Here is a 57,671-nt window from a genome sequence, read left to right as displayed (position 1 = left end):
TTGGAAATGAGGTAGTTTTTGTAGTATAGGAAAATCTAAAGCTGATAAACAGTCGAATGATAAAATAATGACGTGGTTTGTTAATGCTTTATCCATAAAGTTCCCTCCTGATTATATAAAACTTATTATTATATATTACTATTAATACATAGTAATAAATATATATTTTTAGGTGAAAATTTATTATTTATTTTCAGAAAAATTAAACATATAATTAAGTATAAGGGAATCTATGGAAGGAGGAAACACTATGGATTGGTTAGATGGATTTGGTATTTTTTACATCATTGGCGGAATCACGATTATCCTTGTATTTGCTATTTCATATTTACTAAAGAAACGGTTTCCAGACAAACAGTTTCCAGACAAACAGTTTGATATTATATTTGCACTTAGTTTAATACTTCTTTGCTTAGCGTCCTTTCCCGTTACAATGATGGTTATTGGTGGGTGGGAAGGAATGGGATATGGATTTATTGGTTTCTTCGTTCTACTTGGTACACTTATCGGTATGATTGCACATCAACTGGTGAAAATTACGCGGAAAAGCTACGTATAAAACTGCAAAAAATGAAAAGGATATATAAAAATAAGAAAATTAGCTATTGTTTTAAAAAAGAATTTGTATTATGATAATCAACAAATTTATTTCGTTATAACGATGAAAAAGGACTAGTACATGTTCAACCTTTTTAGCAGAGAGAGAATCCGTTAGGCTGAAAGATTCTTAAAAAGGCAATATGGAACCTGCCTTTGAGTTCTGCATATGCAGCGGGAATTTCCCGTTATCAAAAAGAGAGCATGCGCAATTTTTGTGCATGAATCAGGGTGGTAACGCCGGCAAAGCTCGGTCCCTATTTAGGGACGCGGGCTTTTTTGTATTTTCTAGAAGGAGGAAGACTGACTATGGCAAAAGAACAAGTGCAAGCCATTACGAAGATGGAAGAGGACTTTGCGCAGTGGTATACCGATATTGTAAAAAAAGCCGAACTTGTTGATTATTCAAGTGTAAAAGGGTGCATGATTTTACGTCCGTATGGTTATGCCTTATGGGAGAATATGCAGAAGGTGATGGATGAGAAGTTAAAAGGAACTGGCCATGAAAATGTATATATGCCAATGTTTATCCCAGAGAGTTTATTGCAAAAAGAGAAGGATCATGTTGAAGGGTTTGCTCCTGAAGTAGCATGGGTTACGCATGGTGGAGATGAAAAGTTAGCGGAAAGACTTTGTGTACGTCCTACATCTGAAACTTTATTCTGTGAGCACTTTTCAAAAATTGTGCAATCCTATAATGATTTGCCAAAGTTATATAATCAGTGGTGCTCAGTAGTTCGTTGGGAGAAGACAACTAGGCCGTTCCTTCGTACGACTGAATTTTTATGGCAAGAGGGTCATACAATCCATGAAACGGCAGAAGAATCGCAGGCTGAAACATTAAATATTTTAAACTTATATGCTTCTTTCTGTGAGGATTATTTAGCAATACCAGTTATTAAAGGACAAAAAACAGAAAAAGAGAAGTTTGCTGGAGCAAAGGCAACTTATACAATTGAAAGTTTAATGCATGATGGAAAAGCACTTCAAACAGGAACCTCTCATAACTTTGGGACGAATTTCTCAGAAGCATTTGATATTAAGTTTTTAGATCGTAACGGTAAGTGGCAATATGTGCACCAAACATCTTGGGGTGTATCAACAAGAATGATAGGCGGGCTAATAATGGTTCATAGTGATAATAATGGACTTGTAATGCCACCAAAAGTCGCTCCAGTGCAAGTTGTTATTGTACCAATTGCTCAGCATAAAGAAGGAGTTTTAGCAAAAGCAACAGAGTTACAAGGACATATTCAAAAGGTTGCACGAGTAAAAATAGATGCTAGTAATAAAACACCAGGCTGGAAATTTAATGAGTATGAAATGAAGGGGATTCCAATTCGATTAGAAGTTGGCCCTAAAGATATTGAAAAGAATCAAGTTGTACTTGTAAGAAGAGACACGAAGGAAAAAGAGTTTGTATCAATGGATCAATTAGAAGAACGTATTCCAGCATTACTTGAAGAAATTCATATTGCTTTATTTGATAAAGCAAAAGCATTTCGCGATGAGAATACGTATGTTGCGACAAATTTCGAAGAGATGAAAAAAATAGCTGACGAAAAGCAAGGCTTTATTAAGGCAATGTGGTGCGGGGAATTAGCTTGTGAAGAAAAACTAAAAGAAGAAGTTGGAGTATCTTCACGTTGTATGCCTTTTGAGCAAGAGCATTTAGCTGATGAATGTATTTGTTGTGGTAAAGAAGCTAAACAAATGGTGTATTGGGGAAAAGCGTATTAATACTTTTTCTGATAGGTGATAAAAAGGACTTTGGGCTGCATAATAAAATGCAATCCAAAGTCCTTTTTAGTTTTATAAAGTATTTCATGTATTCTTTAGATGGAAGTATGTTGCTCTTATTTTACGTTTTTACGACGAATAAACAGTAACATACCAATTAGGAATATTGAAAGACCCATTAAAATAGATATAGGGTAATGCGTTGCGGTATTCGGTAATTTATCACCTTGTTTTTTCGTATTATCTTTTACACTACCCCCTTGAGAACCGTTGCCCTCCTGAGAATTGCTATCGCCTTTAACACGATTGCCACCTTGAGAGCCATTACCGCCGTGTGAACCACTGCCACCAGAGTCATTGCCACCAGAACCACTGCCACCGGAACCGTTGCCGCCATCGCCACCAGAACCATTGCCGCCAGAGCCACTGCCACCGGAACCGTTACCGCCAGAACCACTGCCACCGGAACCATTACCACCGGAACCATTACCGCCGGAACCACTGCCGCTAGAACCGTTGCCACCAGAACCGTTATCGCCGGAACCATTGCCGCCAGAGCCACTGCCATCAGAACCGTTACCGCCGGAACCGTTGCCGCCATCGCCACCAGAACCGTTTTCACCAGAACCGTTTTCACCAGAGCCGCTGCCACCGGAACCACTATCGTCCTGAGAACCGTTATTTCCTGGAGGTTTATTATTATCCTTTGAGTTTCCTTCTGCAAAATGATCGCTATTTTGTACAATAGCGTTTGTTAATGGTTGGAAGTTTTCGGTTGCAGCATTACCGATATTTAAACCGCTAAAAAAAGATAGAGAGAGTGTTGATGCTAAAATGAAGATTTTCGTCATGGTTTTCCTCCTAAGAAATGAATGTTCCATCTAAAATACATCCCTTTGTAATATTTCTTAGGAAAAAGAGTTTTATGCAAAAAAAACTATATATAGAAAAAGGTGGTATATTTGTCAAAGCAGAAAAGAGTTAATGTAGATTTCCTACAAATAATAGAGGTGGAGAATTTACATTCATAACGGTAGAGGAAGTGGCAGTAGATGAAAGAGTATATAGCGTTTGATATTGGCGGTACGCAAATTAAGTATGGCATTATTTCAGAAGCAGGGAGAGTATTAAAGCGTAAAACAGTTGCAACAGAAATTCACTTAGGCGGAGAACAAATTATTCAAAAACTCATTCTTTTATCAAAAAAATTAATGAATGAACATACTATTGCCGGAATTGGTATTAGCACTGCGGGAATTGTTGATATTAATAAGGGAATTGTGACGGGAGGCGCGGATCATATTCCGGGATATAGTACTATTCCTATTATTGATAGATTGCAAGAGATATTAAAAGTTCCAGTATCGATTGACAATGATGTGAATTGTGCAGCGTTTGGAGAAAAGTGGAATGGTAGTGTAAGAGAGAAAGAGAACTTTATTATGCTCACCATTGGAACAGGAGTTGGGGGAGCAATTTTTATAGATGGAGAATTGTACCGAGGACATTCATTTAGTGCTGGTGAATGGGGGAATATGCTAATAGAAGGAAAAACGTTTGAAGAGGTTGCTTCGATTTCAGGATTAATTCGGCTTGTAAGAAAATATAAAGGCAAAGGCGAGTGGAATGGGAGAACAATTTTTGAGTTGTATGATAAAGGAGATAGAGAAGTTGCTCAAGCAGTTGGGATTTTCTTTAAACATTTGGCAATCGGAATTAGTAATCTTGCTTATATTTTTAATCCAGAAACAATTATTATTGGGGGAGGAATTACCGATAGAGGAAATGAGTTTTTAAAAGAAGTAAAAGAAGAGGTCAGTAAATACTTAAATCAAGAGATTTATAATAATTGTGAGATTGAACTTGCACAAAACGGTAATTGTGCAGGAATGATTGGTGCTATTTACCACTTATTACATCATCATAAGTAAATTATATGAATGTTTTCATATAACTGAGAATTTATCCTTTTTATCAATAGGTAAATAATGCTACAATATAAGAGAAGAATACAATATTTTCCGATATGGAAAATGCTTTGTAGAAAGGGAGAAACTTCATGCCTATTATTTTAGAAAAAGGTCAAAAGATCGATTTAACGAAAGGACAACCAAAAGTAGCAAAACTACAGGTTGGCTTAGGCTGGGATCCAATTGGGCAATCAGGTGGATTTCTGTCTTCATTATTTGGAAGTAAACCAAATATAGATTGTGATGCATCTGTTGTTATGTTAGAAGGAGATCGTTTTTTAAACAAAAATGATTTAGTTTACTTCGGAAACAAACTTTCTACTTGTGGTAGTATTATTCATTCAGGAGATAATTTAACAGGTGAAGGCGAAGGTGACGATGAAACAATCTTTGTAGAATTACATAAAGTCCCAAGTCGTATTAACCGTTTAGTATTCGTTGTAAATATTTATGACTGTGTAAACAGACGTCAAGACTTTGGTATGATTCGTAACGCTTATATTCGTATTCAAAATCCTCATACAGGTGAGGAATTAGCACGTTATAATTTATCAGAAAACTATGCTAGTAAAACAACTTTAATTGCAGGAGAAATGTATCGCTACGAAAATGAGTGGAAGTTTTCAGCAGTTGGAGAAGGCACGCAAGATAAAAACTTAAGTGAGATTGTATCACGTTATCAATAGGATAAACTAAGGAGGAATTTTTAAATGGCATCTATTTCTTTAAAAAAGGGGCAAAAGGTAGATTTAACAAAAACAAATCCAGGTTTATCAAAGGTACTTGTAGGGCTTGGCTGGGATACAAATCGTTATGATGGACAAGCTGATTTCGATTTAGATGTTAGTATCTTTTTAGTAGGTGCGAACGGTAAAGTTTCAGGAGCAGAAGATTTCGTTTTCTATAATAATCCCAAAGGTGCGAATGGTGCTGTAGAGCATTTAGGAGATAACCGAACTGGTGAAGGCGAAGGCGATGATGAAGCGATTAAAATCGATTTAAAAAATGTTCCTGCTCACATCGAACGTATTTGTTTCACAATTACAATTTATGATGGAGAAGGCCGCAGCCAAAACTTTGGTCAAGTTTCTAACTCATTCGTACGTATTCTCGATGAAGAAAAGAATGCAGAGTTAATTCGTTACGATTTAGGAGAAGATTTCTCTATTGAAACAGCGGTAGTAGTAGGTGAATTATACCGCCATGCAGGTGATTGGAAGTTCAATGCAATCGGAAGTGGATTCCAAGGTGGGTTAGCGTCTCTATGTAATAACTTTGGTTTAGATGTAGAGTAATAGATTCAATTTATATATCCATTGGTGAAATGCATGTTTACTGATGGGTATATTTTTAAAGATAAAAATATAGAGGTGAATATAAATGGCTATTCAGTTACAAAAAGGACAGAAGATTGATTTAGGTAAGACGAGTCCTGGTTTAACAAAAGCAGTAATTGGTCTTGGATGGGATATTAAATCTTATGATGGCGGAGACGATTTCGATTTAGATGCATCTGCTTTTTTATTAGATGCGAACGGGAAATGTACGAAGGAAACTGATTTTATCTTCTATAATAATTTAAAGTCTCCTTGTGGATCAGTTTTACATACTGGCGATAACAGAACAGGTGAAGGCGAAGGCGACGATGAGCAACTTGTTGTAGATTTGAAAAAGGTTCCAGCAGACGTTCATAAAATTGCTATTACAGTTACAATTTATGATGCGGAAGGCCGTAATCAAAACTTTGGACAAGTAGGAAACGCATTCGTTCGTTTAGCGAATGAAGAGACGAACGAAGAAGTTCTTCGTTTTGATTTAGGGGAAGACTTCTCTATCGAAACAGCAGTTGTCTTTTGTGAATTATACCGTCATAATGGACAGTGGAAGTTTAATGCAGTAGGAAGTGGATTCCAAGGTGGTTTAGGTGCGCTTGTAAGAGCGTATGGCTTGGATGCATAGAAAGGAAACGATATTCGTTTCCTTTTTTTGACCTTTCTATAAATCTAGCAAAGAATAGGGGATAAAGGTAAGATGAGTATTTTGCAAGGAATCCTTGATACGTATGCTCAGTTTTTCGACTTGGACATGTGGATTAAAGTGTTGCAAGATCCAGTATCTTGGGGATTAATTGGTACACTTGTTGTACTTGAAGGGTTGTTATCTGCTGATAACGCACTTGTGTTAGCGGTAATGGTAAAACACCTTCCTGAAGAGAAACGTAAAAAAGCATTATTCTATGGACTTATTGGAGCTTATATATTCCGCTTTATTGCAATTGGAATCGGAATGTTCTTAATTAAATTATGGTGGGTAAAACTTCTTGGTGCACTTTACCTTGCTTGGTTATCAGTAAAATACTTTATTGATAAGCGTAAAGGTGCAGGTGAAGAAGAGGAAGCTCATGGTATGAACCAAAACAGTATTTTCTTCAGAATGTTCGGTGTCTTCTGGGGAACAGTTGCAATGGTCGAATTAATGGATATCGCATTCTCTGTAGATAGTGTACTTGCTGCATTTGGTGTATCTAATGAAGTTTGGATTTTATTATTAGGCGGAATGCTAGGTATTTTAATGATGCGTGGTATTGCCGGTGTATTCTTGAAATTATTAGAGCGTATTCCAGAGCTTGAAACGACAGCATACATTTTAATCTTAATTATTGCATCGAAAATGTTACTGTCTTTAATCGAGATTGAGATTAGTCATACACTATTCTTTATTATTTTAGTTGTAGCATTTGGAGCAACATTTATAATTCACTACATGAAGAATTCTGGACAAGCTAAAGAAGAAGTTGCAGCTACTAAAGAAGATAATAAATAATTGAAATGGGTTTGCTCGTTTTGCGAGCGCCCATTTTTTATAACAAAAAATAGTTTATAATAGAAGAAGGACTTAGAAAAAACGTAACTGTTTTTGGAGGTGAACTGTTGTGTTTTCACGTTTTACACTTCAACCATATGCATTAAAAGATGAATCAGATTTAAAGCAATTTGAAACGCTTTTAGAAAAACGTCCACAATATGAACTGACAGAGAATGAGATGAAATTTAGTTATATAGCATGTCGAATCCTTGGCGTTCCTAATGATGTAGATGAATATTTTAATGAACTGTTTGATTATAGTGAAGCGAAAGGAATCGAAGTTTTACACGAACAAAATTTAAACAAAGTGATTGATTCGGAAAAGCTTCGTCATATTCAAGAAGTGTTCGGATTACATCAAGAAGCACCAAATGGTCTGACAGTAAATAGGTTAGTTGCACACTTATCTGGGAAACAACTTTTACCGAAAGTAGACAATCCTGATTTACAGCATTACATACATACGACGTTTATTTCACTATTGAAATTATATGAGAAACAACATAATCAGTCGTTAAAGACAGAAGGCTTCCGTCGTTTCTTAATCGACATAATTAAACTAAGCGAAAATTATGTAGCGAAGTGGTTTTCTACGATTAATTATAAGAAACAGATGCCGCGTATCGTTTGGTATGGTGATGCACAGGAAAGCCGTATATATTTCTTATACTTTCTTATTATGCTCGGTTGTGATGTGCTTTATTATCACCCAGAAGGAAAAGATGGATTTGAGAATGTTGATGAAGAGGGAAGGACCTTTATTGTGTCTCATCCAGGCCGTATTTCTCTTGAACCATTTCCAGATCGCCGCCGCGAGCGTGTGGCAACAGTAGCGTATCAAGCTTCAAAAGAAATTGAGCAAGTACTTCACCACGATAATTCACTGCTGTACAAGCCGTGGCAATTCCGTTCCTATACGCCTGTAGCTCGTACACTAAAAACAACATATGATGAGCTCTTTTTAATTACGAAAGAAAAGGCGTTTGTACGCCCGACATTCTTTGTTGAAAATAAACATATTTATATCCCTTCTTTATTTGCGAAAATATCAGGCGTTTCAAAGAATGATAAAGAGTATTTTCAACGATTAAAGGCTGTTACATCATTTGATAACAGTATACTAGTTAATACATTCCCATTTACGAAAGAGCAAAAAGCAAACTTCCAATATCATTATCGAGATGCATTAGACCGTGGGGGGAAATTACATCCTGATCTAATTATGAATAGCCATTGGTGGCCGCATAAGCGTTTACCGGAAGGTTTACAACATGGGATTGCAGAAGCGATTATCCATACGTGTGAAAGTGAAATGTGCAAACCAATTGCGAAAGAGACAAAACAAGATGTAGCGCTATATGTTTTCGCGCAACTTTCTCAAATACCACCGAATATTTTAGAACAGCTTGAGAAATTTGATTATTCACAAGATGTGCCGAAAATTGTTATATTTAATAATGAGAAGAGTGGAGAGTTAACTCGTTCTGATGCTGTTTTATTACTATTTTTAAATCAAATTGGAGTAGATGTATTCCATTTCAATCCAACGGGAAGAAACGATATTGAACCGTATATTGAAGCGGGGGCATTTGATTCCCATTGGCTTGAAGAGGTTAATTTCGATCTTGAGTTTCATGGTTCATCAGCCTATAAAAATTTATCACAAACAATAAAAGGACTATTTCGTCCATTTTTATAAGGAAAGGGAGAATACCATATGAATAACCCAGTCGTACTAGATCCGAAAACAGAATTAAATGAGCAAACAGCACAAGATGTTCGCTTGCAACTTAGACAAGATGCGGATGTACAACGTATTTATAATGCGGTAGATATTAAAGATCAATTAGAATTAATTGAACTTGGAAAAGAACCTTCTATGGAAATTTCACGTTTTGCTGATCAAATTTTACATACAATGTCATTATCAAAGATAGAAGATTCTGGTGAATTATTAAAACAGCTTGGTAAAATTATGGACAGATTTGATAGCAAAGACTTTGCGGAAGAGAAAAGTGGTTTCTTCTCACGTATGTTCAAAAAAGCGGATAAAATGATTGAACAAATCTTTAGCAAGTATCAAACGATGGGCCGTGAAATTGATAAAGTGTATGTGGAAATTACGAAGTACCAAGATGAGATGAAAAAATCAATTGGTACGTTAGATGGCTTGTATGAGCAAAACTTAAAATATTATTTAGACTTAGAGAAGTACGTAGTAGCAGGAGAAATGTTATTAGAGCGTTTAAATACAGAGTTAGTTCCGATGTATGAAGAGCGTGTGCGTAATAATGATCAATTAGCAGGTATTGAATTAGAGTCGCTTAAAAACTCGGTTGAAATTTTAGAGCAACGTATTGATGATTTAGAAAAAGCGCGTATGGTTGCGCTACTTACAGCACCACAAATTCGTATGATTCAACGTGGTAATAATAAATTAATTGGTAAAATTAATACAGCATTTATTACAACGATTCCTATCTTTAAAAATGGTATCATTCAAGCGGTAAATGCGAAGCGTCAAAAGCTTGTTGCAGATTCTATGGCTGAACTGGATCGCCGTACAAATGAATTACTTAAGAAAAATGCACAAAATATCGCAACGCAAAGTGTAGAAGTAGCGAGATTATCAGGTTCTTCTAGTATTAAGATGGAAACACTTGAGGAAACTTGGAACATTATTTCAAGAGGTATGCAAGAAACACAACAAATTGAAGAACAAAACAAACGTGAGCGTGAAGAAAGCCGCAAACGTATGGCTACATTAACAGAGAATATCAAAAAAGAATTACAAGGATAAAGTGAAACTTTAATCAGTGGGGTTTTGTTCATCCCCACCGATTATTAGCCTTCACAATTGGACATTTATGGGCAGTTAATCTACCACCTAACTTCTTTGCTCAAACTGAATTTTGAGGTGGGAGTTTTACTGCACGGAAAATAGTAGGGTAAATGAAAAGGCAATGAGGACTATTCCTCATTGCCTTTTAGTTTCTCTTCACTAATTTAATAATCTCATTCACAATAAGTGGAATGATACTTAATAAGAGAACAAATCCCCAATCTCGCATCGTTAATGCATGTACACCGAATATATTTGCAAGGGGCGGGATGGAGATGATACAAACTTGCATAAGAACACCGATAAGAAGGGAGAAGACTAAATATTTATTTGTAAAGATCCCAATGGAAAAAATTGATTTCGTTCTTGAACGCAAGTTAAATGAATGAACGAGCTGAGAAAAACTAAGAACGACAAATGCCATCGTTTGAGCGTGTAATAGAGCATCCTCATCAATTTGCTCTGGGAAAAGAGGGAATAAATGTGTATCTCCAGTATAGAACTTTGCTCCGGCGATAAAGGCTATTAGCGTCAAAAGCCCAATGACAATCCCATTGAAAATAAGGAAAGGAACGCTACCACTAAATAAGCTTTCTTTCGCATGTCGTGGTTTTTCCTTCATCACATCAGGATCTTCAGGATCAACCCCAAGTGATAATGCAGGCAGGGTATCTGTAATTAAATTTACCCACAAAATGTGAATAGGTCGTAGTGGTGTTGCCCAGCCGAGTAAAATGGCTAAAAATAAAGTGATAATTTCTCCGAAGTTACAAGAGAGTAGGAAGAGAATTGATTTTTTTATGTTACGATAAATATTTCTACCTTCTTCAACGGCTTTCACAATAGATGAGAAATTATCATCTGTTAACACGACATCTGCTGCCCCTTTTGCAACGTCTGTTCCTGTAATGCCCATCGCTACGCCAACATCAGCTTGCTTTAAAGATGGTGCATCATTGACACCATCACCAGTCATAGAAACGATATTTCCTTTCGCGCGTAATGCCTTTACAATTTTCACTTTATGCTCTGGAGAGACTCTAGCGAATACATTTAAATGATTAATTTTGCTAGCTAGTTCTGTATCAGAAATGTTATCTAATTCAGTTCCAATCATAATTTCCGATATTTCTTCAGCAATGCCAAGTTCTTTGGCAATTGCAAAGGCGGTATCTTTATGGTCACCGGTAATCATAACTGTGCGAATACCGGCTTTTTTACATTCTTTAATTGAATCTTTCACTTCAGTTCGTGGTGGATCAATCATACCGACAAGACCAATAAAGATAAGATTTTCTTCAAGATGATTTATATCCATATCGTTTGAATTGTATTGTTTAAATGCGAATGAAAGTACTCTTAAAGCTTCTTGAGACATTGCTCCGGCAGCTTCTAATATTTGATTTTTATCAGAATCAGTTAAAATCTCGATTTTGCCGTTTTTAAAAATATGGGTACATCGAGGTAAGAGCTTATCGATAGCGCCTTTCGTCATGCTATAGTAGCTTTCATCGTATGTATGCACGGTTGACATCATTTTACGATCTGAATCGAAAGGTACTTCGTTAACACGTTCATGTATTTTTTCTAAATAATCTTTTTGCATGTTAAAAGTGGTTCCAGCAACGAGAAGTGCAATTTCAGTCGGGTCTCCCGTTTGTGATTCTTTATTATAAGACGCATCATTACATAGCACCATATTTTCTAACAATAGACGTTGCACATCATTATTTACATTTAAACTTTCTAAGCGATCGTATGTGTTATCACTATAAAAGTGAGTAACGGTCATTTTATTTTGCGTTAACGTACCTGTTTTATCTGAACAAATAATTGTGACAGAACCGAGGGCTTCAACAGCTGGTAGTTTCCGAATGATAACGTTTTGTTTAATCATACGTTGCACACCAATTGCAAGAACGATGGAAACGATAGCTGGCAAGCCTTCTGGAATAGCTGCAACGGCTAAACTAATAGCAGTCATAAACATTTCTAACGTATCCCGACCTTGTAAAAAACCGATGAGGAACATAACGATACAAATCGCTACAGCGACAAAACCTAAATACTTTCCGACTTGTGCTAAGCTTTTTTGAAGTGGTGTCATATCATCGTCTGCTTCATGTAACAGGGTAGCAATCTTACCAATTTGTGAGTTCATTCCAGTTTCAACAGTAACACCGACGCCTCTTCCGTATGTTACAAGAGTAGACATAAAGGCCATGTTTTTTTGATCGCCGAGTGGTACTTGTTCATCACTTTGCATGGAAGGATGGTAGATTGCATCTTTATCAACAGGGACAGATTCCCCAGTTAGAGCAGATTCTTCAACTTTTAAATTTGCGGTTTCGATAAGGCGTAAATCGCATGGGATATATCGTCCGGCGTCGAGCATAACAATATCACCTGGAACGACGTGCTCAGATGGAATTTCTTTTAGTTCACCATGTCTCTTGACGATGGCTTTAGGTGTTGCCATCTTTTTTAGTGCATCTAAAGCTTGTTCTGCTTTAGATTCTTGGACAACACCGATAACAGCATTTAAAACTACAACAAGCGCGATAATACTGGCATCCGCCCATTCACCTACAAAGGCAGAAATAAGGGCAGCAATAATAAGGACATATACGAGGACGTCATTAATTTGGGCGAAAATACGCTGCCATAAAGTGCGTTTTTGTTTTGTAGCTAATTCATTAGAACCGTATTGCTTTAAACGTTCACTTACAATTTCATCTGTTAAACCGTGTTGTTCGTTTGTTTCTAGGTCAATTAATGTTTGATCTTTCGTCTTACTGTACCAATTGCTCATAAGTAAGCACCTCCAGTAAAAACAGTTAGCAATGGTAGTGTTGCTATTATTTGTGAGTAGTATGTATGGAGAAAAATCTAAGGTGAGGTTCTACTTCTATTGTACAATATTTTACAGTTGGTTGAGGGAAAGAGAAGAGTTGTCATGAATTTGTTGGAAATAAAAAAGAGCCTCATATAAGAGAGGCTTTTTTACTTTTTAATTAATGTACCTAATTCTTCTGTAATAGCTTGCATTTCACTAATGCTGAATGTTTCACGTTTCATAACATGATCATAAATGTCACGTAAATCTTCGTACATTTCTTCGTTAAAACTAGCAGCTCTCATCGCTCCAGCATTAACCATACGTAATTTTTCTTTAATAGCTTCGACCATATATTCAACGTTTTCTTCTGACTTTACGGATAAATCCACCGAAGTGTCCCCCTTTAAAATAACATAAGGCTATCTTAACATTTTTTATCATTTTCGTTAATGAATCTTTTCAATCCCATTAAATTAGTAGGGATTTCCTTTATATTTAATAATTGGTTGTTTATACTATAAGTATATATTAAGAAATGCACCAAGAAGGGAAGAAACAAAAGTATGGTTCAAGTATTGTTTGTTTGTCTTGGGAACATTTGCCGTTCTCCGATGGCAGAAGCGATTTTTCGAAATCTTGTCGTAAAAGAGGGACTTGAAGAGAAAATTGTCATTGATTCTGCAGGAACTGGAGATTGGCATGTTGGCCATCCGCCACATAAAGGAACACAAAAAATTTTAAAAGAAAATGCAGTCATTTTTGAAGGAATTAAAGCAAGGCAAGTAGAAAAAGAAGACTTAACAAAGTTTGATTATATTATTGCCATGGACAACAAGAATATAGCAGATTTAAAAAGTTTAGGTAAAACTGGAGGCTATATTGGTAGGCTGTCCGACTTTGTTCCAGACGGTGGCTGGACAGACGTTCCTGACCCTTACTATACAGGGAATTTCCAAGAAGTATATGACCTTGTAACAGAAGGGTGTGCAAAGCTATTAGCTTTCATTCGAAATGAACAAGGAATATGAGGAAGCTTAGAAAGAAATACTTTCTAACATAAGAAATGAAAGGGTGAAGGAATATGGCAAAGAAAAATAATATTGCTCGAAACATTGCGATTGGTGTAGCGGCAGGTGTAGCTGTATCCATGTTAAAGAAAGAAAACCGTGAAAAAGTAAAAAATACAGCAGAAAAAGCAAAAACAAAGATGATTGAAATTGGTGAAAATGCAAAGATCAAAGAAAAAGTGCAAACTGTTACAGATAAAGGACGCGAACTTGCTGATTTCAATGTGGTAAAAGCGAAAGTAGCAGAAATTAAAAAATTAACGCCATCTGTTGTAGAGACGTTAAAAGAAACGAAAGAAATTTTTAGTAAGAAAAAAGTTGAGCCAGAAGAAAAGCCAGAAACGATTGAAATTCAAGCTGTATCTCCAAAGGTAGATGAGCTGACAGCAGAAGAAGAGCCAGTAGTTGCTGAAGATGGTGGTATGAAAGAAGCGCGTGAATTATTTATGAAAGACTCAAATGCAGTGGAAAAAAAAACTGAAGCGTACATTGAGTTAAAGCAAGATAAAGAAGAGAAGAAAAGCGTTTAAACATATATGAGAAAAATTTTAGAAAAGGTGAGAAGAAATCGTACTTATTCGTTTGGTAAAGATTTATATGACCGGACGATGCGCGATGATGTAGCGGGCTTGGCAGCACAGCTCGCTTATTTCTTCTTGCTTGCAATTTTTCCTGGGCTCGTTTTCTTAATTACGCTTCTTGGATTTATTCCCATTCAAACAGAGGATGTGCTTAGTTTATTAGAGGTTTATGTACCAGATGATGCAATGAACTTAATTGAGGTAAATGTAGATAAAGTTGTAAACCAGCAAAATGGTGGTTTATTATCATTTGGTTTATTATCCATGTTATGGTTTGCCTCAAATGGTGTTAATGCGGTTATGAATGCTTTTAACCGCGCTTATGACGTGAAGGAAACACGTTCTTTTATTACAACAAGAGCGTTATCAATTGTGTTTACATTAGCTATTATTTTTATGATTGTCTTTGCGTTAATTGTTCCGGTATTCGGACAAGTTATTGGAGCAGCAGTGTTTAAAGCACTCGGTTTATCAGATAGTTTTTCTTTCGTGTGGAGCATTACACGATTAGTAGCGAGTTTCTTCGTGCTATTTGCTTTGTTTAGTTTCTTATATACATTTGCCCCAGATCGAAAGTTAAAAAGAAGAGAAGTTATTTCAGGGGCGTTATTTGCTACTGTAGGATGGATTGTGGTATCGTACTCATTTGCTTATTATGTAGATAAGTTTGCGAATTACGCCAATACATATGGTGGTCTCGGTGGTATCATTATTTTAATGTTATGGTTTTACTTAACTGGATGGGTAATTTTACTTGGCGGTGAAATTAATGGTTTACTCCACCATTATAGAACCGGTGACAATAATTCCCGTAATGAATAATGAGCTCTTGTTCCATAATAAAAAGGAACAGGGGGGATATTTCATGAGTAATAATAAAAAGAACCATAATAATAAAAGTAATAATAAACAAAAGAGCAGTTCGCATCCAAAGCATAAAACGAGTAGCAGTGCGAACGGTCATAATAGCTATCATTAAAAAAAACGGGTCCTCTATGAGGGACCCGTTTTATTTGCTGCCTTTTAATAATCGTAAGCCATTCAAAATGACAAGAATCGTACTTCCTTCATGGCCAATAACACCGAATGGAAGAGCTAAAAATTGCAAGAAGTTTGAACAAATTAGCATGGCAATAACGGCTAGCGAAAAGATTACGTTTTGCTTCACAATACGGTTCATTCGTTTTGATAAACGAATTGCTTGGGAAAGACGAGATAGTTCGTTCTTCATCAGTACAACATCCGCAGTTTCTAAAGCTACATCTGTTCCTTCTCCCATTGCGACACCAATGCTAGCAGTAGCTAGTGCAGGTGCATCATTTATACCGTCTCCGACCATTGCTACTGTACCGTATTTTTCTTTTAACTTTTTAATCGTTTCAACTTTTGTTTCTGGTAAACATGATGCGTAATATTCCTTTATATTACTTTCAGAGGCAATTGCTTTTGCCGTTTCTTCATTATCTCCAGTAATCATAATTGCTTCGACACCAATGCTTTGTAATTCACGAATAGCAGCTATTGTTTCTTGGCGAAGCGTATCTTTTAAAGCGATAAGTCCAAGAATGCCTCCCTCATCACTAATATAAACGACAGTTTTACCTTCCTTTTCAAGTGAGGCAGAAATACCATTATGAAATGTTTTTGTTTCTTCACCGATAAAATCAGCTTTACCTATTTTATAAGCGTTGTTTTCGAATATTCCTTTTAGCCCAAAACCAGTTACATCTTCAACCTTTTCAGGTTTTTTTAATGTAATGTCGTACGCATGTTGTGCATATTTAACAATAGATGCAGCCAAAGGATGTGTAGAGTGACTTTCAATGGATGCTGTAATAGAAAGTACTTCTTTTTCTGTCATATTTTCTCGAACATATACATCTGTTACGGTAGGTTTTCCTTCTGTTAATGTTCCTGTTTTATCAAAGGCGATTGCTTTTACTGAAGCGAGGCGTTCTAAATGTATGCCACCTTTAAAGAGAATTCCATTTCTTGCTCCGTTAGAAATTGCAGATAACGTTGCTGGTGTAATGGCAGCAACGAGTGCACAAGGAGATGCGACTACAAGTAAGATCATAGCGCGATAAAACGTTTCATTCCAGCTCCAGTCAAGTAAGAAATGAGGAACGAACATCATAAGCGCAACAACGAGTAGTACACCTTTTACGTATGTTCCTTCAAACTTTTCGATGAATAGTTGTGATGGTGATTTTTCACTTTGTGCACTTTGGACGAGACGGATAATTTTTTGGAATAATGTTTGATCGCTTGGCTTCGTAATTTTAACTTCGATAGCACCACGTAAATTTACAGTACCTGCAAATACTTCATCGCCATGTCTTTTCTCATTTGGAATAGGTTCTCCCGTGATTGCTGCTTCATCAATATTTGTTTCACCGTTATGAATCGTACCGTCAGCGGGAACACGTTCACCTGGTTTAATTAAAATAATGTCGTTAATTTGTAACTCTCCAACAGGAACACGTTCCTCCGTTCCGTTGGAAATGCGTAATGCTTCTTCGGGTTGTAAGTCAAGAAGAGCGGAAATTTCTTTTTGGCTCTTACTTAATGTATAAGATTCCATAGCACCGCTGAGCGCAAAGATAAAGATTAAGATAGCCCCTTCTGCCCAGTAGCCAATAATTGCAGCACCAATAGCTGCAAAGAGCATTAGCATTTCAACATTTAGCTCTTTTTCTTCAATCGTATCTTCAATGCCTTCTTTCGCTTTTGCATATCCACCAACTATATAAGCAAGGATATAGCAAGTAATACCTACATTCATTACATCGTTCTTTGTGAATAACCAGCCAACTAAAATAAAAATACCAGATGCTACTGCAAATACAAGTTCATAATGTTTTTTTAATGTGTCCCATAAAGAGGGATGAGAAATTGTTTCTTTTGACTGTAACGTTTTTACTTCTGAGTTCATTACTACCCGCTCCTTCCGCATTCTTATTGAGAAAAATAATCAAAATCGAAACCCCTATAAAACGACGAAAGCTGCCATCCATAATGGATAGCAGCATTTCTGTTGAATCTGTTTTTAATAGTTCTTATGTTGTAATTATTCTATAGTATATCATATGTTTTTATGAGATGGTACGGTTTTGTTTCAAGTATAAACGGAAAACTTGTGTTTTCGCAACTCCTCTGGTATATATGAATATTGTTCATAAAAAGATCGGAAAGGAAGACAACAAGTGAAGACAGAGAAAATTTTTACCCATCCGATTGGCGTATTTATTGCTGCAATAGTAGCAACTTTTTTATGGGGAAGCGCATTTCCTTTTATTAAATTAAGTTATGTTGAACTTGGAATTCAACCACAAGAAGTTGGAGAGCAAATATTATTTGCCGGTTATCGTTTCTTTTTATCTGGAGTCATGCTCTTATTATTCTTTAAAGTGTTAGGAAAAGATATGAGCTTCAAAAAAGGAACAGGGAAACAGTTAATACAAATTGGTTTATTCCAAACGTTTCTTCAATATATCTGTTTTTACATTGGAATGAGTTATAGTTCAGGAATTGAAGGAGCTATCATTTCAGGAACATCATCATTCTTTCAAATTTTACTCGCCCATTTTTTATATAAAGATGATGCTCTCAATATGCGAAAATTAATTGGGGTATCTATTGGTTTTTGTGGCGTCATTTTAGTAAATGTGCCGAGTGATGGTAGCTTATCATTTCATTTTGGGATCGGAAGCTTATTACTTCTTAGTGCAGCAATGCTGTATTCATATGGAAACATATTAGCAAAAGAAGGTAGTAAAACATTAGATATTGGTTATATGACAGCATACCAAATGATTTTTGGTTCTACAGGATTATTATGTATAGGGGCTTTACAAGTTGGAGTCATGCCATTTACATTTAGTCTACATGCACTACTTATGCTAATTTATTTATCTTTCTTATCTGCAGCTGGTTTTTGCATTTGGAATACAATTATGAAGTATAACAAGGTTGGAAAAGTATCTATGTATATGTTCTTTATACCCGTATTTGGTGTGTTATTATCGAGCATGATTTTAGGTGAAGCAATTCATTCATTTGTGCTACTCGGTTTAGCATGTGTAGCCGCGGGAATCATTGTGGTAAATAGGACACCAGCTAAGCAAAAAATGGAGCAAGAAAAACAAGTAGCATAGAGAGCAGAAAAGCGATTACAATGGAAGAACAGTACTGTTCTTCTTTTTTCATAGAAAAAGGATAATAGACTAAGTGTAACGAAAAAAGATACAAAAAGCATTTATTGAGGAGAAAATATTATGAATCTACTTTACGTGGTGTTAATTGGGCAAATATTTCTTTTTTTTATTGGTGCAATTTATGCAATGGGGCAGACAAAAAGAACGAAAGATAATATGCCGTTACCTTTAGCAATTCGTCTTATTCTTAGTTTTTCTTTAACAGGTAGTGCAATTTGCATATGGTTACAAGATCCATCTGTAGAGTATAGTACGTGGGTTGCACTTGGTATGACTTTATCGACTGTGGGAGATTTGTTTATGGCTGGGCTGATTCCAATTGGTCATCGATTAATTGGAGGGATGGTTACTTTCGCTCTTGCTCATTGTTTTTATGTAAAAGCATTTTTGCAAACAGGAATTTCATGGAATGGTTTTTGGATTGGCTTACTCGTATATGGGCTCTTTCTAATTGTAGGATGGTTCTTCTTTATCCGAAATGATAAACAGGATAAGTTGTTTACGATAGGAGCTCTAATTTACGGATTGTGGGTTGGAGGAATGGCTTGCTTTGCATTCGCCTTATATTATGAAAATACAGGGATATGGTGGATACCAGCGTTTGGTGGCTTACTGTTTGTAATTTCTGATTTCATTATTGGCGTGACAGATATCGGAGGGCGTAAATTGAAGTATGAGCCACTTTGGATTTGGCTTACATATGTAGCTGCTCAAATGTGTATTGTATATGTGGGATTATAAAAAGATACTCTCAAAAATAGTGGATAGACTATTTTGAGAGTATCTTTTTTGCTTGTTAATTTGATCAGTATTTTTATTGTAAAATTTCTAATATTATAATTTTACAATTCAGAATTTTGTAGAAAATCACCGGTCGTATTATTTATAATAAAAGTAAAAAGATGATGAGTTGGTGAAATGATGCAAAAGAAAAAACGTTGGCGTGAATTCTTTGGAACTATTGCAATTGCATGTTTATTGGTGTTTTTGGCGAAAATTTTTGTGTTTTTTCCGACGACTGTAAAAGGAGCATCTATGAGGCCAACGTTGCAAGATGGAGATAGGGTGATTGTTAATAAGTTAGCAAAACAATTTGAAAGCTATGGGAGAGAAGATATTATTGTTGTGAAAACAGATAATTTTTATGTCAAAAGAGTGATTGGATTGCCTGGAGATATAATTGAGATGAGAAATGATCAATTATATGTAAATTCTGAAGTGAAAGATGAAGAGTATTTGGATAGTAATAAAAAACAAGCAGAAAAAAAACTTATGAATTTAACAGAGGACTTTGGACCGATTACAGTTCCTAAAAATAAGATTTTTGTTATGGGAGATAATCGCTTAATAAGTAAAGATAGTAGAAATGGTTTAGGTTTTATTGATAGAGAAGATGTGTTAGGAAAGTTAGCAGGCATTTATTATCCGTTTGAACATATGAAAATAATAAAGTAAAAAACCAAGCAAATTTTAGTTTGCTTGGTTTTTTTGTTAAACAGTAGGAGATTCGTTTGATACAAAGATATCTTCATGTTTCTTTGTAGTACTTAAAACAAATTTATGTTGTAGTAATTGTAGTTTAAATAACGCCAAAGGATCATGATATGTTTCTGGATTGCTTCTTAGCGTCGCTAATGTTTGCTCGTCTTCCTGTATCTCAAGTTGAGCTGCATCTACATTTTGTTTCAATATATTAAGTGGATCTTTGAAGAACATCATGATATCACGTTCTAATGCACCTTCAAATACTTCAAATTGAAGGAAGAATTGTTTGGAAATTGTGTGAGCAATTTCTGTATAGTCTTCTGTTTCAATATATTGTTTATATTTGTTGGCGAGCATAGATTGGTTTTTTTGCATATTACCAAATAATTTTCCGGCACTTTTTAAGAAAAACTGTGTCGGTGTAAAGCGTAATAAAATATTGATGTTCGTTACTGTAATTCGATTTGTCATTCGTGCAACATCTCGATTCCAATCATCTAATAATTTAAAATCGCAAGGAAGTTTCATACGTTCTTCTTTATATAATTTATTAAACGTTTCACTCATTTCATCTAAATAAGCTTGAGCTTGAATAAATTCATTATGTGCTGTTTCAATCCATTCTTGAATAGACCCAGTAAATTTAGGAAGAAGTACCTGTTGTACATGCTTTTGAACACGTTCATTCATTGCAGCATTTAATTCTTCATGAACTAGTTTGAAATCACTATCTTCTTGAACAAGATCAGAGCAACTCTGTAATAATTCAGGAATTTGAGAATGTATATCTCGTGTAATTTCTTCTTTCGTTAAAAGATAGGATTCGGTAATAGAGCGAATTTTATCTTTTTCAAGAGCAGTAAGGTTATTAATAAATCCAGTAAGTTTCACTGAGATGTGTTTATTCCAGCGTACGGATTTTACTAATGTATTTTCTAATTCCACACGTTCATTTATGAGATAAGCAATTGTCTTTTGTGTAAACCATATTAGCTTTTCTATACGTTCTTTTTCTATATCGCGTTTTGCAAGATTAGAGAGAATAGATTCTGTTACATCTCCAAGTTGCTGGCTACTCTCTTGCGAAGGAGAGTATGGGAAGAATTGTGCATCTGGAAAATGTACTTTAAGTTTACTAATTAGTTTTTCATTAGTAGTCGTATTATTTGTGTGTAATACGAAGTGAATTTGTAAGTTTGGTACTTGTTCACGTAAATAAATTAATGTATCAATTTCTTTACTATGCAATGGTGAAGAAGAATTTAATACGTAAACAAGACTATCTGCTGCTTGTAAGTATTCAAAGTATGCATTGTTTTTATCCAATTGCTCTTGAATGGATGGTGTAAGAAGAAATGTAAACTTATTTTTTCTTAAAAACCTACTTGGTAGCTTAATTTCTATACATTTTTTCTCAAGTTCTGACTGAGCAGATGTAGCCGTTATTTGATGGAATTCATCAAGGTTAGGGATATTTCGTATATCTAACTCGGTAAATTCTGTTATTTCAGTTTGACTAGCGTCTTTAAATAGAATAGGAGTTGTTAAAGTTTCAGTTAAGATGTTCTCTCCCAATATTGAATTAACAAATGATGTTTTATCATGGTCACTAGTTCCAGCTATTAGTAGTGGTGTGACATTTAAATCACATAGTTCATGGACTAGTAGCGTAAATTGATGACTTAAATCTACATCATTTTTCTCAGCCCATACAGCGATTGTTTCGAATAAATGAGAAACTGTTTCCATATTTACATCTGCTTCAGCTGATGTATTAGAAAGTAAGGATCCAGCACTTTTTACGAGTAATGATTCTAAAGTTGTAGGTGAGACTTCATTCCATGCTAACACTGCTGCAGAGACAACTAGAGAATCTTTTGCTTTCGTTAAACTAAACCAATTTGTTAATAAATTTGGTACAAGTCCGTTTAATTCATGCATAAAATGATTTCCGGTAATTAATGCAAAGTATGTTTCTTGATAGCGAGTAGAAATTTCATTCCAATCGTCATTATTGTCTGTTTCAATATGCAAGAATAAATGATTAATACTTTGAATCCAAGGAAGGTATAAGGATTCATGTTGATAGCTATTCCAAAGAGCAATAACAAGCTCTTTAAATTGAGCTTGATCAACAGCATATAGAGCTTTTAAAGACTCATAGAAATATTCAGGCTTAATATTTTTTGTAAATCCTTTGTTTATGTAATTTATTAACGTATCAAACCAGTGTAAAGATTGTGTTCGAATACCTTCTTGAACAGCTAGTTCGATAGCGTTGTTCCAATCTTCTTGTTTTTCATAGAAAGAACGTGCAATTGCAGTAATATTTGGATAATCCGGTTGGAATGCAACAGCTTCACTAATCGTCTTAAAAGCGAGTCCTAAACGATCTTGTTCGATATAAAGAGAAAGAAGTTGTAAGGAAACCTCCATCGTAAGAGTTGTATCTTCCGTTTGAATAGATTGATAAATTTCTTCTGCCTTTGGTAAGAATCCTAGTTCAAAATAAGCATCTGCAATATTTTTTGTCGCCCAAAGTGCAAGAGCATTATTTACTTTTTCCCATTTAAATATAGCTGCTTCAAAATCTTTATTTTGATAATAAAATTCACCTTGAGCAAATCGAATATTAGAAATGTTGGAGAATTCATTTTTAGATTCATTTATATATGCTTCACCGAGTACTTCCGATGCAGGAGTAGAAGTTTCTTCTGTTAAAAATGTTTTATAGTAAACTTTTTGAATAAATTGATTTTCAATGGTCATGTTCGTTCCCCCCTGTATAATTTAGAAAAATGATGTCGTATGTAAAAGGGTGTATGTTCTTTTAATAGGTAGAAGTTGCATTATATAGACCAAACTATGTTTTTGCTAGATATATCATTTTTCTTGAGAGTTAAACCGTTGCGAAAAGTAACTTTCCTTTATTGTAACAAAAAAACACGCATATGAATTTTTATTTTTTATCGGGTTATTTGCGGGCAGTAAGAATCTAATCTCAAAATTGTTGAATGTAAGTAAGTTATGTGGGAGTCGGGATGTCTATAGAAGCAAGATTGGCATAGGTTAATAATTAGTAGAGGATAAACAAAACTCCCACTGATTAAAGTTTCACTTTATCTCTGTTAAAGGAAAGAATAGAAGTAGAGTTCATTATAAAAACAATGTATAGTGAATATGTATACCATGTTTGCCTTAAAGATAGAAAGGGTACAATGTGGAATAACGATCGTGCATAGGATGTGTCTTCCGAATGGAACAACATATTGGCGAGTTAATCGCGCATTATGGCTATTTTGGAATTGTTATAGCTTTGGCTGGTGGGATTGTCGGATTACCGATACCAGACGAGTTTTTATTGACCTTTGTTGGTTATAATGTTTCAAAAGGAGTTATGTCAGGAACTGCTGCTTTTTTAAGTGGGATGGCTGGTGCGATGTTAGGGATCACGTTAAGCTACATATTAGGTTTAAAACTTGGGCTCCCTGTTTTAAAGAAATATGGGCCGAAAATTAGAATTAAAGAACATCACATTGAAAAAACACATATTTTATTTGAAAAATATGGGCCATTTCTTTTAATGATTGGTTATTTTATACCAGGAGTACGTCATTTAACGGCATATTTTGCTGGAGTATCAAATTTGACATTTTGGCGTTTTTGTTTGTACGCTTATGGTGGTGCGCTTATTTGGATAAGTGTTTTTATTGGGCTTGGCTGGAAGTTAGGCGAGAAGTGGCGCTTCGTTGAGTATAGTTTACATCATTATGGAATATGGATTTTATTAATTTCAGCAGTTGTTACATGTGTTGTATGGTTGTACATAAAGAAAAAGAAAAACCGCTAATAGCGGTTTTTTTTAGCTGAAAGCAATAAATAATACACCAGCTGTAATAAAGACTACACCAACACCGGTCATAAAGTTTAACTTTTCACCGAGGATAATCATAGCGAGAATGATAGAAAATACGACGCTTAATTTATCGACAGGAGCTACTTGTGAAACCTTTCCTGTTTTGAGGGCAAGAAAATAAAATAGCCATGACGAAGCACCTGCAACCCCACTTAATGTGATAAATAGCAGTGCTTTTTTATTTAGCAGTACGTCGCCGATATTTTGAAATTTACCTTGTATGATAATAACGCCTATCATAAATAATGCCATAATAATAGATCGAATTGTTGTTGCAACGTTTGCATCGATTCCGTCTAAACCAAACTTTCCAAAAATAGATACAAGGGCAGCAGCAATTGCTGATAATAGTGCAAATAAGAGCCACGAACTCATAGTAAAATTCCTCCAATCTTACAGTATTATACATGAAAATGATTCTCATGTATAAAGTTGAAGCAATTGAGCTTTATAGGAAGTGCGACTTCAACTTAACTTCTTGCTCCACCTGAATTTTAAGGTGGGAGTTTTACTGCCTGCAAATAGTGGGCTGAATAACGAAATAATCCCCACCTTATATTTTTAATAAGGTGGGGATTATTATACTACTCTGCAATTTCCTCATATAAAAAGTACGTTACATTATAAATATGTTCTACCTCATCGTCTGTCATAAACAGTAATTCGTCACGCTCAATCCCTTTTTTCTTTTCAATAAACTCAATCATGTTTTTGCGTTCTTCTCTCTTCATCAATTTTATTTCTCCTCTCAATCTGTTTTAATACAGTTTATTTAAGTTAATGCTATTATATAACAGAATCTTTAGAAAGTTCCACCTATTTTATTGTTTTTTCAAAAAGAATTTTTCGACAAAACAAGCCCACCTAAGGGGGGGCTTGTTTTATTTTATAGTCGTAAAAACTCAGGCTCCGTCGTACCGGCACCATCAATGTAATAAATTGTGTCGGGATTGATTTTTATCAATACGTAATTAGGGTCTTCAGGACCGAGTAACCAACGTTTTAAGCTATTATTCCAAAACTTATTTTTTAATGTTGAGTCTTCCTCGATTGAAGCTAACCCTTCAACTTCAATATAATCTTCATCTAATTTTTTTCCTTCACGTCCAAGTAGTACATGGACATTAGGATTTTGTTCGATATCTGTTATCTTTTTTGATTTTCGATCTGTTGCAACATATAGTACAAAATCTTCATGGAAAAACATCATAAAGGCGCTATGAGGTTTCTCGTTACGTACTGTAGATAATACACCAGTACGTTGTCCTTGAATAATAGTTGCAATTTTCTCTTTTAAGTGCATATTCTTTACCTCTTTTCCTAATTTATATTTTCTCTGTTTAAACAAGATAATTTAAATATCTTTCATACTGTTTTCTTCAAGTCGATTTTTTAAACGTAATCGTGATGAAATCGGACAAGTTAGGAGAAGAATAATAATAATATTGAGGAGAAATACATACGATGGAAGGATGAAAAGCATGTTTAATAAAATATTTCTTATAGTAGCACTTATAGGTGTACCACTATCTGTACTTGGCAAAACACTTCATTGGCCAGAAACAATTATGTTCGCTGTGTATTGTATCACGATTATCGCATTAGCTGGTTTTATGGGGAGAGCAACAGAGAGTTTAGCAATTGTTTCTGGTCCTAGAATAGGCGGATTATTAAATGCTACTTTCGGTAATGCTGTTGAACTTATCATTTCAATTTTTGCACTTCAAGCAGGGTTAATTGAAGTGGTGTTAGCTTCTTTAACCGGTTCTGTACTTGGAAATTTATTATTGGTAGGAGGGTTATCTTTCTTTGTTGGAGGTCTTAAATACAAAAGACAAAGTTTTAATGTATATGATGCAAGGCATAATTCAGCTTTATTAATATTTGCTGTTGTTGTGGCCTTTGTTATTCCAGAGATTTTTTCAATGAAGATGGACGCTGGCAAGACGTATCAATTAAGTATAGGTGTTTCTATTATTATGATTATCATGTACCTTGCTGCATTACTATTTAAGTTAGTTACGCACCGTGGTGTATATCAACATAAAAGTGACGAAGTAGCGCATGAAGAAGAGCCAGAGTGGTCGAAAGGGAAGGCGCTCCTTATTTTAGCGATAGCAACACTGGCAGTAGCTTATGTGTCAGAGGCACTCGTACATACTTTTGAAACTGTTGCAAAGTCATTTGGCTGGTCAGAGTTATTTATAGGGGTTATTATCGTTGCAATTGTTGGGAATGCAGCGGAACATGCGTCTGCAATTATTATGGCTTATAAAAATAAAGTAAATATTGCAGTCGAAATTGCAATAGGCTCTACATTACAAATCGCCATGTTTGTTGCTCCTGTATTAGTATTGCTATCTATGTTTTTCGCGCAAAGGATGCCTTTAGTATTTACCATACCAGAACTTGTGTCTATGATTACAGCTGTTTTCTTAACGATTGCGATTTCAAATGATGGAGATACAAACTGGTTTGAAGGTGGCACTTTACTAGCGGCGTATGTCATTATGGGAATTGGTTTTTATTTATTATGAAAAATAGGCATAACAATTGCGCTCAGAGAAAACAATAAACGAAGTAGTATATATACCTACATAGGAAGGAGCCAGACAGGTGAAACGAGTATACAGCATATGTCTTTCAACTATGGTCTCGTTTATTTTATTATTTCCTAACATGAGTTTTGCAAAGACAACAGTAGGAACAAAAATGCCTTCATCTGTTTTAAATATTTCTAAAGACAATACATTTCCAAATGATGCGCAAGATTTACCGCGTTTACAGCCGAGTAAGTTTGCTCAAGAATTATTAAAAACAGCAAATATTAAAATTGAAAATCCGGACTTAATTCGAATGTTTAATGAAACGACAATTTCGAATGCGCCGCTTGCGGTAGGGTACCGAGCAAAGATTTATTTAGGGCAATGGGCTTTACATTATGAATCGATTGATACATCGGTTAATTGGGAATATAAACAAGTAAATCGCAATGTTTACGATAATCGTGGAGGAGATCGCCTATATCCACTACGCTATAAGCAAGAAACACAAAAGACGGTTGAAGGCGATTTAACAGCAGATATGAAAGATGCTGCAGATGTGAAGAAAATGATGCTTCTCAAAGCACTTGAAAAAGTACAATTACCCCTTTCGTTTAAAACGACCATTGGTTATGGTACAGGGCATGAGCGTGTGTATAATATTAGTCCGAGTCAACTTGGATATTTATATGCTTATACACCAGCAGTAAATGAAAAAGGAAAAGTAACATTTGGAGAAGTATACCTTGTATTAAAAGGAAATCAAAAAAGGCTTGTTGTAAAAAATATTACTTCTCAAGGAATCGGCGCTGCTATCCCAATTCATGATCATTTGTATTTTAAATTCATTTCTTCTTCTCATTCGCAATAATATAAAAAAACGTCAGCTTATAAGCTGACGTTTTTTTATAATGTAATATTTGCTGTTTTTGATAAGAAATCTTCGGTTGGATAGTAGCTGTTTTTTACAAGAACATTTGGTCCAAGACATTTTACTGCTGGACAGTGACAGCTTAATGATTTTGCTGTTTTTGAAGCGCTCCATTTTTCATACGCTTCTTGTAACGTATTTGTTTGAATGTTACCTAGAAGTGGAACATCACCAAAGTCCGTTACAATAATATTTCCATCAAAAATATTTACATTTAAGCGTGAACGGCCATCTGGATCGTTACGAACAGTTACATTTTTGCTCTCTTGTAATTTTTTAAATGTGGCAATGTCTCGCTCATCATCGCTACAAGCATAGAAAGGTAAAGTTCCAAATAACATCCATACATTTTCATCGCGAATTTCTAGTAAATGCTCAATTGCATCACGAATTTCAGCTTTTGTTAAAATCTCTAGATTACTCGCGAAGTCACTTGGATACATTGGGTGAACCTCATGACGTTTACATCCCATTTCATCAACGATTTGACGATGAATATGTTCAATATGTGGTAGAGTTCGTTTATTTAGCATCGTTTCGGCTGATACGAGTACACCTGCATCTGATAAAGCCTTACTATTTGTAATCATTCTTTCGAATAATTTTGCACGTTGTTCGTAAGTAGGCTTACGCTCCATCATTGCAAATCCGCCTTCAACGAAGTCATCAATTGTTCCCCAGTTATGAGAGATATGCAATACGTCTAAATAAGGAATAATCTGTTCGTAACGTGCTAAATCTATAGTTAAGTTAGAGTTGATTTGAGTGCGAACGCCTCGTTCATGGGCATATTTTAAGAGTGGTGTTACATAGTTGTCGACGGATTTTTTTGAAAGCATAGGTTCTCCGCCAGTAATACTTAAAGAACGTAAATGAGGAATCTCATCTAATCGTTTTAATAAAAGATCCATCGGAAGCGGATTTGGGTCTTTCGGCTGTAACGTGTAACCAACAGCGCAATGCTCACAGCGCATATTGCATAACGTCGTCGTTGTAAATTCAACATTTGTTAATAGTAGTTTGCCGTACTCTTCAAGGTCCATATACGCTTCCCATGGATCGTAAGAAGGAGTAATCGGCTTCATTTTTTGTGATATCGTCATATGAAATACTCCTTTGACTATTGAAATAACAATTTGTCCATTCTCTATAATAGAAGAATATGTGCATTTTATAAAGTGAAACTTTTTAGCATGAAAAGAGAGAGGGCTTACATTATAGTGGATGACTGTGACAAAATTGATGAAATTTCATGCCCATAGCAATCGTTTTTGCGGTATAATAAAAGCAACTCGAATTAAAAGGAGAGTGCCTTCATGGGAAAAGCAATTCAAGATAAAGATACACAATTAGTATATTTAAAAGAACGTTTAAATATGTTCATTGAAGTAATTGATACAATTGAACCTGAAGAAGTAGAATTAGAAGATGTAGATCGTCTTCTTGCAATGTTAGATGAATTAGAATTAAAATGTGAGCAATTTAAAAAAGACGAATAATATATTAAAAAGGCTACCAATTCCAATTTGGTAGCCTTTTTCTGTTCGGGTAATAGAAGGACGATAGAAAAAGAGGTATAATCAAGTTGTGAAAAATTTCATTTATGCTCTAATAGCGTGAAATAAGTAGCTAAAGAGCATAACAATTGAATTTTCAGCTCATAACGTTTTGGTAGCGTTCACAATTGAGGGGGAAGTAACAATGGAAAAGCTTCAAGAAAGCATGTATCAACTAATTGTTGAAACGTCAACGAACTTACCGAAAGATGTTCGTCGTGCGATTCAACAAGCGAAAGAGCGAGAAAATGCAGGGACTCGTTCTGCGATGGCACTTGGCACAATTACAAATAATATTAAAATGGCTGATGATAACATCTCGCCGATTTGCCAAGATACAGGGATGCCAACGTTTAAAATTTATACACCAGTTGGTGTGAATCAATTAAAGTTGAAGGAAGCTATCTATAATGCGCTTGAGCGGGCGACAAAAGATGGTAAACTTCGTCCCAATTCTGTTGATTCTCTTTTTGGAGATAATAGTGGAAATAATTTAGGACCAGGTACGCCGGTGATTAAGTTTGAACAATGGGAAAAAGATTATATTGATGCACGTTTAATCCTAAAAGGTGGTGGCTGTGAGAATAAAAATATTCAATATAGCTTACCGTGTGAACTAGAAGGACTTGGACGAGCTGGCCGTGATTTAGAAGGGATTCGTAAATGCCTTCTTCATGCAGTATATCAAGCACAAGGGCAAGGATGTAGCGCTGGTGTAATTGGTGTTGGTATCGGGGGAGACCGCACATCAGGTTATGAATTAGCAAAAAATCAATTATTCCGTACATTAGATGATGTCAATCCAGTACCAGAGTTACAACATCTTGAAGAGTACGTATTAGAAAATGCGAACAAGCTTGGCATTGGTACGATGGGATTTGGCGGAGAAACAACTTTACTTGGTTGTAAAATTGGCGTCTATAATCGTTTGCCAGCTAGTTTCTATGTATCTGTTGCGTATAATTGCTGGGCATATCGTCGCCTTGGTGTGAAAATCCATCCTGAAACAGGAGACATTATGGATTGGCTATATCAAGAAGGGGAAGATACACTTCAGCATGAAGTACAAGAAAAAACAGAGCAACGTGAGATTGTATTAGAAGCACCAATTACAGAAGAGCAAATTCGTGAACTTCGCGTTGGTGATGTTGTAACAATTAATGGCATGATGTATACAGGTCGTGACGCAATCCATAAGCATTTAATGGATAATGATTGTCCAGTAGATTTAAATGGACAAATTATTTACCACTGTGGTCCAGTTGTTGTGAAAGATGACAATGACAATTGGCAAATTAAAGCGGCAGGTCCAACGACAAGTATTCGTGAAGAACCGTACCAAGGCGATATTATGAAGAAATTCGGTATTCGCGCTGTCATTGGAAAAGGCGGTATGGGTGCGAAAACATTAGCGGCTTTAGAAGAACATGGCGGTGTATATTTAAACGCAATCGGTGGTGCAGCGCAATATTATGCTGAATGTATTAAAGAAGTGAAAGATGTTGATTTCTTACAATTTGGTATTCCAGAAGCAATGTGGCATTTACGTATCGACGGGTTTAAAGCAGTTGTAACGATGGACTCTCATGGTAATAGCTTACATGCAGATGTTGATAAAACATCACTTGAAAAATTAGCTAGCTTTAAAGAGCCAGTATTTAAGTAAATAAAAAATGCATCTCGAATGATTCGAGATGCATTTTTTTGGTATATATAGAAAAACATGTTCAGCATGAAAGAATGCGTTGCAACAGAAACTACAAGTACGATTATATATGGAAAGGAGACTATTTATGAAATATAAATGGTTATATATCGGTCTCATTTTTTCAATTATGATGGCACTTGTTCCAGTTTCAGCACTGGCTTATACAAATACTCCACATAACTGGGGAATCCCGCGTCCTAAAAATGAAACAGTACCAGATGCAGGAAAGTTATATACAGATTTACTACAAAAAAATGGCGGGTTTTATTTAGGAGATACGAAGAAAAAAGATATTTATTTAACATTTGATAATGGATATGAGAATGGATACACAGGGAAAATATTAGATGTATTAAAAGAGAAAAAAGTACCAGCAACTTTCTTTGTAACGGGGCATTACATTAAAACACAAAAAGATTTATTGTTAAGAATGAAGGATGAAGGACACATTATTGGAAACCATTCTTGGAGTCATCCTGATTTTACAGCGGTAAATGATGAGAAACTTCGTGAAGAATTAACGAGTGTAACGGAAGAAATTAAAAAAGTAACTGGGCAAAAAGAAGTGAAATATGTACGTCCTCCGCGCGGTGTATTTAGTGAAAGAACGTTAGCTCTTACGAAAGAAATGGGCTATTATAATGTATTTTGGTCACTTGCATTTTTGGATTGGAAAGTGGATCAGCAAAGAGGATGGCAATATGCGCATAATAATGTTATGACGATGATTCATCCAGGATCTATTTTATTACTTCATGCAATATCAAAAGATAATGCAGAAGCACTTGCAAAAATCATTGATGATTTGCGCGAGAAAGGGTATCATTTTAAAAGTCTAGATGACTTAGTAAAAGGCAATCAACCGTAAGCATGTATGCTTACGGTTTTCTCATGCTATAATGATGTGTAAAAAGGATGGGGAAACGTATGTGGAGCGAGCATGTTACGTTAGAGTATCCGTATCATTTTGAAGAAGTATTAAAACGTTTATCTTTTGATCCTCTTAACGTCATTCAATTAGATGAGAAAGTTATTTATATCCCGCTTTGTATCGACGAGGAACAGGTTGTTGTTCGCTTACAAGGGATTGGTACTGTTCAAAATCCACAGTTTTGGATTTCTAGTCAGACAGGAGATCCAGAGAAAGTCATGAAACGAATGAGAGCCATTTTTCATTGGAATGAACCGTTTCAAGATATACAAAATCATTTTTTAAACACATCATTACGTCCACTATTTGAAACATATGCTCATACTCCAATTATTTTAGAATTTGATTATTTTGCTTGTCTGCTTCGCTGTATCATTCACCAACAAATAAATTTGAAATTTGCTACTGTGTTAACAGAACAATTTGTGAAACGGTATGGAACAGAGAAGAACGGTGTATTCTTTTTCCCCACTCCGGAAATAGTAGCAAATATTTCAATAGAAGAATTGAGAGAGCAGAAGTTTAGTCAGCGAAAGGCTGAATATATAGTAGGATTAGGTCGAAGTATTGTCAGTGGTACATTAAATTTAGCGAGTATAGAAAATGGGACGGAAGAAGACATTTCAGCACAATTGTTGCCAATTAGGGGAATTGGTGCATGGACAGTGCAAAACTTTTTAATGTTTGGGCTTGGACGGAAAAATATGTTCCCGAAAGCGGACATTGGGATTCAGCGTGCAGTGCAAGGTATATTTCAATTAGATGATAAACCTGATGATGCATTTTTAGAAAAATTGAAACAAGAGTGTGAACCATACTGCAGTTATGCAGCGTTATATTTATGGAAAAGTATAGAGTAGAGGTGTAATAATGATACAAAAGCAACATGAGAGTAAGTTGGAAGTTGGTCAAACGTTTCCTGTGACAATTAAACGTCTTGGAATTAACGGAGAAGGCGTTGGTTATTTTAAGAGACAAGTTGTTTTCATTCCAGGGGCATTACCAGGAGAAGAAGTTGTTGCAGAAACAACGAAAATTCAGCGTGGCTTCGCTGAAGCGAAAGTGAAAAAAGTTCGTAAAGCTTCACCGCATCGTGTGAAAGCACCGTGTCCAGTATATGAGGAGTGTGGCGGTTGTCAGCTGCAACATTTAGATTATAAAGAACAATTGAATCAAAAGCGTGATATCGTTGTACAAGCATTTGAGAAGTACATGAAAAACAGTATGGAAGAGAAAATTCGTCCAACGCTTGGCATGGAAAATCCATGGCATTATCGTAATAAGAGTCAATTACAAGTGGGGCGTAAAGACGAAAAGGTTATTACAGGGCTATATAAACAAAACTCACATCAGTTAATTGATATCGCTCACTGTATGATTCAACATAAAGCAACGAATGAAGCGACAAAAGTTGTAAGACGTATTTTAGAAAAATTAAATGTTTCTATTTACAATGAGAAAAAACAAAAAGGTTTAGTACGCACAATTGTAACACGTACTGCAGTTCAAACAGGGGAAGTACAAGTTACACTTATTACAACAAAAGAAGAATTACCAAATAAAGAACAATTTATTGCAGAAGTACAAAAACAGATGCCAGCGGTTAAATCAATTATGCAAAATGTAAACTGGCGTAAAACATCTGTTATTTTTGGCGACAAAACATTTAAATTAGCTGGAAAAGAAGTAATTCAAGAAACACTTGGTGATTTATCATTTGAATTATCAGCACGTGCGTTCTTCCAGTTGAATCCAGAGCAAACCGTTGTTTTGTATAATGAAGCGAAAAAAGCCGCTGCGTTAACAGGCGATGAGAAAATTGTAGATGCGTATTGTGGCGTTGGTACAATCGGTCTTTGGCTTGCAAATGATGCAGCGGAAGTACGTGGTATGGATGTAATTCCAGAAGCGATTGCAGATGCAAGAAAAAATGCGAAGCGTCACGGATTTACAAATACGAAATATGAAGCAGGTAAAGCTGAACAATGGTTACCGAAATGGGTAAAAGAAGGATGGCGTCCAGATGTAATTGTTGTCGACCCACCACGTACAGGTTGCGATGATAAATTACTGGAAACAATTTTAAAAGTGAAGCCGAAACAAGTTGTGTACGTGTCTTGTAATCCTTCTTCATTAGCACGTGATGTACAAGCATTAATGAAGAGCTATGAAGTGGAGTATGTGCAACCAGTTGATATGTTCCCGCATACAGCTCACGTAGAAAATGTAGTGAAGCTTGTTAGAAAGTAAAGTTTATTAATATTCCCTCATGGTATGAGGGAATATTTTCTATGAAGGAGAATATTATGCATAATTATAAATTAAAGATTCAGTACGATGGTGCACGTTTTAAAGGGTGGCAACGTCTCGGTAATAACGATAATACAATTCAAGGAAAAATCGAAAGTGTCATATCTGAAATGGTCGGAAAAGAAATTGAAATTATTGGTTGTAGTAGAACAGACGCTGGTGTACATGCTTTGAATCAAGTTGCTAACTTTCAAAGTGATGAGAAGTTAGTGGAACATAAAGTGAAAAAATATTTAAATCAATATTTACCTAATGATATTAGCATTACGAATGTGGAAGAAGTACATGATCGTTTCCATGCTCGTTACAATTCTAAAGCAAAAACATATCTGTATAAAATTTGGAATGAAGAGCATACAAATCCATTTATGCGTAAATACAGCATGCATGTGAATAAAAAATTAAATGTGAAAAGCATGAAAGCAGCTGCGAAACATTTAATTGGTTCACATGACTTTACTGCTTTTTCAAATGCAAAATCAAAGAAAAAGTCTATGGTGCGAGAAGTATATACACTTGAAGTGATGGAAGAAGCAGGGTTTGTACAAATTAGAGTAAGTGGTAACGGATTCCTTCATAACATGGTCCGAAAAATTGTTGGAGCATTAATTGAAGTTGGATTAGGACAATTAGATGCAGAAGCAATTCCGCATATTTTAGAGGCGAAACAACGCAATCAAATTAATTGTCTTGCGGAGGCGAGTGGTTTGTATTTGGAGAATGTTGAGTTTTAATAGTCATAAAAAAAATCGAGCTGTGTAGGCTCGATTTTTTTATGCTTTGGCGTTAAGAAGATTTTTCTTTCTTCATACGTAGCTTCAAATTCCAAAAAGCAGCAAGCATAATAGCTGCAAAGGAGCCGCTAATTGTTCCTAATAGCTTTGCATAAGGAAAGCTACTCATATCACCATTTATGAATAACATTATACATAGAACAGCAGGGAGAAGGTATAAGTAGTGTAATAACTTTAATTTTTTATCATTACTCATATATATAGCCCCTTTCTAGCATGTTATATGTTTATTATAACATATTTTACCAATTTATTTTTGCACTTGGAGAAATGTTCATTTCATATGTGTAAATGCAGTTTTTTAATTCGATATTGTAAGTTTTGTCTACTTAATCCTAAAAATTTTGCAGCTTGTGAGATATTCCCGTGATACTCTTTTAGAATTTGATTGATGTATTTTTTTTCCATTTCTTCTATTGTGTGCTTTAACGTTTTAGGCGTATCAGTATCGTTATTAGTTAAGAAAGGTTGCATATTGAATTCTTTTTTTATTCGTTCGCGAAAGCGAGTGGGAAGATGAAACGCTGTAATGATGTTTTCATCTTCAACTAAATTCATTGAACCTTCAATGATATGTTCCAATTCTCTTACGTTTCCAGGCCAATCATATGCATATAAAAACTCTCTTACATGCACATCTACATCTGTTACACTAAGTCCGAATTGAATATTGTATTTTTCGATAAAGTGCTGAACAAGAGCCGGAATATCTTCTTTTCGTTCACGTAAAGGCGGAAGACATAAAGTAACGACGCTTAATCGATAATATAAGTCTTCTCGTAATCGATTGTGTGTAATAGCTTCAAGAGGATCTTCATTAATAGTTGCTATAATACGAACGTCAATTTCTTTTTCTTGTGTGCCTCCGATTCTTCTTATTGTTTTTTCTTGTATAGCTCGCAGTAACTTCGCTTGAAGTGCTGGACTTAATGAATTAATCTCATCTAATAACAAAGTTCCTCCGTTCGCTTCTTCGAATAAGCCTGATTTATCTATTGCTCCTGTAAAGGCACCTCGATTTGTGCCAAATAGTAGGCTTTCCATTAAGGTATCAGGTATAGCGGCACAGTTTTGTGAAATAAAGGGTTTTGTTGAACGCTGACTTTCATTATGGATGCTTTGTGCAAATAGTTCTTTACCAGTGCCTGTTTCTCCTACTAGAAGTATGGAGGAAGATGTACGAATTACTCTTTTTCCTTCTGTAATGATTGATTGAATGGCTTTAGAATCACCAATTATGTGATCAAAGGTAAATTTGGTGCTTTGTTTTCGAGAAGGACCCATTTTTATCGTTTGCTTTAAGTGACTAATTTCTTTTGATATTTCAATAGCGCCTTTAATTTTTCCATTTTCTATTATAGGGAAAGTATCGTTAATCGTTGTAATTTCTTGTCCTTTATTGTTAAAATACGTTTGTTTTATATTTTTGTTTGTTTTTCCTAATTTTAATGCCTCTATAAGAGTACTATTTTTATTTTCTTCAAATGCAAATACTTCTAAAGGACTTTTATATAATACATCTGAGCGTTCCATTGATTCAATTTCCATCATTTTGCGGTTGTAGATAATCGTTTTACTTTCCTCATTAATAATATGAATCCCGATATCGAGCTCATTGAGTAAAGTTTCATATAGCATATTCATTTCAACGATCTGTTTTAAATTAATTTCTTCTGTACGCATAGATTATCTTCTCCTCATTTCACCCTATGAAGACTGACTTTTTATAATTTTATTAAAATTCTTATAAAATCGCAAAATTTTTTTGCTATTTTTCTCTTAAAACTTTTCAAATGATAGAAAAATTTTGCGGTTGTGCACACTTTTTTGTGTGAAACTCTCATTTAATATATGAATCAGAGACTTGGTACGTATTTTGCATAAATAATATTCGAAATCTCTAGAGGGGAGAATATGAATTTTTACAGGATATACAACGTTTTGGTGTCAATTAATAAGAGGGAGGAATTTATAAAGTGAAGACAGTTATAGAAGGTGTGTATAGTCCTTGTTATGGAAAAGTAGAGAAGCTATTTGTTGCGGAAAGTTCATACGTATACGAGTGGGAGAAATTAGCGTTAATTGAAACAATAGATAAACAGAAAGTAGAAATTAAGGTAGGAATCAGTGGGTATATCGAATCATTAGAAGTAGTAGAAGGACAAGCCATTGCTGATAAAAAGTTATTAATAACAGTGAGGGATGATCTTTTAATAACAGGTAGTGATTAATAAGTGCTATGTATTTCGCTCTTTTCAATAATCATTTTTATTATGAATGATTTTAAAAACGCTTACATGAAATGGGTTTCCAAAGGGAAAAGGGGGGATTTATATGATGGATCAAAACCAAGGTTTAAAACGTGAATTGAAAAGCAGGCACATATTTATGATTGCACTTGGAGGAGTTATTGGTACCGGTCTTTTTTTAGGATCTGGGTATACAATTCATGAAGCTGGGCCTGGGGGAGCAATTGTAGCGTATCTTGTTGGAGGGTTTGTTATGTATTTAACGATGCTCTGTCTTGGAGAGTTAGCTGTTGCGATGCCCGACGCAGGATCTTATCAAACGTATGCAACGAAGCACATTTCCCCTGCAGCGGGTTATGTAGTCGGATGGATGTCGTGGTTAAACTGGTCTGCTACGATAGGTATTGAACTGATTGCAGTTAGTATTTTAATGAAACGATGGTTTCCTGATGTACCGTCATGGATTTGGTGTGTAGCGTTTGCGGTGCTTCTCTTTGCTATCAATGCATTATCTTCAAGAAGTTTTGCAGAAGTTGAATTTTGGTTTGCAAGTATTAAAGTAATTACAATCATTGCATTTATTATTTTGGGCGGGGCAGCAATGTTTGGTTTTCTAGATATGAAAGGAAATGAACCAGCACCAATGTTCTCTAGTTTTACTGATTATGGTGGATTGTTTCCAAATGGATTATCCGCTATTTTAATTACGATGATTGCTGTTAATTTTTCCTTCCAAGGAACAGAACTAGTCGGTATTGCAGCAGGTGAGAGTGAAAATCCAGAAAAAACAATCCCAAAGGCAATTAATAATACAGTTTGGCGTATACTCGTGTTCTTTGTATTATCTATTTTCATTCTTGCAGGATTATTCCCATGGCAGCAAGCAGGAGTGATAGAAAGTCCATTCGTAGTTGTATTTGATAAAATTGGTATTCCTTATGCAGCTGATATTATAAACTTCGTTATTATTACAGCGGTACTATCCGTTGCGAATTCAGGATTATATGCAACTTCTCGTATGCTATGGTCTATGTCTAATCAAGGAATGATTAGTCCGATTTTTGGTAAGTTATCTAAAAATGGTGTTCCTATTTATGCATTGATTGTAAGCACGATTGTAGGCTGTCTTTCATTACTATCAGGTATTTATGCGGAAGATACAGTTTATTTATGGCTACTTTCTATTGCCGGATTTGGGGCGATATTAGTTTGGGCATCTATTGCTTTATCTAACTTATTAGCTAGAAGGGCATATGTTAAGCAGGGCGGAGATGTGAAGGACTTGAAATTTAAAACACCGCTATATCCATTCGTACCACTTCTGGCATTAGCATTAAATATAACAGTTATAGTTGCTATGGCTTTTATCCCAGAGCAAAGAATGGCGTTATATTGTGGAATTCCATTTATGATTGTTTGTTTACTGTTTTACCGTGCGACAAGAAATAAGGTACGTAAAGTAGAGCATATTGAAAAGATCAATACAACAAAAGTAGAAAGTTTATAATATTGAGTAATTTGGAGACTGTAAAATTGTAAACAGTCTCTTTTTTTGTGAAAATAAAGCTGGAAACATACTATGTATGCAAAGGGGAATTAGCGATGAATCAAGAAGTTTCACAGCTATTAGAACAGATTGATTTACGAAAAGATGAGTTACTAGAGCTTACAAAAACCTTAATTCGTTTTGAAACACTAGCACCGCCGGCGAGAAACACAAATGAGGCGTGGGAAATGAATCCGTTTGAGCCATTTATAAAAGATGGTTGGTTAGTTGGACGTGGTGCGGCAGATATGAAAGGGGGATTGGCTGGGGCACTATTTGCTATTCAGCTTTTACAAGAAGCTGGCATTGAATTACCTGGAGATGTAATCTTTCAATCCGTAATTGGGGAAGAAGTTGGAGAAGCTGGCACGCTTCAATGCTGCAGGCGAGGTTATGATGCTGATTTTGCAGTCGTAGTGGATACGAGTGATTTACATATGCAAGGACAGGGCGGCGTAATTACTGGATGGATTACTGTGAAAAGCCCGCAAACGTTTCATGATGCAACACGTAGGCAAATGATCCATGCAGGGGGACGTTTATTCGGAGCGAGTGCGATTGAAAAAATGATGAAAATTGTGCAAAGTTTACAAGAATTAGAGCGCCACTGGGCAGTCATGAAAACATATGAAGGCTATCCATCTGGAACAACAACAATTAATCCAGCTGTTATTGAGGGGGGAAGGCATGCGGCGTTTATTGCGGATGAGTGCCAGTTATGGATAACAGTGCACTTCTATCCGAACGAAACACATGAACAAATAATAAAAGAAATTGAAGAGTATATTGGAAAGGTAGCAGCTGCCGATCCATGGTTAAGTGAAAATCCGCCACAATTTAAGTGGGGCGGAGAATCAATGATTGTAGATCGTGGTGAAATTTTCCCTTCATTAGAAGTAGATAGGGAACATGCAGCTGTAAAAAAACTTAGCTCAGTACACGAGTCTATTTTATCAAAAAATGCAATTTTAGATATGTCTGCAACGGTAACTGATGGCGGTTGGTTTAGTGAGTTTCACATTCCAGCGATTATATATGGACCAGGTACATTAGAAGAAGCACATTCTGTAAATGAGAAAGTTGAAGTTGAACAGTTAATTGAATTTACAAAAGTGATAACAGCATTTATATATGAATGGTGCCACACGAAAAAATAGATTTGTATAGTAAAATCGTACGAGTATGTATACTTGTACGATTTTTTATTGAACTATTTCAGAGTTGAATATAAACAACTGAAATAGTTCTTTATTTTGCTATGTCTTTCGTTTTATTTCAAGTAATTTCTCTTTTGCTAATTCAACGGCGATCGCATCATCTAAATAGCCAATTGGAAAGAGATAGTCGGGAATAATATCTGTCGATAAAATGAAATAAAGTAATGCGCTCCCAAGAACTGCACGTTCTTCTTTTGAAATGGTTTCATTGCAAAATTGTTGATACATATCTGTTAATTGTTCAATAAAAGGACCTGCACTATCAATTTGCTCTAATTTGCTTGCGAAACTGTTATGAATACGTTTTTCACCTTCTGTTGTCTGGGCATAGCGTTCGTAATTTTCGAGTTCTTGTTTTACGCGAGTTGTAGTGTAATCGAAATCGAATAAGTTAGAGGATTGCAGCGTTTGCTGAATGGTATCAAGAGATGTGTACATATCTGTTTTTTCTTTATTTATGTGAGGAGAATCAGGGTACATTTCATCAAATAACAATTGGGGTGGAACTTGAAGACATTCTGCAAATTTTTGTAGATGTTTTTGTTTTGGCGGTTGTTTGCCATTAATAATTCTTGAGACTGTTGCAGGATCAATATTTGTAAGTATTCCTAGTTGGCGCATAGATAAGGCGCGTTCTTTTAAAAGTTTTTTTATTAATTTGCCAAGCCGATCATTCGGGTTTTCATTAGCCATAGTGTAGGCACTCCTTTTTTAGTGTTGAAAAAATATTGAGCATTTATTACAAGTATATGAAACAGACAGGCACAGTTGCTCAACATTTTCATAATATGCATTGAAAAGTGAGAAAAAGGGGTGACTATTTATGAGTACGGTAGGCTTATTTTCAATTTTTTTAATCGGGATCGCTTCTAATTTAGATAATGCAGGTGTTGGAATTGCATATGGCATTCGTAAAATTCGTATTTCGTGGTTTAACAATTTTATCATTGCATTCTTTGGATTTTTATTTACTTTACTAGCTGGATTTTTTGGAAACTGGATTGCGTTATTTATTTCAGAGTTTACAGCAAATCTGATTGGAGCAATCGTTTTAGGGATAATCGGTGTGTTTATTTTATGTCAGCCTTTCTTGGGCCAAAAAAATACTGCAGGTTCTAAAGATGATAATGTACTTATGGGAATTTTACGTGATCCGGAAAAAGCAGATTTTGATGGTTCTAAAACAATTAGTTTCTCAGAAGCAATTGTTTTAGGAGTTGCGTTGTCTATTAATAATATTGCAGGTGGATTTGATGCAGGGGTAACAAATTTAAATCTTTGGCTTACAGCGACTATTTCTGGGGTGTTTAGTTTTATTTGTATTAGTGGTTTTGCGTATGTAGGAAAACGATTTTTAGCAGAATACTTAGGGAAATGGGCGACAGTTATCGCAGGAGTGTTATTAATTCTTATTGGGATCGATCAGTTGTTGTAAGGAGAGTAGAAAACAAGGTTCGAGTATTTCCTTGGAAATACAGCAAGAGATTGCATATATCGACGTACTTTTCTCCATACTAATACGGATTTCTTTTAAGAAAGGGGGATTTGTATGGGACGCGGGAAAGCATTTGATCATAAGAAAAAAGGGCATGATCATCAACCACCTAAAGGTGCGTTCATTCATAAAGATGTAAATGAACATACTTTGGAAGAGGAAGAGCTACCAGTAAATATTGAGGCGTATAAAAATAGTTTAAAAAAACATTAAAAGCACCTACATAGGTGCTTTTTTACCGTATATCTTCAATTAATTGTTCGGATTCTTCATGCATACTGTACTCACTTAATACTTGAATGCAAAGCCACTTTAATTCTTCAATCGTATGCTCAAGTTCTTCAGGAAGCACATGATAAATGTCTTCAAGTCCCATCCCGAAATGAATAAGTTCAAGTACTTGATCATCGATGTTCCGATCCATTAATAATTCAAGTACTTCTAAATTGAATATGTATCGGTGAGCTTCGTCGAGTGAAACAACTTTTAACTTCAAGCTTTCTACAATACTCAATATAAAAAGAAGGATTGTTTTTTCAAGAACAGGTTGTTTTCCCATTTGAAATATTAGTTTCATCTTTCACACCTCCACATATAGCGCTAGGTTGTACTATATTATTCAGGAGGGGGGAACAAATATGCATGATATAGAGAAACTTTCAGCACTGTTTTTGTAAGAGGATTGATAACTGACAAAAGTGAGGTTTTGGCGAAATAAAAAATCCTGCTAGTATAGCAGGATAACTCGCGATTAAAAAATGCTCCAACCTTCTTGAGCAGAAAGAAGTTCAAGAATTTTAAAACCGGCAATACTATTTCCGTTTGCATCTAAAGCTGGTCCGAAAATACCGATTCCCATGTCTCCTTTTACGCAGCCAAAAATACCACCGGCTACACCACTTTTTGCAGGAATACCAACACGAATTGCAAATTCACCAGATTCGTTATACATACCACATGTGACCATAAATGTTTTGCAAATTTTTGTAATATGTTTAGGGATGATTTGTTTTTTCTTATATGGATCATATCCATCCATTGCAAAAATTAAGCCGATACGTGCTAAATCGATGCAGTTTACTTCAACTGCGCATTGACGAGTATATAAATCCATAAGTTCTTCAATATCACAATCGATAATTCCGTTTTGTTTCATATAATAACAAAGTGAACGGTTTAGGTAAGCTGTCTCTAGTTCTGAATCGGCAACTTTAGAGGAATAATTAATAGTAGGATTATCTGTTATTTCACGTACAAAATGAAGAATACGTTCCATTTTTTCCTCGTTATCTTTTCCTGCTAACATGCTTGTAATAGCTAAAGCTCCTGCATTTATCATTGGATTAAGGGGTTTGGACGGACTTGTCGTTTCTAACTTAATAATAGAATTAAATGGGTCACCCGTTGGTTCCATTCCAACTTTAGAAAATACATATTCTTCACCACGGTCTAAAAGGGCAAGGGCAAGTGTAATTACTTTGGAAATACTTTGAAGAGTAAATAGTGTTTGTGAGTTACCTGCATGGATATATTCTGTTTCTTTATGGAAAATGGCAATCCCTAAATCGTCTGGATTTGCATTTCCTAGTTCGGGGATATAAGTAGCAAGTTTTCCTTTTTTCGTATATGGTTTTACTTGTTCTAACAACTGTTGTAAGTTGTTTGTTTCAATGCACTGCATAGTACCAACGCTCCTATTTTGAATTAACTAAGTTTACTTTTCCCGATATGCTCGGAAATAAATAATAACATGAAAAAGTGGAATGATAAAACGAAAGTTCAATGTGCTATAATAGGTCTTTCGTTTCGAGTATTCTGTATTTTAAAAAGGAGAATTTTCCTTTTATATAACAGTTTGGAAATAGGAGATTTATCCATAAAAAGTTCAGAAATAAAAACTACACATCTATACAACTATATGTTATTATGGTTATGTAATAGAAAGCGTTTTCTAAAGCGTACTTATAATGATAACGATTTCATAAATTTGATTAGGGGGAATTAAAATGTTGCAGTTTTTACAACGTATTGGTAAAGCTTTAATGCTTCCGATTGCAGTACTACCAGCAGCAGGATTATTGCTTCGTTTAGGGCAACCAGATGTATTTGATATTCCTGTTATGGCACAGGCCGGCGCAGCAGTTTTTGATAACTTAGCACTTATTTTTGCAATTGGTATTGCAATCGGTCTTTCAGTGGATGGTAGTGGTGCAGCAGGTCTTGCAGGTGCAATTGGTTATCTTGTTATGAAAAATAGTATTGATGCACTTAGCAAAGGGTATTCAACTGCTGAATTACAAGGTAAATTAGGTAAAGTCCAAGATTTAATAGGTAATAGCGCAAATGTAGATCCATCTAAGCTTGCGGATACAATGACACAAGTATCTAAGGCTGCTGAATTATCGACTAAAGTAGATATGAAAGTCTTAGGTGGTATTATTGTTGGTGTTATAGCAGGACTTCTTTATAATAAATTCCATAAGATTAAACTTCCAGAATGGTTAGGTTTCTTTGCTGGAAAACGTTTCGTTCCAATTGTTACATCAGTTGTGATGCTGATATTAGGAATTCTATTTGCACAAATTTGGCCAACAATTCAAAATGGTATTGATGCATTAGCTCATGGAATTGTTAATTTAGGTGCAATTGGTTCAGGACTATTTGGTTTATTAAACCGTTTATTAATCCCAATTGGTTTACACCACGTAATGAACACATACTTCTGGTTTGTATTTGGGGACTTTACAAATGCAGCAGGTAATGTTGTTAATGGTGATATTGCTCGTTTCCTTGCAGGTGACAAAACAGCAGGTATGTTTATGACTGGTTTCTTCCCAGTTATGATGTTCGGTTTACCAGCAGCATGTTTCGCAATGATTGCAGCTGCTAAACCAGAAAAGCGTAAAGCAGTTACTGGTATGTTAGCTGGTCTAGCATTAACTTCATTCTTAACTGGTATTACAGAGCCTATTGAATTCTCATTCATGTTCTTATCACCAGTATTATATGGTATTCATGCTGTATTAACAGGTCTTTCTTTATTCATTACAACATCGCTTGGCATTCATGATGGTTTCTCATTTAGTGCCGGTGCAATCGATTACGCTTTAAACTTCGGTATTGCAACAAAACCAGTCTTACTAGCAGGTATTGGTTTAATTTACGCAGCAATTTATTTCATAGTATTCTACTTCTTAATTAAGAAGTTCGATTTAAAAACTCCTGGTCGTGAAGATGACGATGAGTTAGTTGAAGATGGTGATGCACCAGTTGCAGGTTCAATTGGTGAAACTTACGTAGCAGCTTTAGGCGGAAAAGAAAACTTAACAGTTATTGATAACTGTGCAACACGTCTACGCTTACAAGTAAAAGATGCTGGTCAAGTAAATGAAGCAGCATTAAAACGTGCTGGTGCAAAAGGTGTTATGAAATTAAGTAATACAAGTGTACAAGTTATCGTAGGTACAAATGTTGAGTCTGTTGCCGATGATATGAAAAAACACGTATAAATAATGAGATAAGAGGATGTCCAAAAAGATTGATAACATCAATTTTTTAGAGGATATCCTCTTTTTTTTGTTAATAATTTAACGGGAATCTTACTTTTGTAAATTTTCTTTTTCTTTTTTGTACATATAGGTTGGTAATATGTGCAGTGCGTGATAAAGTAGGGATGATATAGAATGGATTATCCATAATCTACTAAAATAAATCTTTAATAGAGGAATTAAATTATTGGTGAGTAAGGGGAAAAAAGCAATTATGGATCAGGAAAAAAATAATGCGAATGGGAAAGTACGTCGGCCGATTGTATACATCAAAAGAACAATCATTCTCGTCTTACTATTATCACTTGTATATTTCATGTATACAAAAATTGTTGCGCATAATAAGAAAGAAGAAACTTTAAAAGCGGCAGCAGAAATGAAGAAACAAGAAGAGCTAAAAAAGAAAGAAGAAAAAAAGAAACAAGAAGTACAGAAGCAAAAACAAAAAGAGCAGGAAGAACAAGTGAAGCAAGCGCAAGTTGCGGAACAGCCTGCTGAAGGACCACCTCAAGAAATTAATGAAAACGCTCAATTGGACCAGTATTTAAAAAACGCAGGCTTTAGCGGGACAGCTGTTATTGTGAAGAATGGAAAAGTTCTTTTGAATAAAGGATACGGTATGGCAAATAAAGAGCAGCAAGTACCGAATAATTCAGAGACGACTTTTTATATTGGTTCTATTTCAAAGGCGTTTGTAGCAACTGCTATTATGCAGTTGAAAGATCAGAATAAATTACAAGTAGAAGATACTGTTGCAAAGTATATTCCAAATTTCCCACAAGGTAATAGTATTCAGCTAAAACATCTATTAACACATACATCAGGGATTCCCGAATATGAGCAGGGAAAAGAAGATATTTCTCATGAAGAACTGATAAAGCGGATAGGAAATCAAAAGCGTATTGGTGGTCCAGGAGAGAAATGGAAGTATTCCGATTCGAACTACTCCATACTTGCATACATTGCCGAGAAGGTAAGTGGACAGTCGCTCGAAGAATATATTAAACAACATATTTTTGCTACTGCGGGTATGAAACATTCTGGTTTTGGCACAGCGTTAGAACAAACAAGATTCCCATCAACGGGTTATAAAATAGTAAATAATAATATGACAACACCTAATATTCCGAGCATGTCACAACTATATGGTTGTGGTGATATATATACGAGTGCACATGATTTATATTTATTTAACGAAGCGTTATACTCTGGAAAGTTAATTTCAAAAGCAAGTTACGATCAAATGTTTACAGCCGTGAAAAAGGATTACGGATTTGGCTGGTACGTAGACCCAGGAAGCTATTCGAATCATGGTGTAATGCCAGGTTGGAATTGTTTAAATGGATTTAGTAAAAACGGTAGTGTGTACGTTGTTTTATTATCTAACATTCAAAACAATATTAAATCATTTGGTAAAGTGAATAACGATATATATACGATGTTAAGAAATATTGAAGTGTAAGAAACTATCCTTTTGGATAGTTTTTTTTATGCCCTGAAACAAATATTTCTTTTAGAAAATGTATGTCTTACCTATCACAAAAATATCTATTTTGTATACATTAAGATGTATGGATGTATTTTTATAATTTAAAAATAATAGGAGGAGAAGTATATGTGTCTGTTCAGTAATTATTGGAAAAAGTTATCAAGATTGTTTAATAGACAATTAGATTATTTTTTAGATAATAAGTTATTGCCTGCTGTGGAAAGACTTTTATTTTCGCAAAACTTCGCGAGGTTTATTCAAAGAAATTCCAAGCAAGCTACAGAAGAATTTATTAAATCAAGTCAATTTCAATCGATTATTTGTAACATTTTAAAAGAATGTAATACATCACCTTTTAAAGAAATTGCAGAGCAGTATTTAGGTAAAAACGTAGAAATTACTGTGACAGTGGGACAGTTAACAGGCGTTATTGTAGCAGTTGGTGATGACTTCTTAACATTGCAAGAAGGAATAGGAACAGAAGTTTTATTACCATTTACAAGTATTATATCAATTAAAGAAGCGTAAGAAAGGAGACTTATATATGTTATTTACTGAAGAATTACGTAACCATGTTGGTGAGTTAGTGCAAGTTGTGACAGCGGCCGAAATTGTTGCAGGTATTCTGTTATCTGTGACAGATGGAGCAGTAAGTGTTCGTACTTCTCCTTCTTATGGACCACCGGAAGATGTAGTTGTACGTATTCCTATTATTTCATATGTTCGCTTGGAAGGGTAAGAGTGATACAAGTATGAGAGTGTCAGTTGTTATTCCAGTGCATAATGAAGCAAGTACTTTATCAAAAGTTTTAGTAGAAGTAAGAAAGCTCGAACCATATGAAATTATCATAGTAGATAATGGATCGACAGATGGTACGAAAGAAATAGCGCTACAGCATAATTGCCGTGTAATTTATTATAGATATTCCCTTGGTAATGATGTGGGACGGGCAATTGGTGCTAGAGAAGCAAAAGGTGAAATTGTTTTATTTTTAGATGGTGATATCGTCATGAAAAGTGAAGAATTATACAATTTTATTAAAGGAATACAGCAAGGACATGAGATTGTTTTAAATAATTTAACATGGTCCGTTTATTTGAAGATGAGACCGCATTATACGACGGTTGGAAAATATATGTTAAATCGTTATTTGAACAAGAAGGAGTTTGTTGTAGGATCTTTAATTGCAATACCACATGCGATAAGTCGTAAAGTGATTGAAAAACTGGGGTGGTGGAATTTAGCAGATCCAGCATTATTTCAAGCGATGGCGATGTCTAGAGGAGTAGATATTTCTGATATGGCTTCAGTTGATGTCATTTACACAAATAAAGTTCGTCCTGTCCATACGGGCGCATCACCTGGCTCTCCTTATCCGAAAGCGACTAGTCGTATTATGGGTGATCATTTGCGTGCTTTACAATACGTAATCGAAACATACGGTAATCGCGGTGGTTTTTCAGAGGACAATAGAGATAGAGCGTTTGTAGGAAAGTATAAACCAGTTTTATTACAAAAGAAAAAAGCGAAATATAGTGCCATTATCCCGGTATCAGAAGAAAAAATAACTATAAGGTCTGTTATACAAGAAGTGAAAGAAGCAGGTGTAGATGAAATTATAGTTGTCGCGAATGGAGCAGATGTTGAGACTGTTAAACAGGCAAAGCTAGAGAATGTTATTGTAGTTGAATTTACGAAGGCGCTTGGACATAATGTAGCACGAGCAATAGGGGCTATGCATGCTACGGCAGATATTTGTTTATTCGTTGATGGTGATTTTGTTATTCCAGCAAAAAAACTCACTCCATTTTTACATGCTGTTGAAGATGGAAATGACGTGGTGTTAAATGATTTACAATGCTTATTAGATATGTTTCATCCAGCAGATCCAATTAGTATGGGAAAATACTTTTTGAATTTGGTAGCGAAAAGACCAGATTTATGGAATAACTCACTAACTGCTGTACCACATGCCATGCATAAGAAGGTAATAGAGAAAATAGGATATGACGCCCTTATCATTCCGCCATTAGCACAAGTGAAAGCTATTTTAGAAGGATTCTCTATTACAACAGTAGAGTTAGTAGATGTTATAAAAACAAATCGAGTACGTCCAGAGCAACACGAATTTGTAAATGGGCGTATTTCAGCGTTTGATCGTATTTTCGGTGATCAACTTGAGGCGGTTGCGTATTTATTACAACGTACGGATGAACGTGGTGGCTTTACTGATGGAGATAGAGATAGAGATATCATTCAACAATTGAGAAGGGAAGAAGAGAATACAAATGAATAGTAGTAAAGTAGCTATTATTGGGTTAGGGTATGTTGGCCTTCCTTTAGCGGTACATTTTGCAGAAAGAGGGCATACAGTACTTGGATTAGATAAAGATATTAGAAAAATAGACTCAATTATAAAAGGAGAAAGTTATATTCCAGATGTTTCTTCTAAAGAGTTACAAAGTTTATTGACGAAAAAAAAATTAACAGTAAACACACCGGATCAAGGCATTGCTGATTTTCAAAGTAGTGATTATGTTATTGTCACTGTCCCGACTCCAATTAATGAACAAAGAGAACCAGATTTAAGTGCCCTCATTTCAGCTTCGCATTATATACAACAAAACCTTCAAAAAGGACAAACCTTCATTTTTGAAAGCTCCACATATCCAGGCACACTTGAAGAAGTCATCATACCTATTATTTCTCAAAATAGTAACAAGGTAGGGGAAGATTTCTATATCGGATATTCCCCTGAGAGAATTGATCCAGCAAATAGTCAATATTCAGTTCAAGCTATTCCAAAAGTTATTAGTGGACAAACAGAAAAGTGTAGACAAAAGGTACAGGATTTATATAGTACCATTTTTGACGAAGTTGTACCTGTTAGCTCTCCGAAAGTAGCAGAGATGTGCAAGCTATTTGAAAATATTCAGCGCTTAGTTAACATTTCTTTAGTAAATGAACTAAACACACTATGTGAAAGTTTAGGCATTGATTTTTATGAGGCCATTGAAGCGGCATCTACAAAACCATTTGGGTTTACTCCATATTGGCCAGGGCCAGGGATAGGGGGACACTGTATTCCAGTAGACCCTTTATATTTTCAATGGAGAATAAAAAAGAATGGGGCAATTAGTCAATTAATTGAGGCAGCACATATAATTAATGAAGAAATGCCAGAGAAAATGGTCCGGAAAGTAAAAAGTGTGGTGCAATCACCTGCAACGGTGTTAATTGTAGGGATTGCGTATAAAAAAGATGTAAATGATTTGAGAGAATCACCAGCGTTACCGATTATTCAATTATTAAGAAATCAAGGATACGAGATAGAATATCATGATCCTTATATTTCTTTCGCGGAAATTGGAGATAAGGTGTATCAATCTGTTTCTTTAGATGAAGAAAAAGTTAAAAAAGCGGATTGTATTTTAATTTTAACGGATCATTCTAATATTGATTGGAAGCTTTTTAAAGGAATGGACCGAGTAATAGATACACGCGGGATTGTAAAGAAGGTGAGTAAATGAGTAAGAAATGTTTAATTACAGGTGGGGCCGGATTTATCGGGTCGCATTTAGCTGAAGAGTTGATGAGAAGAGGTTATGAGGTCACTGTTGTGGATAACTTTTATAAAGGTAAAAATAAGTACCATAAAGAGTTAATGAAAAAAATCCGTGTTATTCCAATAAGTGTTTTAGATAAAAATTCTATTTATGAATTAGTAGATCAGCATGATGTCGTGTTTCATTTAGCAGCAATTTTAGGTGTGAAAACAACAATGGAAAAAAGTATAGAGCTCATAGAAACGAATTTTGATGGGACGAGAAATATTTTACAAGCAGCGTTAAAAGGAAAGAAGAAAGTAGTTTTTGCTTCTACTTCAGAAGTATATGGTAAGGCCAAGCCGCCTTTCTCTGAAGAGGGAGATCGATTATACGGGGCAACTTCTAAAATTCGTTGGAGTTATGCAGTTTGTAAAACGTTGGAAGAGACATTATGTTTAGGATACGCATTAGAAGGTTTACCGGTAACGATTGTTCGATATTTTAATATTTATGGTCCAAGAGCGAAAGATGGTCCGTATGCAGGGGTAATCCCGCGATTTATTAGTGCGGCTTTGCAAGGAGAAGACATTCTCGTATATGGAGATGGAAAGCAGACACGTTGTTTTACGTATGTGAGTGATGCGGTAGAAGCAACAATTCGGGCAATGGATGAGAAGGTAAATGGTGAGATTATTAATATAGGTTCTGAGAATGAACAGAGTATAAAAGAAGTAGCAGAAGTAATTAAAAAATTAACGAATTCTTCTTCGAAGATTGTACAAGTGCCTTTTGAAGAAGTATATCCTCATGGTTTTGAAGAAATTCCAAATAGAAGACCAGATGTAACAAAATTAAAAAAGCTTGTTCAATTTCAGGCGAAAGTAACGTGGGAAAACGGATTGAAGGAAACAATTAAGTGGTTTCGTGAACAAAACAATGGCTAAGTCATTATCTGTTATTATTCCTGCATGTAATGAGGTCGATACGATTTCAGACGTTATTCAATCGGTAAGACCATTAAATCCAGTAGAAATTATTGTAGTAGCAAACGGTTGTAATGATGGAACAGAAGATGTTGCAGATCGTTTAGGGTGTAAAGTAATCAAACATACAGAGCTACTAGGGAACGATGTTGGACGTGCAGTCGGCGCAAAACATGCGATAGGTGATGTATTACTATTTATAGATGGTGATTTTGCTATTCAAACTTCAAAATTAAAATTATTCCTTAATCCGATTTTATACGATCAGGCAGATGTAGTTTTAAATAATTTGGATGCATTATTTTTAAAAAGGCAAAAACCTACTTCTATTACAGTATGGCGCCAAATATTAAATGCAATGTTAGAGCGTGAAGAATTAAAAATTAATTCTTTATTAGATGTACCTCATGCGCTGACGAAAGAAGTCGTTCAAAGCATCGGATATGAATGTTTTGTTAATCCTATTGTGGCTCATTTACGCCTACTTCAAAGTAAATGGAGAATTAGTCGTCATTGCGCCATTGACGTTATTACGCCAAATAAATTTCGTCCATTCCAGCATGCTGCATATGGAACAAATCTTTCCCAATCTGAAAAAAGAATGATAGGTGATCATATAGAAGCAGTAGCGGCACGGATATTAAGCAGTGATGAGCGCGGAGGATATTATGATGGAAATAGGAAAAGGGATAGTGTCTATCATACTTTAAGTTTTGAAGAGTTTTATCAAGGATGGGGCGTCACATCTAATTTGTATAAAGGAAAGCAACTATCTGTTGTTATTCCCGTACAAGATGAAGAGAAAACAATTGGAAACGTTATAGAAGAGCTTCGCAAAATTGAACCCTTCGAAATTATCGTTGTCGTAAATGGTTCGTCAGATAAAACGAAAAAAATTGCAAAAGACAAAGGGGCAACGACAATTGTATATAAAGAAGCACTCGGAAATGATGTAGGGCGCTCACTTGGAACTTATTTTGCCAAAGGAGAAATTGTGTTATTTATAGACGGCGATTTTATTATTCCAGCGAGTGAGCTATATCCTTTTGCAAAAGCTATAGCAGATGGAAAGGACGTCGCATTAAATGATTTAAATCACTATTTAGATTTAAGAGTACCACTTCATCTTGTAACTGCATTTAAGTATGCACTAAATTTAGCTTGTGATAGAAAGGATTTAGGGGTAGGCTCACTTATTGCGGTACCTAATGCATTTAGCCAAAAGTGTTTGAAAGCAATTGGGTATAAATCTTTATTGTCACCTTGTGTAGCACAAGTGAAGGCTCTTCTGTCTGGATTTGAAATTGCATGTGTATATCGTGTTGAGGTTGATAAGATGAACCGTATTCGTCCCAGTGAACATTTCGCAAAAATAGGTCACCCTCCAGCTGTACTTCGAATTATAGGTGATCATATAGAGGGACTAGAGCAAATAATTTCATTAACAGACAATCGTGGCGGATTCTATGATGGCAATAGAAAAAGAGATGTTTTATAGAAGTAACAAAAAAGTGTACAACATGTGTACACTTTTTTGTTCTGTTATAAAAACTATAACAGATTAGGAGATAAGAGTATTACAGCTCTACAATGGGTATTGTTCTTATATTACAAAATAGGACTCGTATATAAGGATACCAAAAAAATACAATTAAGGAAAGGGTTAATTTTAAAGACTTTTAAATGAAGTTAACACTATATATATAGTAGTTTGCTCAATATTTCACAAACATGTCACAACTATTTCGTTCACTTTCGTAAAAAAGTAGTATTCTAAGTGTGTAAGCTGTTATATAAAAAATCTTAGTCCTGTACTAATCAAAAATGGAGGAGATTAGGATGACTCAAGTATTAGAAAATGTTAAAAACGCATGGGAAAACTTTAAAGGTGAAAAATGGAAAGCAGAGATTGATGTTCGCGATTTCATTTTAAATAATGTAAACGTTTTCGAAGGAGACGAATCTTTCTTAGCAGAAGCAACTGAAGCAACGAAACAACTTTGGGATCAAGTAATGGATTTAACAACGAAAGAACGTGAAAACGGTGGCGTTCTTGATATGGATACAAAAATTGTTTCTTCTATTACATCACATGCCCCTGGATACTTAAATAAAGATATTGAAAAAGTAGTCGGTTTCCAAACTGATAAACCATTTAAACGTTCTTTACAACCATATGGTGGTATTCGTATGGCAGAACAAGCTTGTGAATCTTATGGATACGAAATGGATAAAGAACTTAGTCGTATTTTTAGAGATTGGAGAAAAACTCATAACCAAGGTGTATTTGATGCATACACACCAGAAATGAGAAATGCACGTAAATCAGGTGTTATTACGGGTCTTCCAGATGCATACGGACGTGGACGTATTATCGGTGACTATCGCCGAGTAGCGTTATATGGTATTGATCATTTAATTGAAGCGAAAAAAGCTGATTTAAATTTAACTGGCGGTGTAATGAGCGAAGATACAATGCGTTTACGCGAAGAGTTATCTGAGCAAATGCGTGCACTTCAAGAGTTAAAAGAAATGGCCGCTTCTCATGGCTTCGATATTTCTAAGCCAGCAACAAACACGCAAGAAGCATTCCAATGGTTATACTTCGCATACCTTGCAGCGATTAAAGAGCAAAACGGGGCTGCAATGAGTCTTGGGCGTACTTCTACATTCTTAGATATTTACATTGAAAGAGATTTAGCAAATGGTACTTTAACAGAAGAAGAAGTACAAGAAATTGTAGATCACTTCATTATGAAATTACGTCTTGTGAAATTCGCAAGAACACCTGATTATAATGAATTATTCTCTGGTGACCCAACTTGGGTAACTGAATCTATCGGTGGTATGGCATTAGATGGTCGTCCATTAGTAACAAAGAACTCATTCCGTTTCTTGCATACATTAGATAATTTAGGACCAGCTCCAGAACCAAACTTAACTGTTCTTTGGTCTAAACAATTACCAGAGAACTTTAAAAACTACTGTGCGAAAATGTCTATTAAAACATCAGCAATTCAATATGAAAATGATGACATTATGCGCCCTGAATACGGCGATGATTACGGTATTGCATGTTGCGTATCTGCAATGAGAATCGGTAAACAAATGCAGTTCTTCGGAGCTCGTGCAAACTTAGCGAAAGCATTATTATATGCGATTAACGGTGGTAAAGATGAAAAATCTAAAGCACAAGTTGGTCCTGAGTACGCACCAATTACTTCTGAAGTATTAAATTATGAAGAAGTTATGCATAAGTTTGATATGACAATGGAATGGTTGGCGGGTCTATATTTAAACACATTAAATGTTATCCATTACATGCATGATAAATATAGCTATGAACGTATTGAAATGGCACTTCATGATACAAACGTTCTTCGTACAATGGCAACAGGTATTGCTGGTCTATCTGTAGTAGCAGATTCATTAAGTGCAATTAAATACGCAAAAGTAAAACCAATTCGTGATGAAAATGGTATTGCAGTTGACTTCGAGATTGAAGGAGATTTCCCTAAATACGGTAACAATGATGATCGTGTAGATGAGATTGCTGTAAATCTTGTAAAAACATTTATGAATAAACTTCGTAAACATAAAACATACAGAAATTCTGTTCATACAATGTCAATCTTAACAATCACATCTAACGTTGTATACGGTAAGAAAACTGGTAATACTCCAGATGGCCGCCGTACTGGAGAACCATTTGCACCAGGTGCGAACCCAATGCATGGACGTGATACAAAAGGTGCATTAGCTTCATTATTATCTGTGGCTAAATTACCATATGAAGATGCACAAGATGGTATTTCTAATACATTCTCTATTATTCCGAAAGCACTTGGTAAAGAAGATGATGTACAAGTACGTAACTTAGTATCAATGCTTGATGGCTATGCAGTAAAAGAAGGCCACCACTTAAATATTAACGTATTTAACCGTGAAACATTAATGGATGCAATGGAACATCCTGAGAAATATCCACAATTAACAATTCGCGTATCTGGTTACGCTGTAAACTTTATTAAATTAACTCGTGAACAACAAATTGATGTAATTAACCGTACAATGCATGAAAGCATGTAAATGAAAAAAGTGTCCCTTCGCTCTTAATATATAGCGAAGGGAGGCTGTTTCAATAAAGGAGGAAGTAACATGGTAAAAGGAAGAATACATTCTGTAGAGTCTTGTGGTACTGTTGATGGCCCAGGGATTCGTTATGTCATATTTACACAAGGGTGTTTATTACGTTGTCAATATTGTCATAATGCTGATACGTGGGAAATCGGTAAAGGTAAAGAAATAACAGTTGAAGAAGTGATGCAGGATGTGACATGTTACCTTCCATTTATTGAAGCTTCCGGAGGCGGTATAACAGTTAGCGGTGGAGAGCCATTATTACAGCTAGACTTTTTAATTGAGTTGTTTAAAAAGTGTAAAGAGGCTGGTATCCATACAACAATCGACTCTTCTGGTGGTTGTTATTCTGAGGAACCAGAATTCCAAAATAAGCTAGATATTTTAATGGATTATACAGATTTAGTTTTATTGGATCTGAAACATATCGATTCCAAAAAGCATCGTAAATTAACAGGGAAACCAAATGAACATATTTTACAATTTGCTCGTTATTTATCGGATAAGAATAAACCGATTTGGGTACGACACGTATTAGTTCCTGGTGTTACGGATAATGAAGAGGATCTACAAAAACTATCTAGCTTTATTCAAAGTCTGTCTAATGTTCAAAAAGTTGAAGTGTTACCATATCATAAGCTTGGTGTATATAAATGGGAGGCGCTTGGACACAAGTATCCACTCGCAAATGTAGAACCACCTACTGAGAAAAATGTAGAACATGCTAAATATATTTTACAAGCGGTCTAATCCAAATATTGGATTAGGCTTTTTGCTTTCTTTACAATAAAATCTAGAGTATATATTGATAAAAGAGTATACTGAAAATAGAATATCCATAATTTTGTACGGAATAAATGGAGAAATTTACATAATTGTAAAGGGAAATCAAAATAGTAAAAAGAATTAAGAAGTAAAAGAGTGAGTATCATGGAATAGAGAACATTTGTAAGTTATTGCGAAAGCTCTTATAGGAAAGTATAATGTAAAGATATGAGCACAGATAGGATTAAGGGGTCAATCTTATATGCTTTGCATATCCACGACAGGTACATAGCTGAAAGGGAATTATTAGAATCTGTTTATGTAATTTTTAAGGAAAATGTTTTTCCTATTGTCGTATATGCAATATGGAGAAACAAAAAGCTAGGAGTGGATTTGTTTGATAAAAAACCCCAAGGTTTTAATATTAACTGCACATTACGGTAATGGTCATGTGCAAGTAGCAAAAACATTAGAACAAACATTTCGCCAAAAAGGAATTGAAGATGTTATTGTATGCGACTTGTTTGGAGAATCACATCCATTTATAACTGACATTACAAAATATCTATATTTAAAAAGTTATACAATAGGAAAAGAATTATATCGTTTGTTTTATTACGGGGTAGAAAAAATTTATGATAAGAAAATAGCATCTTGGTATGCGAACTTTGGAAGGAAACGTTTGAAAACACTTTTACAGGTGGAGAAACCAGATATTGTAATTAATACATTTCCAATTATCGCTGTACCAGAATTAAAGAAACAAACAGGTATTTCAATTCCTGTCTATAACGTATTAACGGATTTTTGCGTGCACAAAATATGGATTCATCGAGAAGTAGATCGTTATTTTGTTGCAACGGATCATGTGAAAGAATTGATGGTTGATATCGGTGTACCTGCGGAACAAATTGTTGAAACAGGAATTCCAATTCGGAGTAGTTTTGAGTTAAAGGTAAATCCAGAAATCATATATAATAAATATCAGTTATGTAAGAATAAAAAGATTTTACTAATTGTAGCAGGTGCTCATGGGGTATTAGGAAATGTAAAAGAACTATGCCAATCATTTATGTCAGTGCCTAATTTACAAGTAGTTGTCGTTTGTGGGAAAAATGAAGCTTTAAAACAGGATTTATTAAGTTTACAGAAGCAAAATTCCGATGCATTAAAAGTGTTTGGGTATGTTGAAAATATTGATGAATTATTCCGTGTTACTTCTTGTATGATTACGAAGCCAGGCGGAATAACATTAAGTGAAGCAGCAGCGTTGCAAGTACCTGTCATTTTATATAAGCCTGTTCCAGGACAAGAAAATGAAAATGCGATGTACTTTGAAAGAAAGGGAGCAGCAGTTGTCATTCGCGATGATAGTGAGGTTTTTGCAAAAACAGAGGCATTATTACAAGATGATGTGAAGCTTCTTCAAATGAAAGAAGCAATGAAAAGCATCTATCTTCCAGAGCCAGCTGGCCATATTGTAGATGCAATTTTGGCGGAAAATCATGCAGAACCGCGTCATATACCTATTAAATCACCTGCTCTTGCACAATCTTTTACTTAATATGAAACCCTCTTTGTATATGTAAAGAGGGTTCTTTATTATTTTTAAAGGAAATTTAGTGAGTTATCCACAAAAGGATTGCGCTTTCATTAAACAGTAAAGTCGGAATATTAACAACTATATTGTTTTTAGTAACTTAATAGTAAGCCACCATTATCATTGAAAACCCAGCCAGTTTATAATAAACCATACATGAAAATTTTATAAATGTATGGGGGAATTTTGGGAGATGAT

Annotated in this window: 54 protein-coding genes, 3 pseudogenes and 1 other annotated feature (1 of these 58 running past the window's edge); of the genes and pseudogenes, 42 read left to right on the top strand and 15 right to left on the bottom strand. The window is 35.2% G+C overall.

Annotated elements, in window-relative coordinates; genetic code table 11:
• Nucleotides 1-96: pseudogene (locus ACS2CR_RS08445) on the bottom strand (ectonucleotide pyrophosphatase/phosphodiesterase); it reaches 1,213 nt to the left of the window's first position.
• 154 nt (nt 97-250) lie between these two features.
• On the opposite strand from ACS2CR_RS08445, the gene ACS2CR_RS08440 reads away from it, so the two are divergent.
• Nucleotides 251-559: a YesK-like family protein gene (locus ACS2CR_RS08440; protein WP_153602565.1), complete on the top strand. Its 309-nt coding sequence runs from the start codon at nt 251-253 to the stop codon at nt 557-559.
• 93 nt (nt 560-652) lie between these two features.
• Nucleotides 653-859: a binding site (T-box leader), on the top strand.
• A 47-nt stretch (nt 860-906) separates the two neighbouring features.
• The gene (gene proS, locus ACS2CR_RS08435) at nt 907-2,337 is read left to right on the top strand and encodes a proline--tRNA ligase (protein ID WP_001040994.1); all 1,431 of its coding nucleotides are present in this window, start codon (nt 907-909) and stop codon (nt 2,335-2,337) included.
• Between the two features lie 116 nt (nt 2,338-2,453).
• Here proS and ACS2CR_RS08430 read toward each other — a convergent pair whose 3' ends face one another.
• Entirely contained in the window at nt 2,454-3,188 is a 735-nt protein-coding gene (locus tag ACS2CR_RS08430; protein WP_153602566.1) for an LPXTG cell wall anchor domain-containing protein, read from the bottom strand.
• A 201-nt stretch (nt 3,189-3,389) separates the two neighbouring features.
• Here ACS2CR_RS08430 and ACS2CR_RS08425 point away from each other — a divergent pair, with 201 nt between their 5' ends.
• From ACS2CR_RS08425 to ACS2CR_RS08395, 7 genes are all read left to right on the top strand, one after another.
• Entirely contained in the window at nt 3,390-4,268 is an 879-nt protein-coding gene (locus ACS2CR_RS08425; protein ID WP_000666107.1) for an ROK family protein, read from the top strand.
• 128 nt (nt 4,269-4,396) lie between these two features.
• Complete coding sequence (locus ACS2CR_RS08420; protein WP_001121578.1) at nt 4,397-4,993, top strand: TerD family protein; 597 nt, start codon at nt 4,397-4,399, stop codon at nt 4,991-4,993.
• Nucleotides 4,994-5,017: 24 nt separating this feature from the next.
• Nucleotides 5,018-5,602, top strand: a complete 585-nt coding sequence (locus ACS2CR_RS08415) for a TerD family protein (protein ID WP_000146720.1) — start codon at nt 5,018-5,020, stop codon at nt 5,600-5,602.
• Between the two features lie 85 nt (nt 5,603-5,687).
• Nucleotides 5,688-6,266: a TerD family protein gene (locus tag ACS2CR_RS08410; protein ID WP_001007532.1), complete on the top strand. Its 579-nt coding sequence runs from the start codon at nt 5,688-5,690 to the stop codon at nt 6,264-6,266.
• 72 nt (nt 6,267-6,338) lie between these two features.
• Nucleotides 6,339-7,130 carry a TerC family protein gene (locus ACS2CR_RS08405; RefSeq protein WP_000025688.1) on the top strand — a complete coding sequence of 264 codons (792 nt, stop codon included), beginning with the start codon at nt 6,339-6,341 and terminating at the stop codon, nt 7,128-7,130.
• A 109-nt stretch (nt 7,131-7,239) separates the two neighbouring features.
• On the top strand, nt 7,240-8,871 hold the full coding sequence (locus tag ACS2CR_RS08400; RefSeq protein ID WP_000492865.1) for a YceG family protein: 1,632 nt from the start codon (nt 7,240-7,242) through the stop codon (nt 8,869-8,871).
• Nucleotides 8,872-8,889: 18 nt separating this feature from the next.
• The gene (locus ACS2CR_RS08395) at nt 8,890-9,972 is read left to right on the top strand and encodes a toxic anion resistance protein (protein WP_001064409.1); all 1,083 of its coding nucleotides are present in this window, start codon (nt 8,890-8,892) and stop codon (nt 9,970-9,972) included.
• 187 nt (nt 9,973-10,159) lie between these two features.
• On the opposite strand, the gene ACS2CR_RS08390 is transcribed toward ACS2CR_RS08395, so the two are convergent.
• Together ACS2CR_RS08390 and ACS2CR_RS08385 are read right to left on the bottom strand one after the other, a co-directional pair.
• Nucleotides 10,160-12,826 (bottom strand): cation-translocating P-type ATPase, encoded by a 2,667-nt coding sequence (locus ACS2CR_RS08390; protein WP_053512349.1) that lies wholly within the window; start codon nt 12,824-12,826, stop codon nt 10,160-10,162.
• 191 nt (nt 12,827-13,017) lie between these two features.
• A complete protein-coding gene (locus ACS2CR_RS08385) occupies nt 13,018-13,242 on the bottom strand; it encodes a DUF1128 domain-containing protein (protein ID WP_000366196.1) in 225 nt (74 codons plus the stop codon).
• 174 nt (nt 13,243-13,416) lie between these two features.
• Between ACS2CR_RS08385 and ACS2CR_RS08380 the strand changes: the two genes are divergently transcribed.
• The 3 genes from ACS2CR_RS08380 to ACS2CR_RS08370 are packed head-to-tail and all read left to right on the top strand — an operon-like array spanning nt 13,417 to nt 15,323.
• A complete protein-coding gene (locus ACS2CR_RS08380; RefSeq protein WP_053512348.1) occupies nt 13,417-13,881 on the top strand; it encodes a low molecular weight protein-tyrosine-phosphatase in 465 nt (154 codons plus the stop codon).
• A gap of 53 nt (nt 13,882-13,934) precedes the next feature.
• The gene (locus ACS2CR_RS08375; RefSeq protein ID WP_053512347.1) at nt 13,935-14,450 is read left to right on the top strand and encodes a DUF4075 domain-containing protein; all 516 of its coding nucleotides are present in this window, start codon (nt 13,935-13,937) and stop codon (nt 14,448-14,450) included.
• Between the two features lie 6 nt (nt 14,451-14,456).
• A complete protein-coding gene (locus ACS2CR_RS08370; protein ID WP_001226536.1) occupies nt 14,457-15,323 on the top strand; it encodes a YihY/virulence factor BrkB family protein in 867 nt (288 codons plus the stop codon).
• A gap of 187 nt (nt 15,324-15,510) precedes the next feature.
• On the opposite strand, the gene ACS2CR_RS08365 is transcribed toward ACS2CR_RS08370, so the two are convergent.
• The gene (locus ACS2CR_RS08365) at nt 15,511-17,436 is read right to left on the bottom strand and encodes a heavy metal translocating P-type ATPase (RefSeq protein ID WP_001083773.1); all 1,926 of its coding nucleotides are present in this window, start codon (nt 17,434-17,436) and stop codon (nt 15,511-15,513) included.
• A 271-nt stretch (nt 17,437-17,707) separates the two neighbouring features.
• Here ACS2CR_RS08365 and ACS2CR_RS08360 point away from each other — a divergent pair, with 271 nt between their 5' ends.
• From ACS2CR_RS08360 to lepB, 3 genes are all read left to right on the top strand, one after another.
• Entirely contained in the window at nt 17,708-18,658 is a 951-nt protein-coding gene (locus ACS2CR_RS08360; protein ID WP_000845729.1) for a DMT family transporter, read from the top strand.
• Nucleotides 18,659-18,778: 120 nt separating this feature from the next.
• Nucleotides 18,779-19,459 (top strand): lysoplasmalogenase, encoded by a 681-nt coding sequence (locus ACS2CR_RS08355; protein ID WP_001051071.1) that lies wholly within the window; start codon nt 18,779-18,781, stop codon nt 19,457-19,459.
• Between the two features lie 177 nt (nt 19,460-19,636).
• Nucleotides 19,637-20,173, top strand: coding sequence for a signal peptidase I (gene lepB / locus ACS2CR_RS08350; protein ID WP_053512346.1), 537 nt, complete (start codon nt 19,637-19,639; stop codon nt 20,171-20,173).
• Between the two features lie 36 nt (nt 20,174-20,209).
• Here the strand turns inward: lepB and ACS2CR_RS08345 are convergent, their stop codons facing one another.
• Nucleotides 20,210-22,972, bottom strand: coding sequence for a tetratricopeptide repeat protein (locus tag ACS2CR_RS08345; RefSeq protein WP_000151409.1), 2,763 nt, complete (start codon nt 22,970-22,972; stop codon nt 20,210-20,212).
• A 487-nt stretch (nt 22,973-23,459) separates the two neighbouring features.
• Here ACS2CR_RS08345 and ACS2CR_RS08340 point away from each other — a divergent pair, with 487 nt between their 5' ends.
• Nucleotides 23,460-24,053: a DedA family protein gene (locus ACS2CR_RS08340; protein ID WP_000434873.1), complete on the top strand. Its 594-nt coding sequence runs from the start codon at nt 23,460-23,462 to the stop codon at nt 24,051-24,053.
• 12 nt (nt 24,054-24,065) lie between these two features.
• Here the strand turns inward: ACS2CR_RS08340 and ACS2CR_RS08335 are convergent, their stop codons facing one another.
• The 3 genes from ACS2CR_RS08335 to ACS2CR_RS08325 all read right to left on the bottom strand — a co-directional run bounded on the left by ACS2CR_RS08335 (nt 24,066) and on the right by ACS2CR_RS08325 (nt 25,422).
• Nucleotides 24,066-24,494, bottom strand: coding sequence for an EamA family transporter (locus ACS2CR_RS08335; protein ID WP_000100296.1), 429 nt, complete (start codon nt 24,492-24,494; stop codon nt 24,066-24,068).
• 209 nt (nt 24,495-24,703) lie between these two features.
• Nucleotides 24,704-24,850 carry a BH0509 family protein gene (locus ACS2CR_RS08330; RefSeq protein ID WP_000817786.1) on the bottom strand — a complete coding sequence of 49 codons (147 nt, stop codon included), beginning with the start codon at nt 24,848-24,850 and terminating at the stop codon, nt 24,704-24,706.
• A 155-nt stretch (nt 24,851-25,005) separates the two neighbouring features.
• Nucleotides 25,006-25,422, bottom strand: coding sequence for a pyridoxamine 5'-phosphate oxidase family protein (locus ACS2CR_RS08325; protein WP_053512345.1), 417 nt, complete (start codon nt 25,420-25,422; stop codon nt 25,006-25,008).
• Between the two features lie 178 nt (nt 25,423-25,600).
• Between ACS2CR_RS08325 and cax the strand changes: the two genes are divergently transcribed.
• Nucleotides 25,601-26,656, top strand: a complete 1,056-nt coding sequence (gene cax, locus ACS2CR_RS08320) for a calcium/proton exchanger (RefSeq protein WP_000482133.1) — start codon at nt 25,601-25,603, stop codon at nt 26,654-26,656.
• 79 nt (nt 26,657-26,735) lie between these two features.
• Complete coding sequence (locus ACS2CR_RS08315; RefSeq protein ID WP_016111330.1) at nt 26,736-27,533, top strand: YfkD famly protein; 798 nt, start codon at nt 26,736-26,738, stop codon at nt 27,531-27,533.
• A 35-nt stretch (nt 27,534-27,568) separates the two neighbouring features.
• On the opposite strand, the gene yfkAB is transcribed toward ACS2CR_RS08315, so the two are convergent.
• Entirely contained in the window at nt 27,569-28,696 is a 1,128-nt protein-coding gene (gene yfkAB / locus ACS2CR_RS08310) for a radical SAM/CxCxxxxC motif protein YfkAB (RefSeq protein WP_000156008.1), read from the bottom strand.
• Between the two features lie 213 nt (nt 28,697-28,909).
• On the opposite strand from yfkAB, the gene ACS2CR_RS08305 reads away from it, so the two are divergent.
• From ACS2CR_RS08305 to truA, 6 genes are all read left to right on the top strand, one after another.
• Entirely contained in the window at nt 28,910-29,092 is a 183-nt protein-coding gene (locus ACS2CR_RS08305) for an SE1561 family protein (protein WP_000513558.1), read from the top strand.
• Between the two features lie 202 nt (nt 29,093-29,294).
• Entirely contained in the window at nt 29,295-30,815 is a 1,521-nt protein-coding gene (fumA, locus tag ACS2CR_RS08300) for a class I fumarate hydratase (protein WP_000413520.1), read from the top strand.
• A 127-nt stretch (nt 30,816-30,942) separates the two neighbouring features.
• Nucleotides 30,943-31,725: a delta-lactam-biosynthetic de-N-acetylase gene (gene pdaA, locus ACS2CR_RS08295; protein WP_000875956.1), complete on the top strand. Its 783-nt coding sequence runs from the start codon at nt 30,943-30,945 to the stop codon at nt 31,723-31,725.
• 59 nt (nt 31,726-31,784) lie between these two features.
• A complete protein-coding gene (locus ACS2CR_RS08290; protein ID WP_000269418.1) occupies nt 31,785-32,648 on the top strand; it encodes a DNA-3-methyladenine glycosylase family protein in 864 nt (287 codons plus the stop codon).
• Between the two features lie 10 nt (nt 32,649-32,658).
• Nucleotides 32,659-34,038, top strand: coding sequence for a 23S rRNA (uracil(1939)-C(5))-methyltransferase RlmD (gene rlmD / locus ACS2CR_RS08285; RefSeq protein ID WP_000615200.1), 1,380 nt, complete (start codon nt 32,659-32,661; stop codon nt 34,036-34,038).
• A gap of 56 nt (nt 34,039-34,094) precedes the next feature.
• Nucleotides 34,095-34,832 carry a tRNA pseudouridine(38-40) synthase TruA gene (gene truA, locus ACS2CR_RS08280; protein ID WP_053512344.1) on the top strand — a complete coding sequence of 246 codons (738 nt, stop codon included), beginning with the start codon at nt 34,095-34,097 and terminating at the stop codon, nt 34,830-34,832.
• Nucleotides 34,833-34,884: 52 nt separating this feature from the next.
• On the opposite strand, the gene ACS2CR_RS08275 is transcribed toward truA, so the two are convergent.
• Together ACS2CR_RS08275 and ACS2CR_RS08270 are read right to left on the bottom strand one after the other, a co-directional pair.
• On the bottom strand, nt 34,885-35,088 hold the full coding sequence (locus ACS2CR_RS08275) for a hypothetical protein (protein WP_016111385.1): 204 nt from the start codon (nt 35,086-35,088) through the stop codon (nt 34,885-34,887).
• An 83-nt stretch (nt 35,089-35,171) separates the two neighbouring features.
• On the bottom strand, nt 35,172-36,575 hold the full coding sequence (locus tag ACS2CR_RS08270; protein ID WP_053512343.1) for a sigma-54 interaction domain-containing protein: 1,404 nt from the start codon (nt 36,573-36,575) through the stop codon (nt 35,172-35,174).
• 293 nt (nt 36,576-36,868) lie between these two features.
• Between ACS2CR_RS08270 and ACS2CR_RS08265 the strand changes: the two genes are divergently transcribed.
• The 3 genes from ACS2CR_RS08265 (at nt 36,869) to ACS2CR_RS08255 (ending at nt 39,844) form a co-directional block, all read left to right on the top strand.
• The gene (locus ACS2CR_RS08265; protein WP_000859483.1) at nt 36,869-37,123 is read left to right on the top strand and encodes a biotin/lipoyl-containing protein; all 255 of its coding nucleotides are present in this window, start codon (nt 36,869-36,871) and stop codon (nt 37,121-37,123) included.
• 103 nt (nt 37,124-37,226) lie between these two features.
• Nucleotides 37,227-38,648 (top strand): amino acid permease, encoded by a 1,422-nt coding sequence (locus ACS2CR_RS08260; protein WP_000969238.1) that lies wholly within the window; start codon nt 37,227-37,229, stop codon nt 38,646-38,648.
• Between the two features lie 95 nt (nt 38,649-38,743).
• Nucleotides 38,744-39,844 (top strand): acetylornithine deacetylase, encoded by a 1,101-nt coding sequence (locus ACS2CR_RS08255; protein WP_153602578.1) that lies wholly within the window; start codon nt 38,744-38,746, stop codon nt 39,842-39,844.
• 99 nt (nt 39,845-39,943) lie between these two features.
• On the opposite strand, the gene ACS2CR_RS08250 is transcribed toward ACS2CR_RS08255, so the two are convergent.
• Nucleotides 39,944-40,597 (bottom strand): DUF1232 domain-containing protein, encoded by a 654-nt coding sequence (locus tag ACS2CR_RS08250; protein WP_001262775.1) that lies wholly within the window; start codon nt 40,595-40,597, stop codon nt 39,944-39,946.
• 130 nt (nt 40,598-40,727) lie between these two features.
• Between ACS2CR_RS08250 and ytaF the strand changes: the two genes are divergently transcribed.
• Together ytaF and ACS2CR_RS08240 are read left to right on the top strand one after the other, a co-directional pair.
• Nucleotides 40,728-41,339, top strand: a complete 612-nt coding sequence (gene ytaF / locus ACS2CR_RS08245; protein WP_000108728.1) for a sporulation membrane protein YtaF — start codon at nt 40,728-40,730, stop codon at nt 41,337-41,339.
• A gap of 114 nt (nt 41,340-41,453) precedes the next feature.
• Nucleotides 41,454-41,612, top strand: a complete 159-nt coding sequence (locus tag ACS2CR_RS08240) for a hypothetical protein (RefSeq protein WP_000532409.1) — start codon at nt 41,454-41,456, stop codon at nt 41,610-41,612.
• Nucleotides 41,613-41,634: 22 nt separating this feature from the next.
• On the opposite strand, the gene ACS2CR_RS08235 is transcribed toward ACS2CR_RS08240, so the two are convergent.
• Complete coding sequence (locus ACS2CR_RS08235; RefSeq protein WP_000766604.1) at nt 41,635-41,976, bottom strand: DUF3969 family protein; 342 nt, start codon at nt 41,974-41,976, stop codon at nt 41,635-41,637.
• Nucleotides 41,977-42,150: 174 nt separating this feature from the next.
• Nucleotides 42,151-43,080, bottom strand: coding sequence for a glutaminase A (gene glsA, locus ACS2CR_RS08230; protein WP_001149850.1), 930 nt, complete (start codon nt 43,078-43,080; stop codon nt 42,151-42,153).
• Nucleotides 43,081-43,149: 69 nt separating this feature from the next.
• Between glsA and ACS2CR_RS08225 the strand changes: the two are divergent.
• The 13 genes and pseudogenes from ACS2CR_RS08225 (at nt 43,150) to ACS2CR_RS08165 (ending at nt 57,437) form a co-directional block, all read left to right on the top strand.
• A pseudogene (locus ACS2CR_RS08225) lies at nt 43,150-43,264 on the top strand (transcriptional regulator).
• A 141-nt stretch (nt 43,265-43,405) separates the two neighbouring features.
• Nucleotides 43,406-44,908 carry an N-acetylglucosamine-specific PTS transporter subunit IIBC gene (nagE, locus tag ACS2CR_RS08220; RefSeq protein ID WP_000938900.1) on the top strand — a complete coding sequence of 501 codons (1,503 nt, stop codon included), beginning with the start codon at nt 43,406-43,408 and terminating at the stop codon, nt 44,906-44,908.
• Between the two features lie 253 nt (nt 44,909-45,161).
• Nucleotides 45,162-46,409 carry a serine hydrolase domain-containing protein gene (locus ACS2CR_RS08215; RefSeq protein WP_042891274.1) on the top strand — a complete coding sequence of 416 codons (1,248 nt, stop codon included), beginning with the start codon at nt 45,162-45,164 and terminating at the stop codon, nt 46,407-46,409.
• A 153-nt stretch (nt 46,410-46,562) separates the two neighbouring features.
• Nucleotides 46,563-46,964, top strand: coding sequence for a hypothetical protein (locus ACS2CR_RS08210; RefSeq protein ID WP_000335550.1), 402 nt, complete (start codon nt 46,563-46,565; stop codon nt 46,962-46,964).
• 16 nt (nt 46,965-46,980) lie between these two features.
• Nucleotides 46,981-47,175: a hypothetical protein gene (locus ACS2CR_RS08205; protein WP_000899480.1), complete on the top strand. Its 195-nt coding sequence runs from the start codon at nt 46,981-46,983 to the stop codon at nt 47,173-47,175.
• 13 nt (nt 47,176-47,188) lie between these two features.
• Entirely contained in the window at nt 47,189-48,733 is a 1,545-nt protein-coding gene (locus ACS2CR_RS08200; protein WP_153602577.1) for a glycosyltransferase family 2 protein, read from the top strand.
• Nucleotides 48,726-49,967 carry a nucleotide sugar dehydrogenase gene (locus tag ACS2CR_RS08195; RefSeq protein WP_001088932.1) on the top strand — a complete coding sequence of 414 codons (1,242 nt, stop codon included), beginning with the start codon at nt 48,726-48,728 and terminating at the stop codon, nt 49,965-49,967. Before ACS2CR_RS08200 ends, ACS2CR_RS08195 begins: the two co-directional genes overlap by 8 nt.
• The gene (locus tag ACS2CR_RS08190; protein ID WP_000037023.1) at nt 49,964-50,929 is read left to right on the top strand and encodes an NAD-dependent epimerase/dehydratase family protein; all 966 of its coding nucleotides are present in this window, start codon (nt 49,964-49,966) and stop codon (nt 50,927-50,929) included. The genes ACS2CR_RS08195 and ACS2CR_RS08190 overlap by 4 nt, the downstream gene beginning before the upstream one ends.
• A complete protein-coding gene (locus ACS2CR_RS08185) occupies nt 50,922-52,466 on the top strand; it encodes a glycosyltransferase family 2 protein (RefSeq protein WP_002100715.1) in 1,545 nt (514 codons plus the stop codon). The genes ACS2CR_RS08190 and ACS2CR_RS08185 overlap by 8 nt, the downstream gene beginning before the upstream one ends.
• A pseudogene (locus ACS2CR_RS08180) lies at nt 52,435-52,655 on the top strand (hypothetical protein). Before ACS2CR_RS08185 ends, ACS2CR_RS08180 begins: the two are co-directional and overlap by 32 nt.
• 152 nt (nt 52,656-52,807) lie before the next feature.
• Nucleotides 52,808-55,057, top strand: coding sequence for a formate C-acetyltransferase (pflB, locus tag ACS2CR_RS08175; protein WP_000195464.1), 2,250 nt, complete (start codon nt 52,808-52,810; stop codon nt 55,055-55,057).
• Nucleotides 55,058-55,126: 69 nt separating this feature from the next.
• Nucleotides 55,127-55,858 carry a pyruvate formate-lyase-activating protein gene (gene pflA / locus ACS2CR_RS08170; RefSeq protein WP_000238467.1) on the top strand — a complete coding sequence of 244 codons (732 nt, stop codon included), beginning with the start codon at nt 55,127-55,129 and terminating at the stop codon, nt 55,856-55,858.
• A gap of 412 nt (nt 55,859-56,270) precedes the next feature.
• Nucleotides 56,271-57,437: a diglucosyl diacylglycerol synthase gene (locus ACS2CR_RS08165; protein ID WP_000594688.1), complete on the top strand. Its 1,167-nt coding sequence runs from the start codon at nt 56,271-56,273 to the stop codon at nt 57,435-57,437.
• Nucleotides 57,438-57,671 lie beyond the last annotated feature (234 nt).

It is taken from the genome of Bacillus cereus group sp. BceL291 (assembly GCF_051776705.1).
Taxonomy (GTDB): domain Bacteria; phylum Bacillota; class Bacilli; order Bacillales; family Bacillaceae_G; genus Bacillus_A; species Bacillus_A cereus.
Note: the sequence above shows the minus strand (reverse complement) of the source record. Positions and strands in the feature narration are given on the sequence as shown.

What these genes read in the sequence shown, in the direction of transcription:
- ACS2CR_RS08440 (WP_153602565.1), top strand. Translation starts at nt 251, where the DNA reads ATGGATTGGTTAGATGGATTTGGTATTTTTTACATCATTGGCGGAATC.
- proS (WP_001040994.1), top strand. Translation starts at nt 907, where the DNA reads ATGGCAAAAGAACAAGTGCAAGCCATTACGAAGATGGAAGAGGACTTT.
- ACS2CR_RS08430 (WP_153602566.1), bottom strand. Translation starts at nt 3,188, where the DNA reads ATGACGAAAATCTTCATTTTAGCATCAACACTCTCTCTATCTTTTTTT.
- ACS2CR_RS08425 (WP_000666107.1), top strand. Translation starts at nt 3,390, where the DNA reads ATGAAAGAGTATATAGCGTTTGATATTGGCGGTACGCAAATTAAGTAT.
- ACS2CR_RS08420 (WP_001121578.1), top strand. Translation starts at nt 4,397, where the DNA reads ATGCCTATTATTTTAGAAAAAGGTCAAAAGATCGATTTAACGAAAGGA.
- ACS2CR_RS08415 (WP_000146720.1), top strand. Translation starts at nt 5,018, where the DNA reads ATGGCATCTATTTCTTTAAAAAAGGGGCAAAAGGTAGATTTAACAAAA.
- ACS2CR_RS08410 (WP_001007532.1), top strand. Translation starts at nt 5,688, where the DNA reads ATGGCTATTCAGTTACAAAAAGGACAGAAGATTGATTTAGGTAAGACG.
- ACS2CR_RS08405 (WP_000025688.1), top strand. Translation starts at nt 6,339, where the DNA reads ATGAGTATTTTGCAAGGAATCCTTGATACGTATGCTCAGTTTTTCGAC.
- ACS2CR_RS08395 (WP_001064409.1), top strand. Translation starts at nt 8,890, where the DNA reads ATGAATAACCCAGTCGTACTAGATCCGAAAACAGAATTAAATGAGCAA.
- ACS2CR_RS08390 (WP_053512349.1), bottom strand. Translation starts at nt 12,826, where the DNA reads ATGAGCAATTGGTACAGTAAGACGAAAGATCAAACATTAATTGACCTA.
- ACS2CR_RS08380 (WP_053512348.1), top strand. Translation starts at nt 13,417, where the DNA reads ATGGTTCAAGTATTGTTTGTTTGTCTTGGGAACATTTGCCGTTCTCCG.
- ACS2CR_RS08375 (WP_053512347.1), top strand. Translation starts at nt 13,935, where the DNA reads ATGGCAAAGAAAAATAATATTGCTCGAAACATTGCGATTGGTGTAGCG.
- ACS2CR_RS08370 (WP_001226536.1), top strand. Translation starts at nt 14,457, where the DNA reads ATGAGAAAAATTTTAGAAAAGGTGAGAAGAAATCGTACTTATTCGTTT.
- ACS2CR_RS08365 (WP_001083773.1), bottom strand. Translation starts at nt 17,436, where the DNA reads ATGAACTCAGAAGTAAAAACGTTACAGTCAAAAGAAACAATTTCTCAT.
- ACS2CR_RS08355 (WP_001051071.1), top strand. Translation starts at nt 18,779, where the DNA reads ATGAATCTACTTTACGTGGTGTTAATTGGGCAAATATTTCTTTTTTTT.
- lepB (WP_053512346.1), top strand. Translation starts at nt 19,637, where the DNA reads ATGATGCAAAAGAAAAAACGTTGGCGTGAATTCTTTGGAACTATTGCA.
- ACS2CR_RS08345 (WP_000151409.1), bottom strand. Translation starts at nt 22,972, where the DNA reads ATGACCATTGAAAATCAATTTATTCAAAAAGTTTACTATAAAACATTT.
- ACS2CR_RS08340 (WP_000434873.1), top strand. Translation starts at nt 23,460, where the DNA reads ATGGAACAACATATTGGCGAGTTAATCGCGCATTATGGCTATTTTGGA.
- ACS2CR_RS08335 (WP_000100296.1), bottom strand. Translation starts at nt 24,494, where the DNA reads ATGAGTTCGTGGCTCTTATTTGCACTATTATCAGCAATTGCTGCTGCC.
- ACS2CR_RS08330 (WP_000817786.1), bottom strand. Translation starts at nt 24,850, where the DNA reads ATGAAGAGAGAAGAACGCAAAAACATGATTGAGTTTATTGAAAAGAAA.
- ACS2CR_RS08325 (WP_053512345.1), bottom strand. Translation starts at nt 25,422, where the DNA reads ATGCACTTAAAAGAGAAAATTGCAACTATTATTCAAGGACAACGTACT.
- cax (WP_000482133.1), top strand. Translation starts at nt 25,601, where the DNA reads ATGTTTAATAAAATATTTCTTATAGTAGCACTTATAGGTGTACCACTA.
- yfkAB (WP_000156008.1), bottom strand. Translation starts at nt 28,696, where the DNA reads ATGACGATATCACAAAAAATGAAGCCGATTACTCCTTCTTACGATCCA.
- ACS2CR_RS08305 (WP_000513558.1), top strand. Translation starts at nt 28,910, where the DNA reads ATGGGAAAAGCAATTCAAGATAAAGATACACAATTAGTATATTTAAAA.
- fumA (WP_000413520.1), top strand. Translation starts at nt 29,295, where the DNA reads ATGGAAAAGCTTCAAGAAAGCATGTATCAACTAATTGTTGAAACGTCA.
- pdaA (WP_000875956.1), top strand. Translation starts at nt 30,943, where the DNA reads ATGAAATATAAATGGTTATATATCGGTCTCATTTTTTCAATTATGATG.
- ACS2CR_RS08290 (WP_000269418.1), top strand. Translation starts at nt 31,785, where the DNA reads ATGTGGAGCGAGCATGTTACGTTAGAGTATCCGTATCATTTTGAAGAA.
- rlmD (WP_000615200.1), top strand. Translation starts at nt 32,659, where the DNA reads ATGATACAAAAGCAACATGAGAGTAAGTTGGAAGTTGGTCAAACGTTT.
- truA (WP_053512344.1), top strand. Translation starts at nt 34,095, where the DNA reads ATGCATAATTATAAATTAAAGATTCAGTACGATGGTGCACGTTTTAAA.
- ACS2CR_RS08275 (WP_016111385.1), bottom strand. Translation starts at nt 35,088, where the DNA reads ATGAGTAATGATAAAAAATTAAAGTTATTACACTACTTATACCTTCTC.
- ACS2CR_RS08270 (WP_053512343.1), bottom strand. Translation starts at nt 36,575, where the DNA reads ATGCGTACAGAAGAAATTAATTTAAAACAGATCGTTGAAATGAATATG.
- ACS2CR_RS08260 (WP_000969238.1), top strand. Translation starts at nt 37,227, where the DNA reads ATGATGGATCAAAACCAAGGTTTAAAACGTGAATTGAAAAGCAGGCAC.
- ACS2CR_RS08255 (WP_153602578.1), top strand. Translation starts at nt 38,744, where the DNA reads ATGAATCAAGAAGTTTCACAGCTATTAGAACAGATTGATTTACGAAAA.
- ACS2CR_RS08250 (WP_001262775.1), bottom strand. Translation starts at nt 40,597, where the DNA reads ATGGCTAATGAAAACCCGAATGATCGGCTTGGCAAATTAATAAAAAAA.
- ytaF (WP_000108728.1), top strand. Translation starts at nt 40,728, where the DNA reads ATGAGTACGGTAGGCTTATTTTCAATTTTTTTAATCGGGATCGCTTCT.
- ACS2CR_RS08240 (WP_000532409.1), top strand. Translation starts at nt 41,454, where the DNA reads ATGGGACGCGGGAAAGCATTTGATCATAAGAAAAAAGGGCATGATCAT.
- ACS2CR_RS08235 (WP_000766604.1), bottom strand. Translation starts at nt 41,976, where the DNA reads ATGAAACTAATATTTCAAATGGGAAAACAACCTGTTCTTGAAAAAACA.
- glsA (WP_001149850.1), bottom strand. Translation starts at nt 43,080, where the DNA reads ATGCAGTGCATTGAAACAAACAACTTACAACAGTTGTTAGAACAAGTA.
- nagE (WP_000938900.1), top strand. Translation starts at nt 43,406, where the DNA reads ATGTTGCAGTTTTTACAACGTATTGGTAAAGCTTTAATGCTTCCGATT.
- ACS2CR_RS08215 (WP_042891274.1), top strand. Translation starts at nt 45,162, where the DNA reads ATGGATCAGGAAAAAAATAATGCGAATGGGAAAGTACGTCGGCCGATT.
- ACS2CR_RS08210 (WP_000335550.1), top strand. Translation starts at nt 46,563, where the DNA reads ATGTGTCTGTTCAGTAATTATTGGAAAAAGTTATCAAGATTGTTTAAT.
- ACS2CR_RS08205 (WP_000899480.1), top strand. Translation starts at nt 46,981, where the DNA reads ATGTTATTTACTGAAGAATTACGTAACCATGTTGGTGAGTTAGTGCAA.
- ACS2CR_RS08200 (WP_153602577.1), top strand. Translation starts at nt 47,189, where the DNA reads ATGAGAGTGTCAGTTGTTATTCCAGTGCATAATGAAGCAAGTACTTTA.
- ACS2CR_RS08195 (WP_001088932.1), top strand. Translation starts at nt 48,726, where the DNA reads ATGAATAGTAGTAAAGTAGCTATTATTGGGTTAGGGTATGTTGGCCTT.
- ACS2CR_RS08190 (WP_000037023.1), top strand. Translation starts at nt 49,964, where the DNA reads ATGAGTAAGAAATGTTTAATTACAGGTGGGGCCGGATTTATCGGGTCG.
- ACS2CR_RS08185 (WP_002100715.1), top strand. Translation starts at nt 50,922, where the DNA reads ATGGCTAAGTCATTATCTGTTATTATTCCTGCATGTAATGAGGTCGAT.
- pflB (WP_000195464.1), top strand. Translation starts at nt 52,808, where the DNA reads ATGACTCAAGTATTAGAAAATGTTAAAAACGCATGGGAAAACTTTAAA.
- pflA (WP_000238467.1), top strand. Translation starts at nt 55,127, where the DNA reads ATGGTAAAAGGAAGAATACATTCTGTAGAGTCTTGTGGTACTGTTGAT.